The sequence below is a fragment of the Acinetobacter chengduensis genome (assembly GCF_003664645.1).
Classification (GTDB): domain Bacteria; phylum Pseudomonadota; class Gammaproteobacteria; order Pseudomonadales; family Moraxellaceae; genus Acinetobacter; species Acinetobacter chengduensis.
In genome coordinates, this window is record NZ_RCHC01000014.1 from 57,672 (window position 1) to 104,314 (window position 46,643).

30 protein-coding genes and 1 pseudogene (1 of these 31 only partly in view) are annotated in these 46,643 nt (G+C 40.1%); 26 read left to right on the plus strand and 5 right to left on the minus strand.

The genetic code is table 11. The annotated features are described in order from the left end of the window. On the plus strand, positions 1–211 hold the 3' portion of the coding sequence (locus tag D9K81_RS12710) for a carbohydrate porin (protein WP_121523380.1). 1,109 nt of this gene lie to the left of the window's left edge; only the last 211 of its 1,320 coding nucleotides appear in the window; its start codon lies beyond the left edge, outside the window; its stop codon occupies positions 209–211. A 179-nt stretch (positions 212–390) separates the two neighbouring features. Next, on the plus strand, positions 391–2,814 hold the full coding sequence (locus tag D9K81_RS12715) for a glucose/quinate/shikimate family membrane-bound PQQ-dependent dehydrogenase (protein ID WP_121523382.1): 2,424 nt from the start codon (positions 391–393) through the stop codon (positions 2,812–2,814). 52 nt (positions 2,815–2,866) lie between these two features. Here the strand turns inward: D9K81_RS12715 and D9K81_RS12720 are convergent, their stop codons facing one another. After that, positions 2,867–3,637 carry an IclR family transcriptional regulator gene (locus D9K81_RS12720; protein ID WP_121523384.1) on the minus strand — a complete coding sequence of 257 codons (771 nt, stop codon included), beginning with the start codon at positions 3,635–3,637 and terminating at the stop codon, positions 2,867–2,869. A gap of 211 nt (positions 3,638–3,848) precedes the next feature. On the opposite strand from D9K81_RS12720, the gene D9K81_RS12725 reads away from it, so the two are divergent. From D9K81_RS12725 to D9K81_RS12755, 7 genes and pseudogenes are all read left to right on the plus strand, one after another. Next, positions 3,849–5,204: an MFS transporter gene (locus D9K81_RS12725; protein WP_121523386.1), complete on the plus strand. Its 1,356-nt coding sequence runs from the start codon at positions 3,849–3,851 to the stop codon at positions 5,202–5,204. Between the two features lie 46 nt (positions 5,205–5,250). Beyond that, positions 5,251–6,069 carry a shikimate dehydrogenase family protein gene (locus D9K81_RS12730; protein WP_121523388.1) on the plus strand — a complete coding sequence of 273 codons (819 nt, stop codon included), beginning with the start codon at positions 5,251–5,253 and terminating at the stop codon, positions 6,067–6,069. Then, positions 6,056–6,901 carry a sugar phosphate isomerase/epimerase family protein gene (locus D9K81_RS12735; protein WP_235831044.1) on the plus strand — a complete coding sequence of 282 codons (846 nt, stop codon included), beginning with the start codon at positions 6,056–6,058 and terminating at the stop codon, positions 6,899–6,901. The genes D9K81_RS12730 and D9K81_RS12735 overlap by 14 nt, the downstream gene beginning before the upstream one ends. Positions 6,902–6,905: 4 nt before the next feature. Further along, positions 6,906–8,684 (plus strand): FAD-dependent oxidoreductase, encoded by a 1,779-nt coding sequence (locus D9K81_RS12740; RefSeq protein WP_121523390.1) that lies wholly within the window; start codon positions 6,906–6,908, stop codon positions 8,682–8,684. Beyond that, on the plus strand, positions 8,684–10,429 hold the full coding sequence (locus D9K81_RS12745) for an FAD-dependent oxidoreductase (protein WP_121523392.1): 1,746 nt from the start codon (positions 8,684–8,686) through the stop codon (positions 10,427–10,429). Before D9K81_RS12740 ends, D9K81_RS12745 begins: the two co-directional genes overlap by 1 nt. After that, on the plus strand, positions 10,426–11,043 hold the full coding sequence (locus D9K81_RS12750; protein ID WP_121523394.1) for an NIPSNAP family protein: 618 nt from the start codon (positions 10,426–10,428) through the stop codon (positions 11,041–11,043). The genes D9K81_RS12745 and D9K81_RS12750 overlap by 4 nt, the downstream gene beginning before the upstream one ends. A gap of 101 nt (positions 11,044–11,144) precedes the next feature. Continuing rightward, positions 11,145–12,083: pseudogene (locus tag D9K81_RS12755) on the plus strand (aldo/keto reductase). An 81-nt stretch (positions 12,084–12,164) separates the two neighbouring features. Here the strand turns inward: D9K81_RS12755 and D9K81_RS12760 are convergent. Then, positions 12,165–13,235, minus strand: coding sequence for a Gfo/Idh/MocA family protein (locus tag D9K81_RS12760; RefSeq protein ID WP_121523396.1), 1,071 nt, complete (start codon positions 13,233–13,235; stop codon positions 12,165–12,167). A gap of 1,127 nt (positions 13,236–14,362) precedes the next feature. On the opposite strand from D9K81_RS12760, the gene D9K81_RS12765 reads away from it, so the two are divergent. The 4 genes from D9K81_RS12765 to D9K81_RS12780 all read left to right on the plus strand — a co-directional run bounded on the left by D9K81_RS12765 (position 14,363) and on the right by D9K81_RS12780 (position 15,631). Next, a complete protein-coding gene (locus D9K81_RS12765; protein ID WP_121523398.1) occupies positions 14,363–14,647 on the plus strand; it encodes a hypothetical protein in 285 nt (94 codons plus the stop codon). Positions 14,648–14,813: 166 nt separating this feature from the next. Beyond that, the gene (locus D9K81_RS12770) at positions 14,814–15,041 is read left to right on the plus strand and encodes a hypothetical protein (RefSeq protein WP_235831045.1); all 228 of its coding nucleotides are present in this window, start codon (positions 14,814–14,816) and stop codon (positions 15,039–15,041) included. Positions 15,042–15,051: 10 nt separating this feature from the next. After that, a complete protein-coding gene (locus D9K81_RS12775; protein ID WP_121523400.1) occupies positions 15,052–15,234 on the plus strand; it encodes a hypothetical protein in 183 nt (60 codons plus the stop codon). 121 nt (positions 15,235–15,355) lie between these two features. After that, on the plus strand, positions 15,356–15,631 hold the full coding sequence (locus D9K81_RS12780; RefSeq protein WP_121523402.1) for a hypothetical protein: 276 nt from the start codon (positions 15,356–15,358) through the stop codon (positions 15,629–15,631). 41 nt (positions 15,632–15,672) lie between these two features. Here the strand turns inward: D9K81_RS12780 and D9K81_RS12785 are convergent, their stop codons facing one another. Then, a complete protein-coding gene (locus tag D9K81_RS12785; RefSeq protein WP_121523404.1) occupies positions 15,673–15,855 on the minus strand; it encodes a hypothetical protein in 183 nt (60 codons plus the stop codon). Positions 15,856–16,368: 513 nt separating this feature from the next. Further along, a complete protein-coding gene (locus D9K81_RS12790) occupies positions 16,369–17,118 on the minus strand; it encodes a metallophosphoesterase family protein (protein WP_121523406.1) in 750 nt (249 codons plus the stop codon). A gap of 581 nt (positions 17,119–17,699) precedes the next feature. Between D9K81_RS12790 and D9K81_RS12795 the strand changes: the two genes are divergently transcribed. Then, positions 17,700–19,313: an HNH endonuclease gene (locus tag D9K81_RS12795; RefSeq protein ID WP_121523408.1), complete on the plus strand. Its 1,614-nt coding sequence runs from the start codon at positions 17,700–17,702 to the stop codon at positions 19,311–19,313. Between the two features lie 51 nt (positions 19,314–19,364). Here the strand turns inward: D9K81_RS12795 and D9K81_RS18430 are convergent, their stop codons facing one another. Further along, the gene (locus D9K81_RS18430) at positions 19,365–19,892 is read right to left on the minus strand and encodes a hypothetical protein (protein ID WP_171406929.1); all 528 of its coding nucleotides are present in this window, start codon (positions 19,890–19,892) and stop codon (positions 19,365–19,367) included. 134 nt (positions 19,893–20,026) lie between these two features. Between D9K81_RS18430 and D9K81_RS12810 the strand changes: the two genes are divergently transcribed. From D9K81_RS12810 to D9K81_RS12865, 12 genes are all read left to right on the plus strand, one after another. After that, entirely contained in the window at positions 20,027–20,611 is a 585-nt protein-coding gene (locus D9K81_RS12810) for a class I SAM-dependent DNA methyltransferase (RefSeq protein WP_121523412.1), read from the plus strand. A gap of 211 nt (positions 20,612–20,822) precedes the next feature. Continuing rightward, the gene (locus tag D9K81_RS12815) at positions 20,823–24,398 is read left to right on the plus strand and encodes a hypothetical protein (RefSeq protein WP_121523414.1); all 3,576 of its coding nucleotides are present in this window, start codon (positions 20,823–20,825) and stop codon (positions 24,396–24,398) included. Between the two features lie 5 nt (positions 24,399–24,403). Next, positions 24,404–28,387: a P-loop NTPase family protein gene (locus D9K81_RS12820; protein WP_121523416.1), complete on the plus strand. Its 3,984-nt coding sequence runs from the start codon at positions 24,404–24,406 to the stop codon at positions 28,385–28,387. A gap of 35 nt (positions 28,388–28,422) precedes the next feature. Next, positions 28,423–29,436, plus strand: coding sequence for an HNH endonuclease (locus D9K81_RS12825; RefSeq protein WP_121523418.1), 1,014 nt, complete (start codon positions 28,423–28,425; stop codon positions 29,434–29,436). A gap of 120 nt (positions 29,437–29,556) precedes the next feature. Continuing rightward, positions 29,557–30,423, plus strand: a complete 867-nt coding sequence (locus D9K81_RS12830; protein WP_121523420.1) for a WYL domain-containing protein — start codon at positions 29,557–29,559, stop codon at positions 30,421–30,423. Between the two features lie 10 nt (positions 30,424–30,433). Beyond that, positions 30,434–31,045: a DUF1819 family protein gene (locus D9K81_RS12835; RefSeq protein ID WP_121523422.1), complete on the plus strand. Its 612-nt coding sequence runs from the start codon at positions 30,434–30,436 to the stop codon at positions 31,043–31,045. 16 nt (positions 31,046–31,061) lie between these two features. Then, positions 31,062–31,637 (plus strand): DUF1788 domain-containing protein, encoded by a 576-nt coding sequence (locus D9K81_RS12840; RefSeq protein ID WP_004281985.1) that lies wholly within the window; start codon positions 31,062–31,064, stop codon positions 31,635–31,637. 41 nt (positions 31,638–31,678) lie between these two features. Next, positions 31,679–35,359 carry a BREX system P-loop protein BrxC gene (gene brxC, locus D9K81_RS12845; protein ID WP_121523424.1) on the plus strand — a complete coding sequence of 1,227 codons (3,681 nt, stop codon included), beginning with the start codon at positions 31,679–31,681 and terminating at the stop codon, positions 35,357–35,359. Positions 35,360–35,405: 46 nt separating this feature from the next. Next, positions 35,406–38,921, plus strand: coding sequence for a BREX-1 system adenine-specific DNA-methyltransferase PglX (gene pglX, locus D9K81_RS12850; protein WP_121523426.1), 3,516 nt, complete (start codon positions 35,406–35,408; stop codon positions 38,919–38,921). Positions 38,922–38,964: 43 nt separating this feature from the next. Next, entirely contained in the window at positions 38,965–41,589 is a 2,625-nt protein-coding gene (gene pglZ / locus D9K81_RS12855; protein WP_121523428.1) for a BREX-1 system phosphatase PglZ type A, read from the plus strand. A gap of 29 nt (positions 41,590–41,618) precedes the next feature. Beyond that, a complete protein-coding gene (gene brxL, locus D9K81_RS12860) occupies positions 41,619–43,658 on the plus strand; it encodes a protease Lon-related BREX system protein BrxL (protein WP_121523430.1) in 2,040 nt (679 codons plus the stop codon). Between the two features lie 63 nt (positions 43,659–43,721). Then, positions 43,722–46,643: AAA domain-containing protein (locus tag D9K81_RS12865; RefSeq protein WP_147433937.1), on the plus strand; the 2,922-nt coding region annotated here is incomplete at its 3' end.

Genomic DNA, 46,643 nt, shown 5'->3' on the forward strand with positions numbered 1-46,643 from the left:
TGAAGGTCGTGGTTATTACAGTTATGACGCGCTCGCCAGCGATTATGTCCCAATTCAACATGACGAACTCAATGTCGAGTTGAACTATACGTATCAATGGTCTCCTGCGGTGATGCTCAGACCCAACTTGCAATATATCTATCAACCTTCTGGGGTGAAAGAAGTAGATGACGCATGGGTGGCGGGCCTTAGCGTTAAGGTGAATTTTTAATCGTATTTGAAGTGGAAGAGTGTTTAAAATATCAGTGATGTGATTGCTGAATTTAAATGCTCTTTTTTTCATTGTTGAAGCAAGTTAATTGTGGATGCTCAAAGTTTGGATGTGGTGTGAATGATGCTCAAAACAAAGTAGGCGAGATCATTTAAAACACAGCATTTGGAGTAAAAAGTATGTCCGAAGCGCAATCTCAACCCATATTTAAAATATGGTGCTTTATATTAGGCTTAGCTTTATTGCTGACTGGCTTATTTTATTTAATCGGTGGTGGACAACTGATCAGTTTAGGTGGTTCATGGTACTTCCTCATTGCAGGTTTATTGACCACCATTTCCGCAATATTTATTTTTAGAAAAAAAGCATTGGGTGTCTGGATCTTTGCACTGGTTTTTCTTGGAACCGTGGTTTGGGCACTGTTTGATGCCGGTTGGGATTTTTGGGCACTCCATTCACGTTTAATGTTTCCTGCCGGTTTATTTGCCGCACTGTGTTTTACCTTACCTGCTATTCGTAAGTACCAATTTCAAATTGCGCCTTCAGCACCCGCTTATGCCTTAGGTGGTTTAACGGTGTTAGGTATGCTCGGTGGTTTGTATGGCATGTTTATTCCACATCCAACGGTAAAAGCCAGTGGTGAAGAGCTACCCTTAGTGCCTGTAACAGCTCAAACTCAACAAGTGAATTGGTCACATTATGGTAATGATGCCGGTGGGAGTCGTTTTGCTGCGTTGGATCAGATCAACCGTAATAATGTATCTAAGTTAAAGGAAGCATGGCGCTTTCAAACAGGCGATATGACTACAGGTACGGGTAATGGCGCAGAAGACCAGCTCACGCCTTTACAGGTCGGTGATAAAGTCTTTTTATGTACACCGCATAACAATATCATTGCTTTAGATGCGGACACAGGTAAACAAATCTGGAAAGCTGAAGTGAACTCAAAAGCCGATGCTTGGGAGCGTTGCCGTGGTGTAGGTTACTTCGACTCGACTCAAGCTTTGGTACAGCCAACTTTAGCAGGTGCAAGTCCTGTGACTGCAGTGGCCAGCAATACCGCATGTCCACGTCGTGTTTATACCAATACGCCTGATGGTCGTTTAATTGCAGTGAATGCCGATACCGGTGAGCGTTGTAAAGACTTTGGTGTTGATGGAACAGTTAACTTACTGGAAGGTCTGGGTGAAGGTACTCAGGCACCTCGTTTCGAAGTAACTTCTGCACCAACAATTGCAGGAACCAGCATCATTGTTGGAAGTCGAATCGCAGATAACTTTGCAGCGGACATGCCTGGTGGTGTAATTCGTGCTTATGACGTGATTACTGGGCAGCTGCGCTGGGCGTTTGATCCACGTAATCCAGATCCAAACTACGTCCTTAAACCAGGTGAAATCTACAAACGCAGTTCTGCTAACTCCTGGGCAGCAATGTCCTACGACCCGCAAATGAACACTGTATTCTTACCGATGGGAAGTTCATCTGTCGATGTATGGGGCGGTAACCGTCAACCTACAGATCATAAGTACAATTCTTCTGTTTTAGCTTTAGATGCAACGACAGGTAAAGAGAAGTGGGTGTATCAAACTGTTCACAATGACCTTTGGGATTTCGATTTACCAATGCAACCAAGTCTGGTTGACTTCCCAGTGCAAAATGGACAAACTAAACCAGCTGTTGTAGTTGGGACGAAATCAGGTCAGTTCTTTGTACTTGACCGCGTTACGGGTCAGCCTTTGACAAAGGTGGTTGAACAACCTGTAAAAGCTGCAAATATTCCTGATGAGCAATATAGTGCAACTCAGCCACGTTCAGTTGAAATGCCACAGATTGGTAATCAGACTTTGACTGAATCAGATATGTGGGGTGCAACGCCATTTGACCAGTTAATGTGTCGTATTAGCTTTAAATCAATGCGTTATGAAGGTCTCTTTACTGCACCAGGTTCTGATGTTTCATTAAGTTTCCCAGGTTCGTTAGGTGGCATGAACTGGGGCAGCATCGCCTTTGACCCAACGCATCATTATATGTTTGTCAACGACATGCGCTTAGGTCTGTGGATTCAGTTGATTAAACAGACACCTGAAGATTTAAGACTTGAAGCCAGTGGCGGAGAGCAAGTCAACACAGGTATGGGTGCAGTGCCGATGAAAGGTACACCATATAAAGTGAATAAAAACCGCTTTATGTCAGTACTGGGTATTCCATGTCAAAAACCACCTTTTGGAACCATGACAGCGATTGATATGAAAACTCGCCAGGTCGCTTGGCAGATTCCTTTAGGTACAGTTGAAGATACTGGTCCAATGGGCATTAAAATGGGCTTAAAAGCGCCGATTGGTATGCCAACCATTGGTGGCCCGATGGCGACTCAAGGTGGTTTAGTATTCTTTGCTGCAACGCAAGACTTCTACTTACGTGCATTCGACTCTTCAAATGGTGAAGAGCTATGGAAAGCGCGTTTACCTGTGGGTAGCCAAGGTACACCGATGAGCTACATTTCTCCAAAAACAGGCAAGCAATATGTGGTTGTATCTGCAGGTGGAGCACGTCAGTCGCCTGATCATGGTGATTATGTGATTGCTTATACACTAGAGAAATAGAACAAATAAAAACAGACTGATTGTGTCAGTCTGTTTTTAGGTGAATCATAAATTAGAGATGTGCAAGGTGAACAATTTCACCCAATTTTTCGGCAGTTGCAATCAATGCTGGACTCAGTTCGTCAACTCGCTTTTCATTTAGGCGAAAAGATGGTCCGGCAATACTTACTGTACCAAAAGGCTTTTGCGTATGCGGATTGATAATGGTTTTCGCCATTGCTGTCATGCCCAATTCATAAGTATCTGAAATGAGACCATAACCACGTTCGCGTGAAGCCTCAACCATTTGTGTCAATTGATCTAGGTTCTTCGGTGAGTTTGGCCCTAATTGATCTGCTTTTTCAAAACCTTCACGTTCTACAATTCTTGAAAAATCTTCAGCTGGAATATTCGATAAATAGGCAAGACCACAGGCTGATGCCGGCAAATAAGCAATGCTGCCAGAATCAGGATCATATTTTAGCCCTGATTTGGAGCCTTGTGCTTTGGCAATCCAGATAATTCTTTCATCTTCGATCATGCCCAAACGTACAAGTTCAGCAGATTGTTCTGCAAGTTCATTAAGTAAAGGTTGAAATGTTTCTGTGATTGAACGTGAAGATAAGTAGGTTAATCCCATGGATGCGATTTTCAAACTTAGTTTGTAGTGCTGAGTCTGTTCGTCCTGATAGATATACCCCATATCTTTCATTGATGTTAAAAGTCGGTGCATTGCAGATTTTGGAATATCCAGATCTGTTGACAGCTGACTGAGTGCGCATCCATTCACTTCTTTTAATAGCGCTTCAAGAATCTGTAGTGAACGATCATTGTTACTAAGCATAAAAATCCTGATATATTTTATGGAACACTGTTCCAAAAATTTAAAAAACAGATTATATTACATTCAGATTCTATCCTAAAAGGGTTTGGGATGAATCTAAAGTGACGCGCGAGTATTTACTGCTCATTTAAAAGAGCAGGCCTGAATTGAATAAAACCAGCGGTGCATGGAAAAGGCATTAAAAGCTGGTTCACGCTAAGGGAGCATGTGTATGACTCAACAGGTCGATTTAAGGGAGTTCATCAATGAAAATAGGGTGTCTCCTTTACAGAAATTAGTCATTTTTCTGTGTTTAATGATTGTAGTTGTAGACGGTATTGATATTTCGATTATGGGTTTTGTAGCACCTGTAATCAAGCAAGAATGGGGTATTAGTACCACAGACTTGGCACCTGTAATGAGTGCGGCCTTGATTGGATTGGCCTTAGGTGCAGTGATTTCTGGTCCATTGGCTGACAAATTTGGCCGAAAAAAATTATTGATTATTAATTTAATAGGATTCGGATTGTTTACATTACTCGCTGCACTTTCAAGTAATGTGACTGAATTAATGATCTATCGATTAATTGCAGGCTTATTTATGGGTGGGGTAATGCCACAAGCTGTAACATTAGTCACTGATTATTCACCAATGCGTATTAATGGCCGAATGGTAACCATTATTTTAAGTGGCTTTACTATTGGTGCAGCAATTGGAGGCTTTTTAGCAGCTTGGGTGATTCCACATTTTAATTGGCACGCCATGATGATTATCGGCGGTGTATTACCTTTAATCCTTGCAATGCTCGCTTTTTTTATTCTACCTGAATCAATTGGCTATAAAGTTTTAAAACAACATCCAAAAGAAGAGATTAATGCGTTAATTAAACGTATTGCACCTGATTTTGATATGACCAATAAGGAAATTGTTTTACCAAAACCTAAAACCAATACAGTTAATAACCCAGTAAAAACAGTAATCAGTCCATTTTATGTCTTAGGAAGTTTCTTGTTGTGGTGGAGTTATGCATCGGGTTTGTTTGTGGTTTATCTACTCGGCAGTTGGTTACCGATGATGAGCAATGAGTTTGGTTTCAGTATAAGTGAAGCATCTCTAATTACTGCAATTTATCAGTTAGGTGGACCTATTGGTTGCATTGCATGTGGATACTTGATGGATAAACTCAATCCATATCTTGGTTTGGTCATTGGCTATGTTATTGCGATTTTCTTTATGATCTTTATTGGTGAAGTTGGGCATAACTTTATGCTGTACAGCACGATGTGCTTCTTCATTGGTATGTGGATGAATGGTGCCAATGCAGGAATCAATGGAATATCAAGTGCATTCTATCCAGTCTTTGCTCGAGCGACTGGAAATAGCTGGATGCATGGTATTGGACGCTTAGGTGCTGTAGCTAGTGCATTTGCAGGAGCTTATTTCTTAAGTTTAGGATGGCCAGCAAGTAAAATTTTCTTGGTTTTATCCTTTCCAGCCATGGGAATTATCATCGCATTATTAATTATGAAAACCGTGTACTCTCCCAAAAAAATGCAACAACGTGAATTAGACAACGCACAGGCATAAAACTGCCAAAAAAAACTAATCTACTGAATTTAAAAGGATATTGAAAATGAACATTCAATTGAACGGATCAACTCGTCTTTACTTTGTGGTTGGACACCCAATTAAACAAGTGAAATCACCAGAAGGTGTTACACAGGAGTTAGTCAATAAAGGACTTAATGCGATTGTTTCACCGGCAGATGTCACTCCAGAGAATTTTACGGGCTTTATTGCACACAGCAAAAATATGTTGAATACAGATGGTCTAATTGTGACCGTTCCCCACAAAATTTCGGCTTTGCAAAGTTGTGACAAAGTTACTGAACGTGCGCAATTTATTGGGGCTGTAAATACCATCCGTCGTTGTGCAGAAGGTTGGGAAGGTGACATGTTGGATGGCACTGGAATGGTTCAGGCCATTCTAGAAAAGAATATTTTACTTAAAGATAAACGCGTGATTTTGGCTGGTGCAGGTGGTGCAGGTAAAGCGATTGCTTTTGAACTATTACTTGCAGGTGTGGCTGAACTTGCAATTTTTGATGTGGATGCTTCGCGTCAACAACAATTGGTCGAGCAACTAAGCCAACTGCAAAAAGGTAAAGTCATTGCGCATGACAATAATCCGCATGGTTTTGATGTGATTGTGAATGCAACACCAATGGGGATGAATGGAGATCCATCGTCATCTTTTCAACTTGACGAGCTGACTGTACATATGGCTGTTGCTGATGTTGTAACGAGCCCTGCAGAAACACCTTTCGTGAAACATGCAACACAGTTAGGGTGTGTGGCGGTCAAAGGAACAGACATGTTTATCAAAGTACGTGATTTGATGGTGAATTTTTTACTTGAAAATCAGGTTGGAGATAAGAATGATGCAGCATGATACTGTGCAACGTAAATATTCATTGTCATTTTTGACGGTTGCTGATGTGAGTCCAGTAGAAGCAGTCAAGATTGCAGCGGAATGTGGGTATGCGCAGGTAGGATTGCGTTTATTACCTGCTGCACCCCATGAATCTGAATATCCAATTTTAACAGATCAACATTTAATTCAAGAAACTCAAGCTATTTTAAACGATACAGGTGTCAAAGTTGCGGATGTCGAAATTATCCGCATTAACCCTGATTTTGACGAGAAAAAGTACTCGCAGTTTTTGGATGTCGCACAACAATTAGGGGCAAAACATATTCTGATTGCCGGAAATGATTCAGAGCAAAACCGCTTAATTGAAAATTATGCAAAGTTCTGTGAGTTGAGCAAAAGTTATGGCTTGAGCTGTGATTTAGAGTTTATGCCGTGGACTGCTGTTAAAAACTTAACGCAGGCACAAACCATAGTGGAACAAACAGGACAGTCAAATGCAGCTGTTCTAATCGATTCACTGCATTTTGACCGTTCAGATTCAACACTTGAACAAGTTCAAGCCATACCTGCTTCACGTTTGAATTATGTGCAGTTATGTGATGGTTTTGCCGACTATGATCCAAGTGATGAAGGGCTGATTAAGATTGCGCGAAACAATCGCTTAGTGCCAGGTCAAGGAGACATTGATTTGGTGGCTTTAATTGCAGCACTTCCAAAAAATATTACATTGGCAGCTGAAGTTCCAAATTTAGAGTTGGCCAAACTCCCTGCTTTAGAACGTGCGCGAATTAATTTGCAGGCCATCCAAGCTCTGGTGGCTTTAGCAAATGTGGACGCTGTAGCGGGGTAAGAACATGAATGCGTCAACTCAACATGATTTTATTGTAACAGATAAGACATTTCGTGATCAGCAACAATGTGATGTTTTGGTCATTGGTTCTGGTGCAGGGGGATTATCTACCGCAGTGACTGCGGCAGCTCAAGGGTTAGATGTGATCGTTGCTGAAAAAGCAACCGTCTTTGGTGGTACGACAGCAGTTTCAGGAGGGTGGTTATGGATTCCTAATACGCCTCATGCCAAAAAAGCAGGGAAAGCTGAGTCGATTAACGTACCCAAACAATATCTAAAAAATGTTTTAGGGGATCAGTATGATGAACAAAAAATTCATACGTATTTAACTAAAGCACCTGAAATGGTTGATTTTTTTGAAAAATCAACTGATGTTAAATTTAACATCGGCGCTGCTGTACCTGATTTTTTCAATATTGAAGGGTCGCGTGTGGGTTGGCGTTCAATTGTCGCAGCTCCATTTGATGGGCGTAAATTAGGTAAAAATTTACATTTGTTAAAACCGGCAATTCCTGAAACAACCGTATGGGGAATGGGGATTGCATCGGGTGTTGACATGAAGCATTTCATTAATACATTCAATGCGTTATCTTCATTTATTTATGCCACTAAGCGTGTTTTGCGTCATTTTATGGATTTACTTTTTAGACATCGTTCTACTCAAATCGTAAATGGTAACGCTTTGGTGGCTCGGTTACTCAAATCTGCTTTAAATCATAAAGTTAAACTTTGTTCAAATCACTCTGCCATGCAACTTATTTATGAGCAAAATTGTGTTGTTGGTGCGATTTTTAATACGCCTAAAGGTCGGGTCAAAATCTTGGCTAGACAGGGCGTAGTGCTTGCTACAGGTGGTTTTCCGCATGATGAAAAGCGTAAACAACAACTTTTTCAGCATGTTGCATTAGGTACGCCACATTACTCAGCAGCACCAGAAACAAATACAGGTGATGGTCTAAAATTAGCAGAGTCTGTTGGAGCAAGTGTTTGTGATAATTTGCCATGGTCGGGTGCATGGGCGCCAGTGTCATTGATGCCACGTTTAGATGGAACACTAGGTCGTTTTCCTCACCTTGTTGAGCGTGGTAAGCCGGGATTAATTGCAGTCTTACCCAATGGAAAGCGCTTCACCAATGAAGGTGATTCATATCCGTCATTTGTCAAAGATTTATTCAAACATACGGTGAAAGGAGATCTAAATCGTTGTTGGTTGATTTGTGATCATAAATTTATTCGTCGTTATGGTCTTGGTGCTGTCAAACCTTTCCCAATTTCTATGCAACCTTGGCTAGAGAATGGTTATTTAAAATGTGCAGATAGTATTGAGGCTTTAGCTGAGGTATGTGGTATTCAGGCAGATGTCTTCAGAAGCACAGTCAAAAACTATAACAGCTTTGCCCAAAACGGAACGGATCCGGAGTTTCATCGAGGTACAACACCTTATCAAAAAGCACAAGGCGATGCTGAACACCATCCTAATCCATGTATTGCGCCTATTGAAAAAGCACCATTTTATGCCGTTGAGATTGTACCGGGAAGTTTAGGTACTTTTGCAGGGCTCAATACAGATTGTAAAGCTCGTGTATTAGATAAGGATACACAGCAACCTATTCAAGGTTTATATGCTGTGGGCAATGATATGAACACGATTATGGGTGGGCAATATCCGAGTGGCGGTATTACCTTAGGGCCTGCCATGACCTTTGGATTTATTGTTGGTCAGCATCTGGCACAACATGCCAAGTTGAATTCGGACAAACAAAAAATGGATGGAAAAAGATAATGGAAAAAACAGTCGACTTATTGGTTATCGGTGCTGGTGCTGCTGGGATGTCTACAGCTTTATTTGCAAAATTAAATGGTCTCGATGTTTTGCTATGTGAAAAAGATCCGCAAGTGGGAGGTACAACAGCAACATCTGGGGGAACAGTATGGGCGCCCGGTTCACATTTGAGTGTAAAGGCAGGTGTGCCCGATGACATTGAACAAGCGAGAATTTTCTTAAAATCGGTTGTTGGCTCACGTGGTGGGGAACAGCTTCGTGATGCTTTTTTAGACTCTAGTCCGAAAATGATTCGTGATTTAGATGAAAAAACTACTGTCAAATTAAATGCTTGTTTAGCACATCCAGACTACGTAAAGAATCAACCGGGAGAAGCCTTTGGTGGTCGTGCGCTTGCGCCTGCTGAATTTGATGCCAGTGTGTTAGGTTCTGACTTTAAATACGTAAAACCACCACGTCCTGAGTTTATGGGTTTAGGTGGCATGATGGTCAATCGTAATGAATTAAATGCCTTGTTGAACCCATTTTCATCAGGGACAAATTTCATGACAACGATGAAAGTCGTGCTGCCTTATTTTTTATCACGTTTACGCTTTCAGCGTGGTACACGGTTAGTGATGGGTAATGCTTTGGTTGGAAGCCTTTTTCATAACCTAAAACAAAAACAAGTTTCTGTTTGGGTGCAATCACCATTACAAGAATTGATTTATGAAAATGGTCAGGTTGTAGGTGCAAAAATTTTGCATGAGCAAAAAGTCATTAAGATAAAAACCCGTAAAGGCGTAGTACTGGCAACTGGCGGGGTTGGCTGGAATAAAAAACTCCGCGAAACCTTATTTCCTAAAGGGCTTATCGAAGATTCACTTTCACCAAAATCCAATACTGGTGATGGTTTAACACTGGCAAATAAGATTGGTGCGCAGATTGATCCTTCTGTAGACAGCAGTGTGTTGTATTTCCCATGTTCTATTCATACACATAAAAATGGTTATAAAGCCATTTGGCCACACATCATTTTAGATCGGGCTAAGCCGGGTGTTATTGCGGTCAATGCTGATGGACAACGATTTGTGAATGAATCTGATTCATACCATGATTTTTGTATGGCACAAATTAAATCGAATAAGTCTAAATCTAAAGTGGTGTCATACCTCATTTGTGATGCAACAGCAATTCAGAAATATGGATTAGGCTTTGTTCTTCCGGGTGCAAAAAAGCTGAACTATTACTTGCGTGAAAAGTATTTATTCAGTGCAGACAGTTTAGACGCACTAGCCAAGAAAGTCGGGATTGATGCCATTCAACTTAGTCAAACCGTAAAGCGTTATAACGCTTTTGCTGAAACGGGCATTGACCTCGATTTTGGCAAAGGCTCAGGCTTGATGAACCGTTTTAATGGCGATCCAGATGTCAAACCGAACCCATGTCTAGGTCAATTAACACAAGGCCCTTATTACGCTTTACCCGTTATTCCAATGGACTGTGCAAGTAGTGGTGGTTTAGCTGGTGATGAGTTTGGTCGTGTGCTTAATGATCAAAATCAACCGATTCAAGGTCTATTTGCATGTGGAAACGATCTGTCTTCGATTTTTAAGGGAACTTATCCAGGCCCTGGGACAACATTAGGACCAGGGATGGTATTTGCGTGGCGTATCGCACAATTTGCGTCGGGCAAACTCATTCCACAACCGATTTCTCATTCTAACTCTCAATCAAATTCTACACAGGAGCGCGTTTCAGCATGAAACTTTATCAACTGATTAATATCACAATTAAAATGGGTACTGCAGGTGCGGTAGCAAATGGTATTCAGGATTATTATGCAAGTGCTGATGCACAAGCAAAATTATTAGGCGTATGGTTCTCAGATATCGGTCAACTTAATCAAATAGTAGTTTTAGTTAGTTTTGCATCACAACAAGCTTTGGATGCTGAAAAAGCACGTTTATTTGCACAAGAAAATGTATTTGCAAATGCTGAAAATATCATTAAATTTTCAGTTGAAAACTTTGCAGGTTTTGATTTCTTACCTGAGGTTGAATTGGGTGAGTTTGGTCCTGTATATGAAATTCGTACTTATGAATTGAAGCATGGGGGTGTGCCACATGTTTTAAATGCTTGGAACAATGCAGTCCCTGAGCGTACTCAATATTCAAAATTAACTATCGCAATGTATGCACTAGATGGTACACCACGTATAGTAAGTATTTGGCCATACAAATCATTAAATGAACGTTCTGAAATTCGTGCAAAATCGGTTGCAGATGGTATTTGGCCACCGAAAGGTGGACCACAATGGCTAACTCATGAAATGCAGTCGATGATTGCGTTACCGACAGCGATTTCACCTTTAAAATAAGAATGTGTTTGTTTAGATAATGAAGATGACTAATGTTAGAGGCGTTGGTCATTTTTATTTTTTAACTTATTTTTAATCAATTAAGAAGCAGAAATGAGAATATGAAAAAGGATATAAACTTTTCTAAAATTATTTTTGGCGGCAACGTATTTGGTTGGACAGTTAATTTAGAACAGTCTCTTAATCTATTAGATTACGCCTTAGAACATGGTATTCATACTGTAGATACGGCAGATATGTATTCTACTTAGGTAACAGGCCATACTGGAGGAGAGTCTGAAGCAGTAATAGGGGAGTGGTTAAAACGCAAACCATCAAATCGTGAGCGAACTGTGCTAATTACAAAAGTTGGCGCTACTTTGAGTGGTGATAAAAAAGGTTTGTCTAAAAAATATATCAAACAAGCCATTGAAGACTCATTGAAGCGTCTAAACACTGACTACATTGACGTTTATATAAGTCATTATCCCGATCCTGAGACTCCGATTGAAGAAACCTTAAGTGCCTATGCGGATTTAATTCAAGAAGGTAAGGTATTAAAAATTGGGGCATCCAATTATTCTGCTCAGCAACTTGAAGATGCATTACACAAAAGTCAAACTCTCAACTTACCCAAATACGAAATTTTTCAGCCAGGATATAGTTTAGTAGAGCGTCAGCAATATGAGACAGAATATAAGGCAATTTGTGAAAAACATCAGTTGAGTGTGATTACTTATTTTAGTTTGGCTGCTGGATTCTTAAGTGGTAAATATCGTGAAATTTCGCAGCTTGAAAATTCAGCGCGCAAACGCCAACTAAAACATTACTTTAGTGAACAAAGCTTAAATATATTAAACGTCATGGATAGTTTGAAAGAAAAATATCAAGCAGAGATTGCAGAAATTGCTTTGGCCTGGATCATGGCCCAGCCTAGTATTACTGCACCGATTGCCTCTGCTACTTCTACTACCCAAATAGATTCATTACTTAAAGCTACGCGTTTGGAACTGCATGCAAAAGATATCGATTTATTGAATAGAGTAAGTCAATATGAGTAGCTACTTAACTTATCTAATTATAAAACAAGTAAAAGGGACGATATTTCGTCCCTTTTACTTACTAAGATAGGCGTTCTACGATTAGGCTGTTTTTTGCAAAAAATTTAATTGTTCAATATAAACTGTATTTTGGTTTTTGGCAGCCTGTTCAATGCATTCAAGCAACTGAATATTCAAAATAGCATCTTCAGGGGATGATATCGGTTTTGCTTTATGCTCGATTACTTCAATAAAGTGAGTTAATTGGTTGATATAAACATCTTGTTCTTTATTAGGTTCGATTTTATTTTTTATAAGTGAGACAGCCCAACTTTTAAGTTGGTCTTTAGGATAATTCCAGTATTCAAGATTTGGTACACTCAAAGCTCCTTCCGAACCACTAATAAAATAACAGTTTTGATCTGGAGATACTGCAAAACTATCTTTATTTTCTTCAGTATTTTGATCCCATCCCCAAGGTGAAACAGCAGCATCAGAGGCCAATAGAGTACCTAAAGCACCATTTTTAAAGCGCACTAATATTGAAATTGTATCTTCAACTTCTAGGTTACGATTTTTATTAGATGTCATTGCTTGTACAGATTCAATTTCACCATTTAAATAGCGCATTAAATCTAAATCATGTACAAGATTGATGGCCAATACACCTGCACCAGCTAACCGATGCCATTCTATATCAAAATAACTGTCGGGTTTATATACGCTCCAGAGTGCATTAAAGGTATTAATTGTGCCTAAAGTGCCTGCCTCAATAATTTCTTTGGCTTGCTGAATGATTTTATTATGACGGCGATGATGGCCGACCAATACTGGTACATTCAATTTTTGTTGCGCTTCAATTAGGCACAATGCCTCTTTGGTATTTATTGCCAAAGGTTTTTCTAGTAAGCATGGGATGTTATGTTGCATACATTGAATTGCAGTACTGACATGGAAACGGTTTGGATTAGCAATTACAACACCATCTAATTTAACATGGTTAAAAAGCTCTTCTAAATCTTTGTAGTTAGGTACATTAAATTCCTGTGCCATAGCATCTGAATATGGGTCACTAACAGCAACTAATTCTGTATTAGGATGTTTAATAATAGTTTGAGCATGTTTTTTGCCCATGACACCTGCTCCAATAATGGCAATTTTTTTTCCTTGCATTTAAGCGACTCCTTGCTTGTAAAGCTAATAAATCAATTCAGGTTGATTTGAGTGTTGTAATAAAAAATTTATACTTAAATTTCTTGCGAGAATAATTGTCTAAAAGTAGCGTTATCCAGCTAAAATATATGAAGAAATGAAAATGTATTTATGTAACTTTTATGTCTCTAGTTTTTTCGATAATAAGTATTTTAATAAATTTTCATTTCGAAATATGATTTGACAAAATATAGCAAGTAAATGTAATTAATGGAACACCGTTCCAAAATATTTTTTAATTTACCAAAGCATTTATCTGAAGGAGAAGACATTGAGTGGAATGTGTTTATTGTAGATGCCGTATAAATTTCAATCCAAAGGTCTATAAACAGAATAAAAGCTATAGTGACAACTAAAAGACCTACACCTTTAGAGTGCAGGCCATCATTCGTTATCGAACACAAAAATTCCTGAGTTTATATACAAGTCGTGGTACCGTACACGATTTCGAACTATTCAAACGTAACTTGAATTAGGGTCCTCCAGGCGCTGTATTCTTGCAGATAAGGGCTAAGCCTGAAGTTATTTGGCAGTTTGAAAACCTTCAAAATTCTTGCAGAGCGATATCTTAACCAGTGAAAGACTAGGATTAATATGCAATTTAATTGCGGGAATCTATTATTTTGAACTGAATAAAAAATGACTTTTGAAAGCAGTTTAATTATCAAGTTTTCACAGCTTTGCTGAATAGCAATTTATACAGAATTATTTTGAGTGCAGTATACGTCTGATATATGCTCGTATGGGATGTGTATCCAAGGCAAACTAGAACATCAGGAATTTTATAAATTTTATCGTAGGTGAAGAGCCCATATAGCTAGCCATTTCAAGAAAAAATAAAAGATCAAAACTCTCATGGAGAGGAATTGAAGCTGAACTTAGAATGGCTAAAAGTAAAAAAGGGATTAGTTTGAAAATTAGTAATGACAACTATCAATATAATAACTGCTCAAAAAATTTTGAGCGATTTATTTTTAGTAGGCATCTATCGCCGTTGGAAGTTAGCTCGAATTAATGACTAACTTACAGTGTTAAATAATTTAACAGGTTTAAGAATGCGATATCAAAAAAAGGGAGGAGAGTACTAAATGAGGCATAATTATATAGATCATTGTATTCAACAAGCCTTAAAAGGGAACATTGTGCATTTATACAATAACTTATATTTTTTAAGTGCTGAAACAGCCTTAAACCAAGTCCTTATACCTGAGCATATCTGCTGTAAAGCACCATATTGGATTATTGGTTATGAGTTGCCTAGACCGATTAAAAATAAACAGGAGTTAAAGTCATTATTTACGTGGCATAACTTTTTTAGTGAATTTGCGAGCAATGCAGATGAATTTAAAGATTTTAATCCTAGGGATGAGTAATGAAATATTATAGTCTTGCAAACTTTATAGTCTTGAAATTTCTCAGCTTAAGTTGATGATGATTTCAGTATTGACTGCATATTAAAGGATTGTTTATGAGCAATGGTGTAAAGAGGCAACTTGGTTTTTTTTAATCGTACTTTGCGGAGTAATTGCCTATAATTATATGGCTACTCGTCAAATAGAAAATACGGTGGTGAATTCCAGCGTTCAAGATCGAGAGCGAGCATTTATTCAAAAACGAGCTGATTACATAAAAAATCATGGTGAGACCAGTTTGGCTGATCAAGAAATTAAGCAAGAACTGGCATTCAGAAGAGGGCATGCTTTAATGAGTCGTTCATCTTCGTACCAGAGTGCTGAAGAGCAAGATCTTGAGCGATCTGTAAAGTGAGATAGATATTATGGTAGATCGGATTGTTTCTAAAGATAATGCAAAAAAAGCCGATGAATCCTCAGTAAAAAATCAAAAAGATGAAATAATAAAGGAGGGTTATATGCAAGCTATACTAAACGGAGATAATCAAATTCCTACCAAAATCATCAGAACTGATCAAGATATTGTGGGATTTTTAAGACATTACTAGAGTTTTATTTGATCGCTTTGATTTTAATGAGGTATTGCGGGATAGCTGGATCACTACTCAATTTTAATTTATGTCATAATTTATTAATCTTAATTTCAAATAAAAATCAAGGAGACAATGAATGTCGAGAAAAGTAATAATGACTACAAATGAAAGACGTCTTCAAGCATTAAATCAAATGCGTGCTAGCTACCGTGGTGTGCAGCTTTTAAGGCAAGATAGAACTAGATTTATACAGCATAATATTACGACTCAATCTAGCATATTTTCCACAAGCGACAATAGGGATCCTGCATGTGATGAGCTATCAATGGAAATAGATGATAGGGATATATTAAAAGAAGCTGCTGAAGCGATGTATGCCTCTACAGGTGATACAATTTGGTTGAGTTTTTAAATATATCTTTAGGGTTTTGATGTTATCTTAATGTCAGAGGCTCAGCGTGTCTTGAGGAATTCCTCAACAGAGATTTCTTGCTCTACATAGAAAACACCATTTTGGTCTGCTTTCATTTTTTTAATAGAATTACCTTGGAGTTTGTTGATCTCTAGTAGATCTTTAAGTATTTGATCTGCAATTTTATTCTTCCAATTATTTTCTGGATCTAAAGGAATCGACATGAGGTTCTCCTAGTTCGGATGTGGTATGAATTTCATTATCAGTATCGCAGAAAATTTGAAATAAATTGAAGTAGTGGATAAACATGGCCGAATGTATATATGAGCATTTAAGCGTGGATAATGAGCTTTATTTATATGCAAGCTTTTGTAGTTCATCTTTATGTTGATGAATTACACGTTTTATATGATGTGAGACGATACGTTGCGTCGCTTGGCTGTTGTCAAATACCATAGGTATAACTTCAATTATGGGGCGTGATCTTTGTTCAACATTTTTAAAATCGATTAGTCTTTTCATTTTTCCATAAAACTTTAATGGCGTTATATAATTTTATACTAATGAGAAGCATGAGCCGAAGTTTAAAAGTCCTAATTTACTATTAAGTATCAAGAAACCATGTGTCGGTACTTATTTTAGGTTCTGATAGGGCTGATATTTCATCATTAATATGGCAAAAAAATTTAAAATTGAATTATCTGACGCTTTAAAAGGTTTCACAAAAATATGTCTATTTAAACTTCGATGATCAAATTTTCTCTAAACCCATTTTTACCTTGCTCTGGCGGATAACCCAAAGGATTGATCACTAATCTACATCCGTCGACTACAGTATCCACTGATGTATGCGTATGTCCTGCAATCCATAACCTAAAACCTTTTACATCTAGGTTATTAATAAAATAGGGATTGAGGGCCGATGCAACAGGATGCGTACCCCAATATGGATCAAGACAAGCTAAATGAGGCGGGAAGTGCGTAATGACAATCACATTATCTTGATTCTTAAATTGCATTATATTTTGATAATATTTATTAAATAGTTCAATGTAGTCATTAGCAGTTATAGTTCGATGATCATGGCCAATCATGATTTGATTAAAATCATAAATCGATTGTTCAGCATCTTTTTGAGACTGTAAAAGTACGTTAGGAGATGTAAGTGGGGAATTGGAGCGGAAGTTCGTAAATAACGTGCCGCCAACAAATATTTTATCTCGTATTTTGATATGGTTATCATCAATTAGTGCATTTTCAGGGTAATTTTCTTTCAAGAAATCTACGACTGAATTGTAGTTAGAGCTGTAGTAATCATGATTACCTAAAACAAAGATAAATTTTTTATTTAGAGATTTACATTTTTCGGCAAACTCAATTGCACCACTTAAGCGATTAGAAAAATCGCCAGCGTGAATAATGACATCAGCTTGCTCTGATATTGAATATTTAGAATTGTGAGTATCCGATAAAATTTGCAGTTTCAATCTACTTCCTTTATTAAATCACGCTGCTTAAATATATAGAGTTTCATTGCGATCAGTTTACAGCAACTAGATATTGTAAAAATTATAAGATACTCATCTGTGTCCTTAAGCCTCTAAAAATATAGGTATTTATTTTTGAATAAATTGATTAAATATTAATCATAAAATTTGACCAATTGAATTTATGCACATAATATAAAGATGTTACAGCAAAATCTGTGACCAGGCGTGGAAACCTGTTACTCAACGAACTAAAGAGTCGCTTTTAGTGGCTCTTTTGTGTCTACATGGCGCTTTTATGGTAAGCCAGGTAGGGCAGTCTTTGACTGGCCGTTTCGTTGAGCGGTATTTCCACACCCTATTTGGTTTGCCTCCATCTCGTGGAAAAGATGTTGGCAAACGACAATCTATCAACGAGGTTTAAAATGCATCTTTATATTATTTCTATCTGTTTTTTCTCTAGCAAAAAGATACTTCTGAGTTGATGAGTTTTTAATTCATTTATCACTGATTTTAATTTTAATTACTTCTAATTTCGTAATCTCACGAGATCTAGAGAAGTATTGCCTAGAGAAAATAAAATGGCTCGTACTAAGCTTTTAACCAATATTATTCAAAGAAAAATGATGCTGCTTGACGAAATGTCGCACTCAAATCTGCACCATAACTTTGAAATATCACTTTATGACTTAGCCAACCATGAGATCCTAGAAAAACTATATAAAGCAGACAATCAACGCTCCACAGAGTGTTGGAGCCCTGCTGAAATTCAGGAGTTTATTCTAAACTGTTTGAATGATCGTAATGTCAATTTATGCGTTCGCTATTGGAAAGATGCTGCTGGTAATATTTATATCATCGATGGTGGGCACAGGATTTCAATTATCTATGCTTGGATCAAAAGATACTTTATTGATGAGCAAGTAGCAGGAGCCCCAAAATTCACGGCACCACAAAAACGAGATATTCGTCAGATTCGTAATCGATTAGGTGGATTAGCTGATTTTCAAGAGTTATGTAACGATTCTGAGTTTCAGCAAAAATTAAAATCAACCAAAATTAATTTTATTGAAGTCATTGGGACACCTGAGGAAGCTCGAAAAGCCTTTTGTTCAATCAATTCGGATACGAAGCGATTAGATCCAGATGAAGAATATCATTTACAGAATAGGGGGAGTGATGCTTTTTATGTGATTTATGCGTGTTGTTATATAAACGATAATAAATCCAACTTGGCTGAACTGAATTACGATCGGATAAATGAAGTGATTACTTTGGGTGAGCAAATTCATGATCATCTTTTTAAGATAATACTTTTAGAGCCGGATTTAACACACGGTAAAAAAATCGGCTTGGTCAATGAACTCCTGAATATCATGTTTGGTGATACTAGTCAGAATACTGTGAGTATAGACCAAGGTCAGCGTGTAGAAAATTTAATGCTAAAACTTAGAGTTGTGCTGTGTCGTATCGCTACACCAGCAATTAGTATTCGGATTCCAAGTCTGGGCTTACACCCAAAACTATATTTTTATAAAGATAATCGTTTTCAAGTGACATCCTTTTTGGCCTGGTTCTCTATCGTCTGTGAAATTCAAGAAGACTGTTTTGAAATACAGAATAAAAAGATAGATTTTATTGGATTTACTCGAGCACGCCGTGGTGTTGAAAGTTTAATTGAAAAAATTCCTGTGGCGATCAAAGAAACTGTCGGTAAGTTTGGTAGCGGGATCAGATCACATGAGCGATTGAAAAACGTCTATCAAGCATTTATCTGTATTGGACTCAATATGGATTTAGATTTCGAAGATGAAGTTTGTTTGAACACCGTCATTCTTTCGATGAGTCAATCATTTGATTATATTAATTTTAATGATTTTTACCTTGAACGTTTTGGTGGTGATTATGATGAGACCATTGTGGATGATGTTGTGAGCTTTGTGAAATCAGTAAGACTAACAAAGAAGAAAAAACCTCTAAATTTTTCACTCGCGACCAAAAGAAATCTTTATCAACGTGAGGAAAGGAAAACATGGAGCTATTGCGAAGTATGTGATAGCGCTCTATACCTTGAATCGACTGAAGTAGATCATCGAGAATCGAAAGCAGAAGGTGGTTACGGTGTTTTAGAAAATGGAGCAAATGCTCCCTTATTTTTTTGTTTTTTAGTAGACTGGGGTCAGTGTTTAGCCTAAGTGCAAAATCAATAAGTATTTGGACACCCATTCTTCTTTAAGTTGGACACTTTAATAAACGTATTCATTAATTTTGCAGTGTTCCTCAGTTGGTAATGTGAATACCATGCCACTCACCAACGAGCTAATACGATTACTTTCAGCCTTACGTTGCTTGGTATTCACCGACAGGGCATAAATGATCATTGTGTCCCGATACATTTTTTCAGGCTCAACTTTATAGTCAATTTCCGCAGCACAAACCATTTTTCTACTAACTTCGTGTGACGCTCTACGATAGACCTCACGATCATCACTAGCCAAAGTCAGCTTTCTTCGTAATTCTTGTGCATACTGCATATATACGCTAACAAATTCAGGGTTATTCCCATATTTGAGCTTTATGTATCCCTCAATATCATCACGCACACCATTACTATTTGCATCAATCCCACCAATGGTTTTTGTTTTATCTTCATTTTTTAGGAATTTTGATGTTCTCACTTCTTTTAGTGAATTCTGAATACTTGGATTAAGAAGCGAGGAACAGGCCATCAAAAGTATACTTAAGCAACTCACTGCAATAACCGCTTTTTTCATAGGAATCATTTTACTTTTTTCTTTTAAATTTCGTTTTAGATGCAAAGAGTGTCCAATTAAAAGAAGAATCTGTATCCAGTACGATATACTATTAAGTGTCCAATTGGGCAAGAATATGCACCTAAGCAACCAATATGAAAACAATAGACTATTACAACCAATACGCAGATCAATTTTTACAAGCCACGTTGTATATGGATATGGAAAGCCTATACCAACCATTTTTAGCTGAGTTGCCAGATTCAGCACGCATCCTGGATTTAGGCTGTGGCTCAGGGCGTGACACTTTGGCTTTTAAAAATAAAGGCTATCAAGTTGATGCTATCGACTATTCTGAAGTATTGGTCGAACGAGCGAGCCAACTGACTGGTATCGCTGTTCAGCAGCAAAGTTTTTATGAGCTTGATATGCACGATGTTTATGATGGGGTATGGGCATGTGCCTCTTTACTACATTGTGCTCGTAATAGACTCCCTGATGTTTTAAAACGTATTCATGCTGCATTACGCTGTGGGGGTGTTTGTTATATGTCATTTAAATACGGCACAATAGACCGAGTAAAAGATGGTAGAGCATTTACCGATTTAGATGAAGAACAAGCTAAAAAATTACTAGATCAGTTGGATAGGGTTACTGTATTAAAACAATGGATTACTGTAGATAAGCGTCCTGATCGTAATGAGGAATGGCTCAATCTGCTTTGGAAAAAACATGCTTAATTTTATTCCCACTGCACAAGAACAACTCAAATTTCTAAAGAATATTCAGCTGATTTTACAGTCAGTGTAGAGTGAAGAAAAAAATTTAATATAAGGCTTATATTTACATTCTTAATTGAAAAAAATATGATCAAAGTTCAGACAGAGGATTTTGATATTTAATAAATATAAAAATACCTCTTAGTGCCAACTTTGTCATGGATAAAACTTAATGCAATTAAATAACAATGGTTCTAGTACTGAACTAAGTACACTCGCACCTAAAATAATTCTTTCCCCTTTATTAAAAGCCATGGTGGGGACTCTTAAAAACCATCAATCAGATCATTTCTTCAATTATTATGGGCCTTCTCATAATCTGCATTTTGATGCGACCGCTTTTGTGTCTGCAGTATTTAAGCAGATCGGGACTAAAAACGATTCAAAGCCAATTTATAACATCATCAAAGATATTCAATTATTACCTGAAGATTCAAAACTCAGAATAAGCACTTTATTTGATAAGGAATCTGAAGCTAAAACTGCCCAGACCTATCGTGATTTAGACCAAGTGATGTCTGAAATTGTTCAGCAAGTACTTCAAAATGCTCCGACAGGTATGGCACTGAATTATCTCAACCAATTCTTAGGCGATCTCAAATATTCTGATCCAGTGATTGCCAAAAATTCTCAGTATCCTATGCAAGTCAAAGGACAATCTAAAGTAGCTTCTTTGCAATATACAAACGACTTAAAAGCAAAAGATGGCGAATTACGACTTTTCACTGTTACTGAAGAAATCAGCAAACCTCAATGGGTGAAAGAGGTTTGCGAGGCAATCAAAGCCATTGTGAAGCAGTCCTACCCAGCTGGTGAAAAGATGCCATTAGAGGTTGCTGAACGTATGCAGGAAATTCTTGATGATGAATGTTCTGCTGAAAATAATGATATCCAAAATCTACTTCATTTCGTAGAAATCAAAGCACTATCACGAGCTCGTATCCGAAATTGCTTCAAAATTATGGAAATCATTGCGGATCACATTGATAAGACTGAGCGTAACGATTTCAAGCGTGAGTCCGCTGTTTCCTATATCCGTAAAGCAATTGCTTTCTTTCAGATTTTTGGTAATCGAATTGCTCCATGGAATGAGGAAACAACGGAAACCATTAAGGACTATGGTATTGACTTTGGTGCTATCTATGGAGCTGTAGGTAAAGTTGATTTTAATGGTTTGCTGGCCTATGTTGGAGCAACAGATGCTTTGCCAATCTGGGTAAAACCAAAAATTGAAATGAATGATATTCGTCATGAGGATAAGGAAGGGCTATCTCTAAAACGTGAAGTCACTTATGCCTTTCGGGTGAATGGGGAGTTTGTTAAAGAGGAAAAAGTAAGTTCATTTAACTCTAAGTTGCAGATCAATTATAAGACAAGCAAATGCAACCGTTCGGGTGTAGATACTATGCTGACTGCTTATGAAGCTCGTCTGCATACTATCAATAAAGCATTGCTGCTGAAGGATATTGTTGATGATAAAGGTCAGCCGATTTCTGAAGAACGATTAAGCAAAGAGTGCTCAGATCGCGTTGCTCAAGTAGAGATGTTCCAGCTCATTATGATGTACTTCGTCCTATCTGGGGCAGACATGAAGATTTCAGATTTTGAAGGGGCATTCAATAAACTGGTTGATGCATTCAAGAATCCTCAAAAAATCCGACTTAACCTTACTCGTATCTTAGACGAAAAGCTCAATACCGAAAAAATGCATGAGCGAATGGAGGTGATCACGTCTACGATCACTACAGCGCTAAAAGCGAATCTGGATTCCATCATTAGTGAGATGGAAAAGGATAGTAGTCTTAAAACTGTACTCTACATCCTTCCAAGTATTGTGAATCTAGATGTATTCAAGAGTTCAATTGGTGAAGATGCGGAACAGTTCTTTAGTATATTTAAGGGTAAAGAATCGAACTTTTACAGCTACATCTCGATAGTGGATGCTAGCCGTAAAAAGTTGGCGAAAATGAGCCAAGACGAAATCATTCGAAAGAATGATTATGCTCGTAAAGCCCTAAGCGAGATTGAGTTTAATTCCACACTGAAAATTCGAACGTTGGTACCGATTGAGAATCCTAATACCGACCTAGATCAATTTGATGTCGCTCGTAATCTGAATATTCCTTGTTTACCAGTATTGATGGTGCCGACCAACAAGAAGGTCAGCGACAATGGGCTGCCACATTTTTATCATCCTGAGAGCTTAAGTTATGACAACTTGTTATCTAAATACAAGGTCATGATTCATTATTCATCTAAGCTATTTCGATTGAGTGACTTAAAAGGCGGCCATGCTCAATTATGTTTGGATGAAAAAGAAAATGCTTTGATCATCAGTACGTCATGTTTTTCGATTGCGATTCATCTATTCCTTAAACATCTGATTAAAGAAGTAAAAAATCAACTGGGTATTGAAGAGCGCTTATATGTACCTGTAATGCGAATTGACTCAGTTGATGAACATGAGAATGAAGAAAAAGCCCAATTTCAAAGGAAATCAAAAAAGATCCAAAAAGGTGGGTTTAATCCTGAGTGTAAACGAGCGTATGCCACCGCTTATACCCTTGAGAAGTTGCTGAACAATGATGATGCTATTGTGAAGGTACAGGGCCTTAAGTATCAACCAGATCCTATGCCTTATGGTAATCAAAATGGTGAGCGAGTTTGTGCCCCGGTGAATCTCGCTATGGATAAAACAGTGACTTACCGTATTCAGGCTGCAATTGAAGCACTGTCAGGATATTCAGAAATCATCATCCCATTTGAGGGCACTAAGGACAAAATTGCCTGTATTAGTTATAACTCTCGACCTGAGAATGATGTGGAATTTAAGTATCAGCATCAGAAGGATTTGCTACTTCTTAAACCAGATTATGGCTACATCTGCTACGTCTATACACTTGAGCGTATCAACGATAAACAGGGTCGCTTATCACTACAGAAGGTCAGTCATGCCCCAGTTGCTGAAGACAATCTGAGAACAAGTAAGGCGATGCACCGTATCATCGAAAAACTGCAGTCAGATGGTTTTGAAGATGTTGTATTGCTTTCACACCATTTTGCACAGCGTAAGATCGGTAAGACTGAAACCAGCAACTTGATTCATGAAAGTGAAAGTGCTTTGGATCAACTTGATCAGTTGTTCCCGAATATGAATTTCTATCCATTCCAGTCTGATACGATCCCAGCACTGAGCTTAAAAACCAGTGATAACAGTCGTGTCTATGAGGTACCGCACCATCAGTACCATACTGCGATCATCAATCAAAAAGAATATAAACAATCCTTGTCCGTATATAGCTTTGCGACTAAACGTACTGTGGGTGTTCGTACTCAGAATGGTATTTGCTCGTATTTCTATATGCTAACCAGTCAGGAGCATTCGATTCATAACGATAAGCGAATTAGATTGCACAGTAAAATTATTGATGTGAATGATTCCAATGAAATGAAATCAATTCGCTCTGTATTGCGTGGTCTGCATTACTTTGAGTCTGAACGTCCTACAGCTGGCAAAAACTTCACTCCGGTACTTGAGCCTTCCCATATTCGTGGCACTACTGGCATTCAAGAGCTTGGTGAAGTCATAGTGTCGAGTCGTCTAAATAAAGGCGAAGTCGTCATGAGTCTGCCAGCCTTAATCGGCAAGCTCGAAGAATACGTTATTCTGATGAATGAAGACTTGATTGAGCCAATCGAGCCGTCTCCAGAGGGAGCTGAAGAAATTTTAGCGACTGATGTGGAGTAAGCGCCGTGGTGAACAATGAAGCCAAAGTTTGGGGCGAGGTTTATGAGATCGCTGTTAAACGTGGTTCGATTATGGCTTTGCTTGATGCAAAGCTATTATCAGCCAGCCATCCTGTAGTAGCAGAATGGAATAGTAAACAGATTGCTGATGTCTTTCAGGAAATGAAGGAAGCGCTATATAGCGATGTCATTAATGCCGCTATCCATGAAAATATCGAAAGCTATTTTCAGCAATTGATAAAAACTGGATTCGGGCATGGTTATACCAATACTCGTGAGTTTCTAAGAAAGATCAAGCCAAAAGGTATTGCAAGGGCTAAAACGGCGAATGCAAGACCAAATTGGAGCTTATCTGGCATCTGGTGTCCACTGACAATGCCAAATGATATAACCCAGACCATTGTAGATGACTACACAACTGAGGAAGAACATATTGCTATTAAAGCCTTCAAGGAGAAGGCGTTGGAAACATGGAATCAACAATTCAGTCTTACCCACGCTAAAATGTTTGGTAAGGGTATGTTTGGTCGTGCTGATTTCTTGGCGGTAATCAAAGTCAAAGCCAACTATCATGTGCTGGTTCAGGAATATTCATTATTTTACGTTTTAGGTGAACCAGAACAATTCAACGCCAAGGATTCTTGTACCTATTTGCAAGAGTACAAGCGTTACATCAAACATTCTGAATCGCAAAGTGTTTTCTCATACGTGAATGCAGAAGCTCAAGAGATCCCATTTAAGTTCTCAAAAAAACTACGTGAATACTTGAGAGCCTATGTCCGTAAGGAAAAAGTCCTATTTAAGATGGCGCAAGGCTGTTCGTATGCAACCACTTTTGTTGATTCTTTTAAATGGAAGTTTGAACAAGATGACATGCCAAATATTCGTCTGAGTGTGATGGCGATCACCAGCCGGGGAAGTGAATACATTTCTGCTGAATTTTCGGATAAAGATAAATCTCCAGAGCTGGAAATTATGTATCAGCTGGGCAAGGAGTATCAGGATAACGTTCTGAGTCTGGACGATATGGATGAACGCACGAAACTGCAAGTTGAGATTCTGAATTATCTGGTGAATGAACCTGTAAAAAACATCTCGGAAATCGTGACCAAAAATATTAGCGATATCTCCTACGGTCAGGACCTTACTTTCGCTATTACTGAAAGGCTTAAGGATTTTGTGAATCCTAACCAGCCACTGGCTTTAGAGTGGGTTTTTGACTTGATAGATCGGCAAGTCGATGACGAAGACCATAACCAAAAACTTAAAGAGATGGTGCTGGCTGAGTTTAAAACAATTCGTAAGGGAAAAATTGAGAATAAAACTTCATTCACCTTACGTGATTTGCATAAATGCGCCGTAGTACTGGCACTGAAGGAAAGTAAACAAGGTCGGGTGAATTTCATCTGTTTGACTGGTACGCCGGGGATTGGGAAAACATCGAGCGTTAAGACTTTGCTGGCAGATTTGGAAGGCTTTTTTTTCTTTTATACCAGTCCACGAGTGTTGATTAACGATGATGTGGTCAGTGATTTATCTAAAATATCAGCTACGATTACCAGTAACAGTGATGTGGTGACACAGGCACAGCAAATCTATTCGAAGATTCACAATACGGATTGTAAGGTGAATGCGCGTGGTGCCGCTATTGTGGGTGGTGTTGAAGATATGAAGATAGATCATGGCTCAAGTGTTCTATTGTTCAAACAAGATGAATACCGAAAGCTCAAAGACCTGGAACAGAATGCAAATGCCAATAGACGCTATGCCAATACTTCAGAATCTAAAATTACGGCAACCAATAAGAAGTTTGCCAGAGTGTTTGATTCATTAGGGGAAGCGACCCAGCAATTACTTGTATTCCATCCAGAGCTCAATAAACTGACGATGACTGTAGCAAGTCAGGCATTCATGCCATATAACACCACACCAGCTGGACCACGAAACCCAAGGGAAAACCAAAATAAAACTGTGGCAGCTTCCAGTTTGGATGGGCTGGAAAAAATGTTCCAATACAAAATCGATAAGAAGCCGACAGAGGCCAAAATCGAACGGAGAGAGTTTGCCAAAAAGTTCCCTAACATTGTGGTGATGTTTGATGAAATTACAGGGGATTCAGGTACACGTACTTTTATCAATGAGATGCTGAAATTCCTTTCCAAAAACTTCATTGAACCGTTTCAAGGTAATTCTCCATTTACGGTGACTGTGATTCTTGCAGATGCATCCCTTAGTAATGTGAATGCAATCCAAAATTACATGAAGAAACAGGACCAGTTACCAGCAAAAATGTTCATCTCTCCATCTTTGGGTAATTTCCCATTCAAGATGCAGACTGCAGATCTGGATGATGGTAACTGTGTTCGTTCTAGTATCCATATCATGGCGAACTGTTACCCGGCAAGTGATCTTAAAATCCAATATATGCTCAAGCAATACGCCGTAGTCCCTGAAACAGATGATTTTGGATTGGATAAGAACCTGACTCATCTATTTCGCCAGAAAGCTGGGGAGAGGACTCAACAGACTGCTATCGAGCTTATTCAAAAGAATCTTGAAGATGGTAAAAAGCAAGTTATCTACTTTGCTCAGGATAAAAATGCATTGGCTGCACTCAGAGATGCATTAGTCGATGAAGGAGTGGTTGAACGCTCTAAGATTGGCATTTTTGATAGCCAGTTAATGGGATACCACCGTACAGAATTGCTGGATCGCAAAGAGACATTGCAAGTCGTACTGATTACTTCGACTGCGGCTAGGGGGATTTCATTCCCGAACTGTGATTCAATCATTGCTGCCATGCCTCGTTTCGCAATTGAAGCCTCTTTAATGGAAATCGCCCAGCTTGTTTACCGGGGACGTGGTGGATATTTGGATAAAGAGAAAAATGAGTGGGTCAACGGCGATGAACGTGATCGTTTGCTGACGATTCTGGTAGAAGATTTCTACTTGGTATCTAATGATGAAACTCAGACAGAGCTTGAATATAAAGTTAAGAGCTCATTGGATATGCTCTCAATTTTCATGCTTATTCGTGGGACTTTATATACTCGTATCACTGGGGATGCTGGCTTCAAAAAAACTCAGATCGCCATGATCCCAATTGGTGAGGTGAAGGATAAGGCCAGTGATAAACCGGGACTGGCTTCTTTGATCAGGGATTTCATGAAGGACGTGAATAGTGTTCTTTATAAGATTGCTGCAACCGAGGGTGAATTGGTTGGAAGGCTTAAGGCTGTAGTAGAGAAGGCTCAAACGGTTTACTCAGCAAATAAGCTCAGTTCTACCTATAGCACTAAGACCAACAAATACCGAAGTTTTTACACACCTGCATTAACGCCTGAGTTAAAAGAACTTCAGTTCTACGAGAAATGGTGCCGGGACCATCATTCGCTTAAGTCCAGATTACTCACTATTAGCGATCAAGAAGATGCTTTGACGATTCCTGAAAATATCTATATCTGTGGGCCTATGATCATGGAAGATCGCTCAAACTTCGGTAACAAGGAGTCGTTTGATATTGCCAATGACAATCTCTCACAAGATTCTTTAAGGAAGTTCCTAAATGAGTTAATCGCCCTTCAGATGGCATTCCCTCAGTTGAATGCCTATAAGAACATTCAAAAGCATATCAGGGAGATCACGAATATGATTTCTTCTGTTCTGGAATCAGAAACAGATAGCTATACGAAGGAAGTTGAGCAACAGGGAATGATGCGTAAGCTCTGGGTGACGTACCCGGTAGCGGCAAACGAGCTGGTTAAACTTCAAGACAAGAGCTTTGATAAAGAGTGGTTTGATGCATTGAGCTTTGACCTGAGAGTGAGAAATGCAGAGTTTCCAGTGATGCCAGAATATCGAGATCATCCATTTCGTGGTACTCAGCAATTATCAGGGCATCCAGTGTTTGAAAGGTTGTTCGAGCAGACAAATTTCATGCTTTGTCGTGAATTAAACTTGGTGAATACTTTGACTATGTTTAATGAATGATTCAAATTATATTATCTATTTAGTAGAGGATTAATGTGCATATACCTGCTGCACAAGAACAACTTAAATTCTTAAAAAATATTCAGCTGATTTTACAGTCGGGTAGTTTTAGTAGCACCTATAAATTTGCGTTGCTGATTAGCCTAAGCCGATTAGCTATTGAAAAAGGTAAAGATTCAGGTGAGAGTCTATCACTCGAATATACGGATATTGCTGAGAAGTTTATCGAGCTATATTGGAAGCAAGCAGTGCCATATACCTTTAATGATGAAGGCCAACTGATCTTAAATCAAAATAATGGTAAGCAAGCAGCGATTGTAAATCGAATCATTGGGCTTCGTCAGAGTTACTCATCCCTTGGACTGTTAAGACGAGATTCATTGGTGTGGTTGAAGCTAGTTAAAGATGTCGCTCGCACTGTAAAAGACATGCCAGTCCGTTATCTGCAAAACATCAATGGACAAAACTTTGAGTTTCTATACCGGCTTGAGCAATCAGGGAAGCAATTAATTTTATTACCGCAAGTCATGTATTGCTTACGACAATTTAGTGAAATTATTGAAGAACTCTGTCAGAAGCGCTGGATTGATTATATTCGTAGAAATAGTAGTAATGCCGAGATTTTGAATAAGTTACCAAACCTTGAGCAATTTATGTTTGAGCCGAGCCGAAATCAGCTTAATGCAGTTGCTACAGTATTGGTAGAGATGCAGGAGTGCAGATGCTTTTACTGTAATAAGGAAATGAAAAAGAATAATTACGCCGTAGACCATTTTATTCCTTGGTCAATGTATCCATCAGATACCGGGCATAACTTTGTGTTAGCCGATTCCCGCTGTAATTCTAAGAAAAGCAATCTATTGGCCTCACATGAATTTCTTTATAAATGGCAAGAGCGTAATGAAGAACAGGATTTGATTATTGTGGATCGGATATCAGTGCTCGGTTTTTTAACAGATAAAGAGCGGTCACATAAAGTGGCGGAGTGGGCATATGCTCAAGGGAAAGAAAATAATTATTTAATGTGGATGGGGGAAAATAGCAAATAAATCATGGCTCCCCTGAGATTAGACTAAAAATCCAATTGCTTTAAAAATACCGTAAAAAATGTTTACTGTACATTTGCTATGGGGTAATCTTAAAACTACTATTTATTGACTGATTGGTATATGACGACAGATAAGCATGAAGTCCTTCTCAGAATGAGAGCCATTGAACTCCTTGCATACTGGGAAGGTCGTTTGGTTACCAATCGTTTGATGAGCTGGTTTGGATTGAGTCGACAGCAGGCTTCTGCGGATATCAAGCGCTATAATACGCTGTATAACCCCGATGCCTTGATTCATGATCCCTCAGTCAAGGGTTATGTGCCTAAGGCCAGCTTCCAGCCTGTACTGACTACAGCGCATATCAATGAATATCTCAATATGCTGTCAGGTTTGGTTAGTGAATCGCATGCCCTGATTGCGACACCAGAACCGAATCTTGCAGCAGTTCAATTACCTGATCGCAGTGTACGTCCTGAAGTGATTCGGGAAGTTTTGCGTGCCTGTCGAACACAAAGCTGTCTCAAAATTATTTATGCCTCCATGCAGAATCCGCAGTGGCATGAACGCATGATTTCCCCACATACCCTGGTGTATACCGGTTTTCGCTGGCATGTCCGTGCCTATTGCCATCAGAGCAAGCAGTTTAAGGACTTTTTACTCTCCAGAATTGATCGCACACCTGTTGTGGTGGCGATTGAGTCAGTAGACCCTGCTCAGGATCAGCAATGGCATGAAGAAATTGTACTGACGCTGATCCCTAATCCAAAATTGAATGAAGCTCAAAAAGCGCTGGTCGAAAAAGACTTCGGCATGCCTGATGGCAGATTACAGATTCCGGTGAAAAAAGCCCTGGCTCACTATACTTTGCAGCGATATCAGGCCGCGATCACGCTGGCTGAGGCGGAAGATGCCTTGAAATATACCTTAGTGTTACAACGTTCAGATATCGAAAAGCTGTCGTCTTATCTGTTTGATCAAGCTTCATAGGAGATTGGCCATGTTAGAGCAATTTCATTATGACAGTGACCTGATTGGCGGTTCCCTGATGGTGCGTGAAAGCCGGCTGATCGCGGATCTGTTATTACGAGAAGCGACTCCAGAACAATGGCATCAGGCCATTCAGATTGACAATATTCTACAAAAAAGAACGCCTGCTTCAGCTCAACGCAATGCCACCGCTATTCGTAAGCGTCTGGAGCGCTTAGAGCCTGATTTCTGGAAAGCTTTGCGTGATGGGGATGATGAGCTGGCGACTCAGGTGGCTTTTTGTGGTGCATTGGAACGCAACTTGTTGCTGCTTGAGTTTATGGAAACGGTGATGAGGGATGCCTATATCTCTCAGGCGCAATACTTGGACAGTTATATCTGGTCAGATTTTTTGGATGAACGCTCACAACGTGATCCGGATATCTGTGATTGGAAAGAGTCCAGCAAGAAAAAAATGGGGCAGGTGGTGTTTCGCATGCTGGCAGAAGCTGGTTACTTAAAAAGTACCCGTAAGCTGGAGTTGCAGCGCGTGATCGTCAGAGCAGAGCTGCGTAGCCTGTTGGAAGAACATTATAAACAACGCATTAAAAGATCTATGGAAGTGTCGGTATGGACGCGTTAGTTGTAGAGGGGCAGCAATGAGTCAAAAAATACATGAGCGTCTGAACCAGATTCCAGAGCGAATACTTTCCACCGAGTTTCTCACTGGACAAGGATTGGGCAATGAAATTGGCTTCTGGATTTTTGATTATGCACCTGAAGATGAGTTGAAAGTGCGCGAATATCTGCATTTTCTAGACGGGATGCTGGAGAAAAAACACAGTCAGCTGAAGGTGGTGAATATCAACCTGCTGCAAGCCGTGGTGGATTATCTGGCTGAGCGTAACTTCATCGATAAAGCCATTCAAATGCAAAAAGCCAAAGGCGATGAGGCGCTGCTCAAAGCGCTGAAAGGCCCACTGCATATGGATAAGTTCGCGCCCTATCTGGTGAGTAAATATGCCACCAATGCACAAGATATTGTGTTGATGACTGGGGTAGGGTCGGTTTGGCCACTGTTACGTGCCCATCACTTATTGAACAGTTTGCATTCGTTACTGGGGCATAAGCCAGTGGTGCTGTTTTACCCAGGTTATTACGACGGTCAAGCGATGAGTTTATTTGGAAAAATTCCAAGCAATAATTACTACAGAGCATTCAGATTAGTGCCTTAAACACGGCAAATAGAAATAAAAATTCGGGGAAATTGATTGAGATGAACATTAAAGAACTTTTTTACAAGCCATTAGATCGTGCGATTAACGGGGTCGTAAAAGCAGACCAGAATGACAATACTACGGTTTATCAGGAACTCGATGAGTATGTGGTCACCAATGAACTGGAAAAGCATTTTCGGGACTTTTTCCAGTCTTATGGCACAGACCTAAGCGATCCTTCGATTGCCAACCGTGTCGGCGTATGGATTTCGGGCTTCTTTGGTTCAGGTAAATCACACTTCCTGAAAACCTTGTCGTATATTCTGGCCAATAAAGTGGCACGCGATGCGCAAGGTAACGAGCGTAGCGCCGCAGAATTCTTTGATGAAACTAAAATCCGTGATGCGTTTATCCGTGCGGATATTGGCAAGGCCGTCAGCCATCATGCTGATGTCATTTTGTTTAACATCGACAGTAAAGCCAGCTCCAATGATGATGGCAATCCGATCCTGAATGTGTTTTTACGTGTGTTTAACGAGTATCAGGGTTTTAGTGCTGACCATCCACATATTGCCCATATGGAACGTCACCTGAGCCAGAAAGGGGTGTATGAGCGCTTTAAACAGGCGTTTGAGGAATCTAGCGGCATGTCCTGGCTAGAGGAGCGTGACGGCTATCAGTTCTATCAGGATGATGTCGAAACTGCGATTTCTCAGGCACTGAATCTATCAGCAGAAGCAGCGCATAAATGGTTTGAGGATTCTGAGCAGACCTTTAGTGTTTCGGTGGAAAACTTCTGTCAGTGGGTGAAAGAATACCTGGACAGCAAAGGACCCCAGCAACGTATGTTGTTCTTGGTCGATGAAGTGGGGCAGTTTATTGGCAGCGATACCCGCTTGATGCTGACACTGCAAACCATTACTGAAAACTTGGGTACGATCTGTAAAGGCCGCGCTTGGATTATCGTCACCTCGCAGGCAGACATCGATGCTGTTTTAGGTGAGATGTCTTCTTCCAAAGCCAATGATTTCTCCAAGATTGCTGGACGTTTTAAAACCCGGTTATCACTGTCCAGTTCCAATACCGATGAAGTCATCCAGAAACGTTTATTACGTAAAACCCCAGAAGCTGAAGCATTGCTCAGATCGGTGTTTGAGCAAAAGGGCGATATCTTAAAAAACCAGATCACCTTTGACCGTTCAGGCCCAACACTCAAGAACTATGAGGGTCCAGACAGCTTTATCCATAACTATCCTTTTGCGCCGTACCATTTCCAGCTGGTGCAAAAAGTATTTGAAGAAATCCGTAAGGTAGGTGCGACCGGTGCACACCTGGCCTATGGTGAACGGTCCATGTTGGATGCGTTCCAGATGGCCGCGAATGCGATTGCTACAGATGAAGTCGGTGCCCTGGTTCCTTTCCACCGTTTCTATACTTCAGTGGAAGGATTTCTGGATACAGCAGTGAAGCGTACCATCGACCAGGCAGGGCAGAATAAGACCCTGGATGGTTTTGATGTGCAGATGCTGCGTACCCTGTTCATGATCCGCTATGTCGATATCATCAAAGGTACGCTGGATAACCTGGTGACTTTGTCGATTGAGAAAATTGATGAAGATAAGCTGGCATTACGCAAGCGGATTGAAGAAAGCCTACTACGTCTGGAAAAAGAGAGCCTGATTACTAGGAATGGCGATGAGTTCCTGTTCCTGACCAATGAAGAACGCGATATCACCCGTAAAATTAAAGCCACAGACTTAGCGGCTTCAGAAGAAAATAAAGAGTTAGCTAATCTAATCTTTAAAGATTTACTGCGCGATCAGAACAAATACCGCCATCAAGCCAACAAGATGGACTATCAGATTGGTCGTTTTCTGGATGGTCATAGCCTGGATGGCAAGTATGAGAGCGATTTGAAAGTTGAAATCATTTCTCCACTGGATACGGAATACAACCTCTACACAGAAGCTTTCTGCATTGGTAAGAGCGCCGAGGCCGAAGGGCAGGTGCTATTTAAACTGGCAGACGATAAACAGTTCTTTAATGAACTGCGCACATGGCTGAAAACCAATAAATTCATCCGTTTAAATGATGATGGCACTCAGTCCGATATCAGCCGTATTCTGGCAGACCGTGGTCGTGAGAATCAGGAGCGTAAAAAACGCCTGCGTGCCCGGGTCGAAGAAATGTTGCTGGACGCGGAAAGTTATGCCTTGGGTCAACATCTACAACTTTCATCTTCAAGTCCAACCACCAAGCTGGATGAGGCTTGTCGTTATTTGCTGGAAAACACCTATACCAAACTGAGCTATTTGCAGGCCTATCAGCAGGATGCCTGGCGTGAACTGAACGCCGTCTTGACTGTGGATGATATGGCGCAGTTAGGCCTGTCACTGAATGGTGGGCAGAGTAATCCAAAAGCCATGCAGGATGTCGAACAATACATCTCGCTGCGTGCAACCGGTACCGAACGTATTCTGGTATCGGATGTGGTGGATCGTTTTGCCAAACGTCCTTATGGCTGGCCAGATGCCGAGATTTTACTGCTAGTAGGTCAGCTGGCGGCAATGGGTCGGATTTCTCTGCAGTTAAATGGCGGCAGCTTACAGTTAAAAGATGCCTTTGAGCCTTTACAAAACAGCCGCCGTCGCCGTGATGTGTCGATCATTAAAAAACGCCAGACTGATGATCAGGTATTGAAACAGGCACGCCAACTGACCCAAGAACTGTTCTCGGCCATGGGACCAGCGACAGAAAAAGAGCTGTTTGAATTCTATACCCAACATTTTAAAAACTGGTTAGCCAACTTTAAGTCGTATAAGAGTAAAACTGATGTCGGGCAGTTCCCGGGTAAGAAAGTGATTGAAAAGTCGATTCTGACTTTGGAACGTCTGCTGGCCAATAGCGACAGCTTCGATTTCTTTAAGGCCGTGGTTGAGAACAAGGACGACTATCTGGATCTGGAAGAAGACTACCGTGATATTCATGAATTCTTTAGTAACCAGATGCCGAGCTGGCAACAACTGCAACAGGCCTTACGTCATTTTGAGAAAAACAAACAGGCGCTGGGCAGTGATGAGGTGGCAAAAAAAGCCCTCTCTGAATTACATCGCATTTCGACCATTGAATCACCATATGGTTTACTCAATAAAATCGCTGATTTGGTTCGCACTGTGGAAAGCGTCAATGAGCGACTGTTGAGTGAGAAGCGCAATCAGGCGATAGAACACATTGATGACAAGATCAAACAGTTAGAAGCCGAGATTAAAAACAGTGGCATCGCTACCGCTGAGCTGAGTAACAAGCTATTACGCCCACTACAACTGCTGAAAACAGATATTGAAGTGGAAACTAGCCTCTCCACCATCTATATGCTGCAAACCCAAACCAGCGTCGAGCGTTTTGATGAAGCCTTGTATGAGTTGGAAAGCGAAGTTCAGGCGGAAATCCAGCGTCAGGCCAAAGCGGCACAACTGGCTCAGAGCAAAGCCGAGAGTATAACCAACACTGCAACCATCTCCAGCCCAGCAACATCAGAACCTGCTGCGAGTCCTGTAAAGCCTGCGACAGCCGTAGTGCCACCGAAACCGGTGGTGGAAGTCGATGTCGCTAGCATTTACAGCAAAACCTCCACCAGTGTCTATCTGGAAACAGAAGAGTCAGTGGATCAGTTTGTAGACGCACTCAAAGCTGAATTGAAAAAAATTGTGGGTGATAAAAAGCGTGTGCGTATCCGCTAACTCGGGTTAGGGATATCGGCATCAGTCATTAATCAAAGGTTTAAAGATGAATACCAGTAATATTAAAAAATACGCACCGCAAGCACGAAATGATTTTATCGCAGCGATGCGCAAGCAGGCCGCCAAATACGGCATCACCGCAGACCGCATTTTACCGGCAGAACAGAAAGGGGACTTGCTGCTGATTGGCGATCAGGTTTTTCCGCTATCCGTCATGAAATCTCGTGAGAAGCTGATCAAACGCATTCAAACCAGCAGTTTTGAGCAGACGATTGATTATATCGCTTACAGCTGGTTTAACCGTCTCTGTGCGATCCGTTATATGGAATGCAAAGGCTTACTGGATCATGGTCGCCGTGTACTGAGTAGTGCAGATGGCAGTGCCGGCTTGCCACAGATTCTGGAAGAATGTCTGGATATTGACCTACCGGGTTTAAATGCCAGTCGTGTGGCTGAGTTAAAGTTGGATGGCAATAAAGACGAAGAACTGTACCGGGAACTGTTACTGGCGCAGTGTCATGCGTTAAATCAGGTGATGCCACTCTTGTTTGAACAGGTTTCTGATGAGTCAGAACTGTTACTTCCTGACAATTTAACCAAAACCGATTCCTTGATCCGTGATTTGGTGAGCAGCATTCCGGAAGAAGATTGGTCGGATGTGCAGATTATTGGCTGGCTGTATCAGTTCTATATTTCTGAAAAGAAAGATCAAGTGATTGGTAAGGTCGTCAAGAGTGAGGATATCCCAGCCGCAACGCAATTATTCACCCCAAACTGGATTGTAAAATATCTGGTACAGAACAGTGTCGGCCGCTTATGGATGATGGCACAGCCTGATAGTACCCTGGCCAGTGAGTGGGAATACTATATTCAACCGGCTGAACAGACCGATGAAGTCAATGCCCAGTTAAAACAGCTGATTGATGTGCGGATCAGTGAAGATGGCGATACCTTAAACCCTGAAAGCATTACGGTACTCGATCCGGCCTGTGGTTCGGGGCATATTCTGGTGGAAGCCTATGACTGCTTAAAAGCGATTTACTTAGAACGTGGTTACCGCAGCCGCGATATTCCACGTTTGATTCTGGAAAACAACCTGTACGGCATTGATATTGATACCCGTGCCGCGCAGTTAGCCAGTTTTGCGCTGTTGATGAAAGCACGTGAGGATGACCGCCGTTTATTTAGTAATCCACCGAAGTTAAATATTATCGCGTTGCAAGACAGTCAGCCAGAACGTTTGGATGCATTTAGTCAGGATCTGGCAAGTACTGATATTGCACAGGCAGATTTAAAAGAACTTCTGGATCTATTTGAACATGCTTCAACCTTTGGTTCTTTGATTCAAATCCCTGAGGCATTTACGAAGAAACTACCTGATTTAGAAACTAAGCTCAATACAGCAGTAGAATCAGGGGATATTTTTGCGCAGCAGTCAGCGCAGGAGCTGTTACCTTTAGTTCAACAAGCTAAATTACTGGCTCAGCAATATGATGCAGTGATTGCTAACCCGCCATATATGGGGGGTAATGGTATGAATACTGTTCTTAAGGGATTCGCAAAAAAACACTTTCCTGATAGTAAGTCGGATTTATTTGCCATGTTTATTGAGCGTGGTTTTGATTGGTGTAAGGACAGTGGCTTTAATAGTATGGTGACCATGCAAAACTGGATGTTCTTATCATCATTTGAAGCGATGCGAGAAAAAATACTATGTAGCCGAAGTATCATGTCACTTGTTCAGATTGGATATAATAGCTTCCCTGAAATTAACTCTAAAGTGGCTCAAGCATGTAGCTTTTCAATTTTAAAAAAACATATTCCATTAATTCAAGGCAAATATATTAATCTGAATAATGCCCCTCAAGCAGCCGATAAAAATCAGGTTTTTTTAGGCAAATCAGTAGATATTATTTTTGATAGAAATCAAGAAGAATTCAAAAAAATTCCAGGTAGTCCAATAGCTTATTGGGTTAGTCCTAATATGCGAAAATGTTTTGAATTATATCCATTAATTCATGAAAGTGCCTCCGCTGTATGTGGTATGACAACAGGTAAAAATGCTATTTTTGTGAGGGATTGGTCAGAAATTAGTTTTTTAAAATTCGGAAAATCCTTCACTAACTCAAATGATGCGAAAGTATCAGGATTAAAGTGGTTTCCATATTCAAAAGGTGGGAATTTTAGGAAATGGTATGGAAATGCAGAATGTGTGGTTAATTGGGAGAATGATGGAAAAAGTATTTTAGAGTCAGGAAGCGCATATCCACGGGCAAAAAGTCGTTATTTTAAACCTTCAGTTAGTTGGTCATTTATTTCATCATCATATTTTGGAGCTAGGCAACAACCTGCTGGTTTTATTTTTGATATGGCAGGATGTTCATTATTCCCAGAAGATGATACTGAATTACCTTTTTTTACAGCTTTATTATGCTCAAAAACTAGTTCAATTTTTTTAGGATCAATTAATCCGACCCTAAATTTTCAAGTAAATAATGTTGGATCTTTACCCGTCCCTGTATTTGATAAGAAATCAAAAATTTCTGATATTAGTTATAGTTGTGTGAAGATTGCTAAAAATGATTGGGACTCCTACGAAACCTCATGGGACTTTACCCAAAATCCAATCATTCGTATTCAACAGCCAAACCTAGAACAAGCATTTAACACATGGCAACAGCAAAATGCTGACGCCGTGGCCGAAATGAAACGTCTGGAAGAAGAAAACAACAAGCTGTTTATTGAGGCTTATGGTTTACAAGATGAATTGACACCAGACGTACCTGATGAGCAAATTACGCTTACCCGTGCCGACCGTGAAAAAGACAGCCAGCGTTTAGTCTCTTATGCGCTTGGCTGCATGATGGGACGTTATAGTCTAGATGAACCAGGTCTGATCTATGCCCATGCAGGCAATCAAGACTTTGATGCCAGCCGTTATCAAACATTCCCAGCCGATGCAGACGGCATTATTCCACTGACTGAAATGCACTGGTTTGAAGATGATGCAACGCACCGTATTCGAGAGTTCTTAACCGCCGTTTGGGGGAAAGACACACTGGATGCCAATATGCTGTGGCTGGCAGAAAGCTTGGATAAGAAAGCCAATGAAACAGCTGAAGATACCATTCGCCGTTACCTCGCCAGCAAATTCTATAAAGACCATATGCAGACCTATAAAAAGCGTCCAATCTATTGGTTATTTAGCAGTGGTAAACAGGGGGCTTTCCAAGCATTGGTGTATTTGCATCGTTATAACGAAAGCACCTTGGCGCGTATGCGTACTGAATACGTGATGCCACTGATTTCCAAAATGGCAGCCTATGCTAACTCTCTGGAAACTGACAAAGAAAATAGTGACTCTGCGGCTGAAATCAAACGTATAGAGAAAAAACTGCAAGATTTGCATAAGCAACAGGCTGAACTGAGTAGCTTTGAAGAAAAACTGCGCCATTATGCCGATCAGCGTATTAGCTTAGATCTGGATGATGGGGTGAAAGTGAACTATGGCAAGTTTGGGGACTTGTTGGCTGAAGTGAAAGCTGTGACGGGGGAAAAGTGATGAATAGCTTTTCTTCCACACTAGATCATGCAGAGGTGGTTGCATGAACTTAAGTCAACTTCAACAACGCCTGGAACAAGCCTTTTATATTGAACAGCACCGGATTGTCTTCTGGTACGATGCGGAACAGTCCTTTAGCGAAGAAGTAAAAGCTTTAAATCTGGGGGATGTCCAGATTCTGAATATGGCAGAAGAATCGAGTCTGGCGATCAAGCTCAAACTGGAACTGCAAGATCAGCAGGGCAAATACTTGCTGTATTTCCCATACCCTGAGCCTGAGACCGAAAAAGACTGGTTACTGGACATCAAGCTGTATTCACGCAGCTTCTATGCCGATCGTTTCTCGATTATTTTCAATGAGCTGGGTTTACAGCAGCAGAGTCTAAGAGAACATCTGGCCAAACGTGAAGAATTCCTTAAAGCTAAAGCGCGTTTGAGCACCTTGAAACGCTATATTCAGTCTGAGGCAGATGAACAGAATCTGGATATGGCCATGATTGCAGCTGTGGTCAAGGCTGATAGTGCCGAGCTGATGCATATCGTTCTGGCGTTGGCAGATGAAATGGTACAGCAGAATCTGAGCCTGGAAGTGAATCCAGATTCCTTTGCTGAACTGGAAAAATTCCAACTGGTGCCAGCTTTAGTCACAGCATTACAGGCGGAAATTGGTTATCCAGCATCGGTTGAAGAATTGAATGGGGAAGTACCATTCAAGCTCGGTACGTTCTTTATCCGTTTGATGAGCACAGGTTTCTGTGAAAGTCTGGGCGATATACCGCTATGGGCTCAAGAACTGGTGATGTCATCCGTCAGCTCCCGTGCAACAGCCAGAGCCTTTTTGTCGCGCTGGAGAGACAGCTCCAAATACTACCCAACCTTCGATACGCTTTCCCAGACCGTGGCAAATGCACTGCGGATTCAGGAGAAGGTCGGGGCCTTTGATCTGGGGCAGCTGCTGGATGTCATGACCTTTGAAGTGATTGAACAAAAGATCATTGTCGATCTGGCCAGCCAGATCCCTGCAGCAACCAAAGCTGAACTGGAACATTTCAGAACGATTATTTCTACCCGTCTGGATGGCTATTGGGCGTCCAAACATAAGGACGATGCAACCCGCCGTAAATACCGTACCGTCTATACAGCGTTGCAGGCAGCGATTGAGCTGTTCAGTCTGCGATTGCAGTTTGATTCTGGGTTCTATTTCGACTCTAGTGAAGCCTTGTATAAAGCCTACGAGCAGGAGTTGTATCGCTTTGATATGGCCTATCGCCACTACAGTGCTGCTTCTCAACGCGCTCATGTCGATATCCTGAAAAAACTTGATGAAGAAGTCGAAAATTGCTATTCCTACTGGTTTATTGACCACTTGGCACGAAACTGGGGAGAGCGGGTTGAAGCTGAGCAACGCTTGAATGTCTGGAAAGTGGCAGATATCCCAAATCAGCAGAACTTCTACGATACCCACGTCAGACCCTTACTCAATTCTGCAACGAAACGCCGTATTGTGGTAATTATCAGTGATGCTTTCCGCTATGAAGCTGCAGTAGAGCTGCGTGATCGAATCAATGAAAAGCGTTATTCTGAAGCGACCTTGTCTTCACAGCTGGGCGTTGTGCCAAGTTACACCACACTTGGCATGGCTTCGTTGTTGCCGCATCAGACTTTGGAGTACAAAGAGGCCGCAGGGGATGATGTTTTAGTAGATGGACAATCTAGCAAAGGGACTGCAGCACGATCCAAAATTCTGGCTGCCTATAATGGATTGGCAGTAACCGCTGAAATGGTAAAAGGCTGGTCGCGTGATGAAGGCCGTGAAGCGCTGAAAGATCATGAGCTGATTTACGTTTATCACAACGTGATTGATGCACGCGGTGACAGTGCCTCGACAGAATCAGAAACCTTTATGGCGGTAGAACATGCTATTGAAGAGCTGACCGAACTCAGCCGCAAAATCTTAATGCACTTCAATATTTCTACCCTGTTGATTACAGCCGACCATGGCTTCCTGTTCCAGCAAAGTAAACTGGAATCTGCGGATCGTTCAAGCTTGACTGAAAAACCTGCCAATACATTGAAGAGCAAAAAACGCTATGTGATTGGGCATGGTTTACCAGAGAGCAAGGAAGCCTGGAAAGGCTCAACCCAAGCTACGGCAGGCACATTATCTGCGACTGATTTCTGGATTCCAAAAGGGGCGAACCGTTTCCATTTCGTAGGAGGCTCACGTTTCGTGCATGGCGGCATCATGCCTCAGGAAATTGTGGTACCGGTACTGATGGTAAAACAGCTACGTGGTGAAAAGGCTGGACAGCGGACCAAGCGTAAAGTTGAGGTCATTTCTACCAAATCCACGCTGAAGATGGTCAATAACATCCAGAAGTTTGATTTGATGCAAACTGAAGCTGTCAGTGAGCTGGTCATGCCAGTGACTTTATCCATTGCCATTTATGATGGGGATCTTAAAGTTTCCAGTGAAGAAACCCTGACCTTTGATAGCAGTACAGACTCTGTTGCCGATCGGGTCAAGCAGGTCAGACTGTCATTGTCTGGCACTGATTTTGACCGTAAGAAAGATTACTTCTTGGTACTGAAGGACAAAGATCTGAATATCGAGATGCAGCGCTATAAGGTCACCATTGATCTGGCATTTACCGATGACTTCTTCTGATAACGAATTAACGATAGAGCGTAGCCTACATGGAATCTGCTAACGATAAAGAACTGGATCAGCTGCTGAATGAACACTTTGCTGGGCGGGTGGTACGTAAGGATCTGACTAAACTGATCAAAGAAGGGGCCAATGTCCCGGTCTATGTACTTGAATACCTGCTGGGAATGTACTGTGCCTCGGATGATCCAGAGATCATTGAACGGGGACTACGTAACGTAAAGACTGTGCTGGCAGAGAACTATGTACGACCTGATGAAGCTGAGAAGGTGAAATCCCTGGTTCGTGAACGGGGCAGTTATAAGGTCATTGATCGGGTGACCGTAAAGCTGAATGAGCGTAAAGACAAATACGAAGCATCATTTAGTAATCTGGGCATTAAAGATGCTGAAATCTCGGCAGGCATCGTCAAAGAGTATGAAAAGCTGCTGGTCGGTGGTATCTGGGTCATCGCCACACTCAGCTACTACTTTGATGAAGGGCAGACCAGTTCTCCATTTGGCGTGAGCTTACTCAAGCCGATTCAGATGCCCAATATGAATATGGAGGAGCTATTCAATGGACGAGCAGCGTTAAGCACTGATCAGTGGCGCGAGAGTTTAATCCGTTCGATCGGCATGGAACCGGCTTCGTTAAAAGAGGACGTGCAATGGCACCTATTAGCGCGTATGGTTCCGTTCGTTGAAAATAACTATAACGTTTGTGAACTGGGACCACGCGGTACCGGGAAAAGCCATATTTACAAAGAGTGTTCACCGAATAGTATTTTAGTCTCTGGTGGACAAACGACTGTCGCCAACCTGTTCTATAACATGAGTAGCCGCCGTATTGGTCTGGTGGGGTTGTGGGATGTGGTGGCCTTTGATGAAGTTGCCGGTATTTCCTTTAAGGACAAAGATGGCGTACAGATCATGAAAGACTACATGGCATCGGGATCTTTTGCCCGTGGCCGTGAACAGATGGAAGCCTCAGCTTCGATGGTTTTTGTGGGTAATATCAACCAAAGCGTGGAATCTCTGGTTAAAACCAGCCATCTCTTGGCGCCGTTCCCTGAAGCCATGATCGATTCAGCATTCTTTGATCGCTTTCATGCCTATATCCCGGGTTGGGAAATTCCAAAAATGCGTCCGGAGTTCTTCACCAACCGTTATGGTCTAATCGTTGATTATCTGGCTGAATTCTTCAGAGAAATGCGTAAGCGTAGTTTTGCGGATGCCATTGAGAAGTACTTCAAGCTAGGGAATAACCTGAATCAGCGTGATGTGATCGCCGTTCGCAAGACTGTTTCTGGATTGATGAAGCTACTCTACCCACACGGTCAGTTTGAGAAAGAAGATGTACGCCAGTGTCTGGAATATGCGCTACAGGTACGCCGTCGTGTCAAAGAGCAGCTGAAGAAAATTGGTGGCATGGAATTCTATGATGTGCATTTCAGCTATATCGATAATGATACCTTAGAAGAACATTTTGTCTCAGTCAAAGAGCAGGGTGGTGGCGGACTGATTCCCGAAGGTCCAGCCAAGCCAGGTTTCTTATATACCATTGGGCTCAGTAATAAAGGCATGCCAGGCTTATACCGCTTAGAACTTCAAGTCACCAAAGGTTCAGGAAAATTGGCGACATCAGGCTTATGGAATTCAAGCAGTGCCAAGGAGCAGGTCAAAATTGCTTTTGATTACTTCAAGGCCAATGCATCCAGAATATCGGGTGGCAGTAAGGTGCTGGAACATGATTTCCACTTACATGTGGTGGAATTACAGAATACCGGCCCGCTCAGCCATCTTGCTCTGCCAAGTTTAGTGGCTTTTGCTTCTGGCCTGTTAGGACGATCGGTACAAAGTCAGATGGTGGTACTGGGTGATATGAGCTTGGGTGGTTCAGTGACACCGGTGGAAAGTATTGCCGAATGTCTTCAAGTTGCTTTTGATGCGGGTGCCAAGAAGGTTGCTTTGCCAATGAGTAGTGCGGCAGATATCCCTACGATTCCTGTGGAACTGTTTACCAAGTTCCAGACCAGCTTCTATGCAGATCCGGTGGATGCTGTGTTTAAGGGGCTAGGGGTGGATTAAGTTGATTCTGTATAAATCAATTAAAGAGAAAAGCTTTTAAAATGATTAGGAAATATGAATCACATGAAGGATTTAATAACAGCTATTTTGGTTAAACAGCCCAAACTTACTGCTAGAGAAATTGCCAAAACTCTTGGTATTGAAAAGAAAGAAGTGAATGCTTTTTTATATCAAAATCAAGATATATTTTCACAAGATGAAGCCTTTTGCTGGTCTTTAGCTATAAACCCGTCAGTTAAAAATTTAGAAAGACCAATGATGAACTCTGAACTTGAATTAAATGATATTGTTAAAAATAAACTGATTCAATTGTTGGATTATGTATCTCATCAAGCTGAGGATACTCAAAAAATTCAATATGAAATGAGTGGTAATAGATTTTATTCTTATGATCTAGAAAAACTTCGTGGCTTAAAAATTCTGAATGATGACGATTGGTGGTTTCAAATTGAAAGATTACAGCTTCAATCGATGCCGAAACCATCTGAAATACTCTCTTCATATATTCATTTTGATGCCGAAAAAGAACCCACTGTTAACTTTTCTAGTTTAAATAAGATTGTATTTTTCAAAGAAGTTCATCAATTCCGCTTGCCCTACAGTAGCGTGACATGTGATTTGATTACTAAAATTGACATACTTCAGAAGCTATTCAAAGAATTCGAAAGTTATCAAAATATTTGGAAAGATTGGAAACAAAATAACGATGAGATTAAAAAATCTATTGTTGTTTACGATAAGTTATTCTCATGGAATACAGCGATTAATTTAGGTGGAACAGGTGATGGTGAAGAAATTGTTGCAGGCTTTGGCTTAGTTGACTGGGTACTTCCAACGACTCAAAAATCTTACTCATATCCTCTTATTACTATCCCGTTAGAAATGGAGATAGAAAAAAATGGATTAATACGTGTAGGTGCCAAAGATACACGTGCCAATATAGAAATGGATGCCATCTTATTAGAGGATGATCTGCCTACTTCAGGACAAGTAAAAGTAACCTTAAAAGAAAACTTAAATAATGGTCGCTCATTACGCCTATTTGAAAGGGAAACTTACTCTGATCTAGTTAATGCCTTCGTCGCGAATATTTTTTCAAAAGGAGCAATTGTTGAGGCTGAAAATAGGGCTATACCATCTAAAAATCTAGCGGTGACATTAACATCAGTATTGTTTAGTCGTCCTAAAAGAAATTCTATTTTAAGCGATGACATTGAGTTATTAAAAACTAAACTTAATGACCCTTCAGTGGCTATACCTGAACAACCTTTATCGTTAGTGACAGAATTAAAAAGCGATATTAATCAAAAAGAGACTTATAGTTTTAGAGGGCGTTCTGGTACTGAGGGATTCGGATCAAAAGTTGAAGAGCTTTATTTCCCGCTGCCTTATAACAAAGAACAAATTACTATTGTTCAGAATCTGCTAACCAGCAGTGGTGTAGTGGTGCAAGGTCCACCAGGTACAGGCAAAACACATAGTATTGCCAATATTATCTGTCACTATTTGGCGAATGGTAAAAAAGTACTGGTAACTGCACAGCAGTCACATGTCCTTAAAACAGTACATGAAAAGATTCCTGATGAATTAAAGCCTTTAGTAGTCAGTCGCATTGGTTCAAGCAAAGAAAGTAAAAATCAGCTTGAATCTTCAATCGATTTGATTGTGCAAAAAATTACCCAAATGAATGTTGCAGAAGTTCGAAAAACGATCGAAGTTCTAAAACATCAAATAGATCATAACCATCATGAAATGGCTTTGATTGATCGAGAAATATATAACTTTGCAGAAAAGCATTATCAAAATATTGAAGTAGATGGTAATAAAAAATTACCTATGGATATCGTGAAAACGGTATTAGAAAGTAGAGCATCCTGCGAATGGTTTACCGACCAATTAACTTTGGAGGAAAAAGACCAGTTTCCTTTTTCCCAGATTGAGTTGATTCAATTGAGAGACTCAAGGAAGAAAATAGGTATAAACTTACCATACATAAATTATGGACCTCTGCCAGCTCCTGAAAAGCTGTTAGATTCGGCGAGCCTGAAGAAATTAAGTGAGTTCTTAAAAGAAAAAGATGAGATTGAGGAATTCTTAAAGCAAAATGACCTACATAGTTTCAAGGAAACTATTTCTGAATCAGAAATTAATGAGCTAAGAGATTGGTTAAAGATTTATCTAGAAGATCTAAACTTTGTTCTTGATCATGCAGAACCATGGTTATTGAGCTATTTCAAGAAGATAAATGCAGAAGATAAGGCTATGGAACTTGATATCTATAGTAACCTTATTCAAGAAGTTCAGCCTTTATTGGAATACAGGAAAACGCTACTAATTGATCCCATAGAGCTGAATTTTGAGATACAACCAAACTCAAAAGAATATCAAGCTGTTCAACGTGCTGTTGATACAGGTAAGCCATTTAATTGGTATCATTTTGGTACTGCTGAATTACAAGACCTTTTTAAGTCGATTAAAGTTTCTGGAAAATATCCTGATACATCAGATGAATGGAAAAGACTTAAAGAATATCTTGATAGAAAGCAGACTCTTAATATCTTTATGAGCAAATGGAATAGTATTGCCGCACAATTAGACATTCCTTTAATTGAGTTAAATAATCGTAATATCGATGAAATATTAAAAGAGTTCACGCAGCTCATCAGTAGAACCCAAAAATGCCTAGATTTAAAAAATAAATATTTGGATCAATTTAATGCGAATTATTTAAAAGTTTTTAAGAGAGCTAAATCTTTTGATTTCTACGGATTACCTAAAAATATTGATGAGTTGATTCAATTGTTAGGGCAGAAGTTAAAAATATTTAATTTAGAAGTCTATCAACAACAACTGGCTGATCAAATCCTTTATTTATCAGAGTTTGGTAATAAAATATCAAATCAGTTAAAAAAAATTGTATCTCAGATTGATTCCGATTCATTACATGAAAGTGAACTTGGCGAGTATGCTGATTTATTAAAAAAA

What these genes read in the sequence shown, in the direction of transcription:
- pglX (WP_121523426.1), top strand. Translation starts at nt 35,406, where the DNA reads ATGAATACCAGTAATATTAAAAAATACGCACCGCAAGCACGAAATGAT.
- pglZ (WP_121523428.1), top strand. Translation starts at nt 38,965, where the DNA reads ATGAACTTAAGTCAACTTCAACAACGCCTGGAACAAGCCTTTTATATT.
- D9K81_RS12780 (WP_121523402.1), top strand. Translation starts at nt 15,356, where the DNA reads ATGTCGAGAAAAGTAATAATGACTACAAATGAAAGACGTCTTCAAGCA.
- D9K81_RS12745 (WP_121523392.1), top strand. Translation starts at nt 8,684, where the DNA reads ATGGAAAAAACAGTCGACTTATTGGTTATCGGTGCTGGTGCTGCTGGG.
- D9K81_RS12815 (WP_121523414.1), top strand. Translation starts at nt 20,823, where the DNA reads ATGCAATTAAATAACAATGGTTCTAGTACTGAACTAAGTACACTCGCA.
- D9K81_RS12775 (WP_121523400.1), top strand. Translation starts at nt 15,052, where the DNA reads ATGGTAGATCGGATTGTTTCTAAAGATAATGCAAAAAAAGCCGATGAA.
- D9K81_RS12835 (WP_121523422.1), top strand. Translation starts at nt 30,434, where the DNA reads ATGTTAGAGCAATTTCATTATGACAGTGACCTGATTGGCGGTTCCCTG.
- D9K81_RS18430 (WP_171406929.1), bottom strand. Translation starts at nt 19,892, where the DNA reads ATGAAAAAAGCGGTTATTGCAGTGAGTTGCTTAAGTATACTTTTGATG.
- D9K81_RS12720 (WP_121523384.1), bottom strand. Translation starts at nt 3,637, where the DNA reads ATGCTTAGTAACAATGATCGTTCACTACAGATTCTTGAAGCGCTATTA.
- D9K81_RS12725 (WP_121523386.1), top strand. Translation starts at nt 3,849, where the DNA reads ATGACTCAACAGGTCGATTTAAGGGAGTTCATCAATGAAAATAGGGTG.
- D9K81_RS12830 (WP_121523420.1), top strand. Translation starts at nt 29,557, where the DNA reads ATGACGACAGATAAGCATGAAGTCCTTCTCAGAATGAGAGCCATTGAA.
- D9K81_RS12715 (WP_121523382.1), top strand. Translation starts at nt 391, where the DNA reads ATGTCCGAAGCGCAATCTCAACCCATATTTAAAATATGGTGCTTTATA.
- D9K81_RS12810 (WP_121523412.1), top strand. Translation starts at nt 20,027, where the DNA reads ATGAAAACAATAGACTATTACAACCAATACGCAGATCAATTTTTACAA.
- D9K81_RS12785 (WP_121523404.1), bottom strand. Translation starts at nt 15,855, where the DNA reads ATGTCGATTCCTTTAGATCCAGAAAATAATTGGAAGAATAAAATTGCA.
- brxC (WP_121523424.1), top strand. Translation starts at nt 31,679, where the DNA reads ATGAACATTAAAGAACTTTTTTACAAGCCATTAGATCGTGCGATTAAC.
- D9K81_RS12740 (WP_121523390.1), top strand. Translation starts at nt 6,906, where the DNA reads ATGAATGCGTCAACTCAACATGATTTTATTGTAACAGATAAGACATTT.
- D9K81_RS12750 (WP_121523394.1), top strand. Translation starts at nt 10,426, where the DNA reads ATGAAACTTTATCAACTGATTAATATCACAATTAAAATGGGTACTGCA.
- D9K81_RS12840 (WP_004281985.1), top strand. Translation starts at nt 31,062, where the DNA reads ATGAGTCAAAAAATACATGAGCGTCTGAACCAGATTCCAGAGCGAATA.
- brxL (WP_121523430.1), top strand. Translation starts at nt 41,619, where the DNA reads ATGGAATCTGCTAACGATAAAGAACTGGATCAGCTGCTGAATGAACAC.
- D9K81_RS12760 (WP_121523396.1), bottom strand. Translation starts at nt 13,235, where the DNA reads ATGCAAGGAAAAAAAATTGCCATTATTGGAGCAGGTGTCATGGGCAAA.
- D9K81_RS12730 (WP_121523388.1), top strand. Translation starts at nt 5,251, where the DNA reads ATGAACATTCAATTGAACGGATCAACTCGTCTTTACTTTGTGGTTGGA.
- D9K81_RS12765 (WP_121523398.1), top strand. Translation starts at nt 14,363, where the DNA reads ATGAGGCATAATTATATAGATCATTGTATTCAACAAGCCTTAAAAGGG.
- D9K81_RS12735 (WP_235831044.1), top strand. Translation starts at nt 6,056, where the DNA reads ATGATGCAGCATGATACTGTGCAACGTAAATATTCATTGTCATTTTTG.
- D9K81_RS12795 (WP_121523408.1), top strand. Translation starts at nt 17,700, where the DNA reads ATGGCTCGTACTAAGCTTTTAACCAATATTATTCAAAGAAAAATGATG.
- D9K81_RS12770 (WP_235831045.1), top strand. Translation starts at nt 14,814, where the DNA reads ATGGCTACTCGTCAAATAGAAAATACGGTGGTGAATTCCAGCGTTCAA.